The organism is Streptomyces sp. NBC_00846 (assembly GCF_045207325.1).
Classification (GTDB): Bacteria; Actinomycetota; Actinomycetes; order Streptomycetales; family Streptomycetaceae; genus Streptomyces.
In genome coordinates, this window is sequence record NZ_CP108846.1 from 2,296,489 (window position 1) to 2,354,159 (window position 57,671).

General features: G+C 69.4%; 48 protein-coding genes and 2 pseudogenes (1 of these 50 running past the window's edge). 30 read left to right on the forward strand and 20 right to left on the reverse strand.

Features of this window, described 5'->3' with window-relative positions; genetic code table 11:
• The 4 genes and pseudogenes from OG936_RS10590 to OG936_RS10605 all read left to right on the forward strand — a co-directional run.
• On the forward strand, positions 1-6,133 hold the 3' portion of the coding sequence (locus OG936_RS10590) for a DddA-like double-stranded DNA deaminase toxin (RefSeq protein WP_406494131.1). It extends 1,565 nt beyond the left edge of the window; only the last 6,133 of its 7,698 coding nucleotides appear in the window; its start codon lies beyond the left edge, outside the window; its stop codon occupies positions 6,131-6,133.
• Positions 6,134-6,265: 132 nt separating this feature from the next.
• Positions 6,266-6,766, forward strand: a complete 501-nt coding sequence (locus OG936_RS10595; RefSeq protein ID WP_406494133.1) for a hypothetical protein — start codon at positions 6,266-6,268, stop codon at positions 6,764-6,766.
• A 197-nt stretch (positions 6,767-6,963) separates the two neighbouring features.
• Positions 6,964-7,833, forward strand: a pseudogene (locus tag OG936_RS10600) (polymorphic toxin-type HINT domain-containing protein); the annotation flags it as partial.
• A 63-nt stretch (positions 7,834-7,896) separates the two neighbouring features.
• Positions 7,897-8,670 carry a hypothetical protein gene (locus tag OG936_RS10605; RefSeq protein WP_406494135.1) on the forward strand — a complete coding sequence of 258 codons (774 nt, stop codon included), beginning with the start codon at positions 7,897-7,899 and terminating at the stop codon, positions 8,668-8,670.
• A 318-nt stretch (positions 8,671-8,988) separates the two neighbouring features.
• On the opposite strand, the pseudogene OG936_RS10610 reads toward OG936_RS10605, so the two are convergent.
• The 6 genes and pseudogenes from OG936_RS10610 to OG936_RS10635 form a co-directional block, all read right to left on the reverse strand.
• Positions 8,989-9,266, reverse strand: a pseudogene (locus tag OG936_RS10610) (tyrosine-type recombinase/integrase); the annotation flags it as partial.
• 267 nt (positions 9,267-9,533) lie between these two features.
• The gene (gene alc, locus OG936_RS10615) at positions 9,534-10,673 is read right to left on the reverse strand and encodes an allantoicase (protein WP_406494137.1); all 1,140 of its coding nucleotides are present in this window, start codon (positions 10,671-10,673) and stop codon (positions 9,534-9,536) included.
• A gap of 55 nt (positions 10,674-10,728) precedes the next feature.
• Positions 10,729-11,652 (reverse strand): LysR family transcriptional regulator, encoded by a 924-nt coding sequence (locus OG936_RS10620; RefSeq protein WP_266746222.1) that lies wholly within the window; start codon positions 11,650-11,652, stop codon positions 10,729-10,731.
• 108 nt (positions 11,653-11,760) lie between these two features.
• Positions 11,761-11,991 carry a hypothetical protein gene (locus OG936_RS10625; RefSeq protein WP_406494140.1) on the reverse strand — a complete coding sequence of 77 codons (231 nt, stop codon included), beginning with the start codon at positions 11,989-11,991 and terminating at the stop codon, positions 11,761-11,763.
• A gap of 56 nt (positions 11,992-12,047) precedes the next feature.
• Positions 12,048-14,321 carry a 4-alpha-glucanotransferase gene (gene malQ / locus OG936_RS10630; protein WP_406494142.1) on the reverse strand — a complete coding sequence of 758 codons (2,274 nt, stop codon included), beginning with the start codon at positions 14,319-14,321 and terminating at the stop codon, positions 12,048-12,050.
• Positions 14,322-14,594: a hypothetical protein gene (locus tag OG936_RS10635; RefSeq protein ID WP_406494144.1), complete on the reverse strand. Its 273-nt coding sequence runs from the start codon at positions 14,592-14,594 to the stop codon at positions 14,322-14,324.
• Between the two features lie 312 nt (positions 14,595-14,906).
• On the opposite strand from OG936_RS10635, the gene OG936_RS10640 reads away from it, so the two are divergent.
• The 4 genes from OG936_RS10640 to OG936_RS10655 all read left to right on the forward strand — a co-directional run bounded on the left by OG936_RS10640 (position 14,907) and on the right by OG936_RS10655 (position 20,780).
• A complete protein-coding gene (locus OG936_RS10640; RefSeq protein ID WP_406494146.1) occupies positions 14,907-17,972 on the forward strand; it encodes a beta-N-acetylglucosaminidase domain-containing protein in 3,066 nt (1,021 codons plus the stop codon).
• Positions 17,973-18,092: 120 nt separating this feature from the next.
• Positions 18,093-18,650, forward strand: a complete 558-nt coding sequence (locus tag OG936_RS10645; RefSeq protein WP_406494147.1) for a PadR family transcriptional regulator — start codon at positions 18,093-18,095, stop codon at positions 18,648-18,650.
• Positions 18,647-19,447, forward strand: a complete 801-nt coding sequence (locus OG936_RS10650; RefSeq protein ID WP_406494148.1) for an ABC transporter ATP-binding protein — start codon at positions 18,647-18,649, stop codon at positions 19,445-19,447. Before OG936_RS10645 ends, OG936_RS10650 begins: the two co-directional genes overlap by 4 nt.
• Positions 19,437-20,780 (forward strand): ABC transporter permease, encoded by a 1,344-nt coding sequence (locus OG936_RS10655; RefSeq protein ID WP_406494150.1) that lies wholly within the window; start codon positions 19,437-19,439, stop codon positions 20,778-20,780. The genes OG936_RS10650 and OG936_RS10655 overlap by 11 nt, the downstream gene beginning before the upstream one ends.
• A 54-nt stretch (positions 20,781-20,834) precedes the next feature.
• On the opposite strand, the gene OG936_RS10660 is transcribed toward OG936_RS10655, so the two are convergent.
• Positions 20,835-21,371, reverse strand: coding sequence for an HNH endonuclease (locus OG936_RS10660; protein WP_266746230.1), 537 nt, complete (start codon positions 21,369-21,371; stop codon positions 20,835-20,837).
• A gap of 364 nt (positions 21,372-21,735) precedes the next feature.
• Here OG936_RS10660 and OG936_RS10665 point away from each other — a divergent pair, with 364 nt between their 5' ends.
• From OG936_RS10665 to OG936_RS10730, 14 genes are all read left to right on the forward strand, one after another.
• A complete protein-coding gene (locus OG936_RS10665) occupies positions 21,736-22,803 on the forward strand; it encodes a mechanosensitive ion channel family protein (RefSeq protein ID WP_406494152.1) in 1,068 nt (355 codons plus the stop codon).
• A gap of 279 nt (positions 22,804-23,082) precedes the next feature.
• On the forward strand, positions 23,083-24,306 hold the full coding sequence (locus OG936_RS10670; protein WP_406494154.1) for an ROK family transcriptional regulator: 1,224 nt from the start codon (positions 23,083-23,085) through the stop codon (positions 24,304-24,306).
• Between the two features lie 54 nt (positions 24,307-24,360).
• Positions 24,361-25,698: an ABC transporter substrate-binding protein gene (locus tag OG936_RS10675; RefSeq protein ID WP_406494156.1), complete on the forward strand. Its 1,338-nt coding sequence runs from the start codon at positions 24,361-24,363 to the stop codon at positions 25,696-25,698.
• A gap of 103 nt (positions 25,699-25,801) precedes the next feature.
• Positions 25,802-26,683: a carbohydrate ABC transporter permease gene (locus OG936_RS10680; RefSeq protein WP_406500392.1), complete on the forward strand. Its 882-nt coding sequence runs from the start codon at positions 25,802-25,804 to the stop codon at positions 26,681-26,683.
• A gap of 1 nt (position 26,684) precedes the next feature.
• A complete protein-coding gene (locus OG936_RS10685) occupies positions 26,685-27,587 on the forward strand; it encodes a carbohydrate ABC transporter permease (protein WP_406494158.1) in 903 nt (300 codons plus the stop codon).
• A 3-nt stretch (positions 27,588-27,590) separates the two neighbouring features.
• Entirely contained in the window at positions 27,591-28,880 is a 1,290-nt protein-coding gene (locus OG936_RS10690; protein WP_406494160.1) for a 6-phospho-beta-glucosidase, read from the forward strand.
• The gene (locus tag OG936_RS10695) at positions 28,871-29,845 is read left to right on the forward strand and encodes an N-acetylglucosamine kinase (protein WP_406494162.1); all 975 of its coding nucleotides are present in this window, start codon (positions 28,871-28,873) and stop codon (positions 29,843-29,845) included. Before OG936_RS10690 ends, OG936_RS10695 begins: the two co-directional genes overlap by 10 nt.
• A 353-nt stretch (positions 29,846-30,198) precedes the next feature.
• A complete protein-coding gene (locus OG936_RS10700) occupies positions 30,199-31,590 on the forward strand; it encodes a hypothetical protein (RefSeq protein ID WP_406494164.1) in 1,392 nt (463 codons plus the stop codon).
• An 11-nt stretch (positions 31,591-31,601) separates the two neighbouring features.
• Positions 31,602-32,657, forward strand: coding sequence for a glutamate ABC transporter substrate-binding protein (locus OG936_RS10705; protein WP_406494166.1), 1,056 nt, complete (start codon positions 31,602-31,604; stop codon positions 32,655-32,657).
• A gap of 103 nt (positions 32,658-32,760) precedes the next feature.
• Positions 32,761-34,086, forward strand: a complete 1,326-nt coding sequence (locus OG936_RS10710) for a hypothetical protein (RefSeq protein ID WP_406494167.1) — start codon at positions 32,761-32,763, stop codon at positions 34,084-34,086.
• Between the two features lie 61 nt (positions 34,087-34,147).
• Positions 34,148-37,030, forward strand: a complete 2,883-nt coding sequence (locus tag OG936_RS10715; RefSeq protein ID WP_406494168.1) for a tetratricopeptide repeat protein — start codon at positions 34,148-34,150, stop codon at positions 37,028-37,030.
• Between the two features lie 2 nt (positions 37,031-37,032).
• Positions 37,033-38,445, forward strand: coding sequence for a protein phosphatase 2C domain-containing protein (locus OG936_RS10720; RefSeq protein ID WP_406494169.1), 1,413 nt, complete (start codon positions 37,033-37,035; stop codon positions 38,443-38,445).
• Positions 38,446-38,553: 108 nt separating this feature from the next.
• Positions 38,554-39,912, forward strand: coding sequence for a vWA domain-containing protein (locus tag OG936_RS10725; protein ID WP_406494171.1), 1,359 nt, complete (start codon positions 38,554-38,556; stop codon positions 39,910-39,912).
• Positions 39,913-40,019: 107 nt separating this feature from the next.
• A complete protein-coding gene (locus tag OG936_RS10730; RefSeq protein ID WP_406494172.1) occupies positions 40,020-41,174 on the forward strand; it encodes an FHA domain-containing protein in 1,155 nt (384 codons plus the stop codon).
• A 50-nt stretch (positions 41,175-41,224) separates the two neighbouring features.
• On the opposite strand, the gene OG936_RS10735 is transcribed toward OG936_RS10730, so the two are convergent.
• Positions 41,225-42,208, reverse strand: a complete 984-nt coding sequence (locus tag OG936_RS10735; protein WP_406494173.1) for a methyltransferase domain-containing protein — start codon at positions 42,206-42,208, stop codon at positions 41,225-41,227.
• Positions 42,209-42,374: 166 nt separating this feature from the next.
• Between OG936_RS10735 and OG936_RS10740 the strand changes: the two genes are divergently transcribed.
• Entirely contained in the window at positions 42,375-42,779 is a 405-nt protein-coding gene (locus tag OG936_RS10740; protein ID WP_383756066.1) for a globin, read from the forward strand.
• Between the two features lie 109 nt (positions 42,780-42,888).
• On the opposite strand, the gene OG936_RS10745 is transcribed toward OG936_RS10740, so the two are convergent.
• The 4 genes from OG936_RS10745 to OG936_RS10760 form a co-directional block, all read right to left on the reverse strand.
• Positions 42,889-43,581, reverse strand: a complete 693-nt coding sequence (locus tag OG936_RS10745; protein ID WP_406494174.1) for a hypothetical protein — start codon at positions 43,579-43,581, stop codon at positions 42,889-42,891.
• Entirely contained in the window at positions 43,578-44,000 is a 423-nt protein-coding gene (locus tag OG936_RS10750; protein WP_406494176.1) for an acyl-CoA thioesterase, read from the reverse strand. Before OG936_RS10750 ends, OG936_RS10745 begins: the two co-directional genes overlap by 4 nt.
• A gap of 5 nt (positions 44,001-44,005) precedes the next feature.
• Positions 44,006-45,670 (reverse strand): energy-dependent translational throttle protein EttA, encoded by a 1,665-nt coding sequence (gene ettA, locus OG936_RS10755; protein ID WP_406494178.1) that lies wholly within the window; start codon positions 45,668-45,670, stop codon positions 44,006-44,008.
• 245 nt (positions 45,671-45,915) lie between these two features.
• Positions 45,916-46,671 carry a GntR family transcriptional regulator gene (locus OG936_RS10760; protein WP_406494180.1) on the reverse strand — a complete coding sequence of 252 codons (756 nt, stop codon included), beginning with the start codon at positions 46,669-46,671 and terminating at the stop codon, positions 45,916-45,918.
• A gap of 77 nt (positions 46,672-46,748) precedes the next feature.
• Between OG936_RS10760 and OG936_RS10765 the strand changes: the two genes are divergently transcribed.
• The 5 genes from OG936_RS10765 to OG936_RS10785 all read left to right on the forward strand — a co-directional run bounded on the left by OG936_RS10765 (position 46,749) and on the right by OG936_RS10785 (position 49,631).
• Positions 46,749-47,027, forward strand: a complete 279-nt coding sequence (locus OG936_RS10765; protein ID WP_406494182.1) for a hypothetical protein — start codon at positions 46,749-46,751, stop codon at positions 47,025-47,027.
• A gap of 496 nt (positions 47,028-47,523) precedes the next feature.
• The gene (locus OG936_RS10770) at positions 47,524-47,748 is read left to right on the forward strand and encodes a hypothetical protein (RefSeq protein ID WP_406494184.1); all 225 of its coding nucleotides are present in this window, start codon (positions 47,524-47,526) and stop codon (positions 47,746-47,748) included.
• 8 nt (positions 47,749-47,756) lie between these two features.
• Entirely contained in the window at positions 47,757-48,485 is a 729-nt protein-coding gene (locus OG936_RS10775; protein ID WP_406494186.1) for a GntR family transcriptional regulator, read from the forward strand.
• On the forward strand, positions 48,485-48,829 hold the full coding sequence (locus OG936_RS10780) for a hypothetical protein (RefSeq protein WP_406494188.1): 345 nt from the start codon (positions 48,485-48,487) through the stop codon (positions 48,827-48,829). The genes OG936_RS10775 and OG936_RS10780 overlap by 1 nt, the downstream gene beginning before the upstream one ends.
• 445 nt (positions 48,830-49,274) lie before the next feature.
• Entirely contained in the window at positions 49,275-49,631 is a 357-nt protein-coding gene (locus tag OG936_RS10785) for a hypothetical protein (protein ID WP_406494189.1), read from the forward strand.
• 107 nt (positions 49,632-49,738) lie between these two features.
• Here the strand turns inward: OG936_RS10785 and OG936_RS10790 are convergent, their stop codons facing one another.
• From OG936_RS10790 to OG936_RS10815, 6 genes are all read right to left on the reverse strand, one after another.
• A complete protein-coding gene (locus OG936_RS10790) occupies positions 49,739-49,963 on the reverse strand; it encodes a cold-shock protein (RefSeq protein ID WP_266643366.1) in 225 nt (74 codons plus the stop codon).
• Between the two features lie 267 nt (positions 49,964-50,230).
• On the reverse strand, positions 50,231-50,551 hold the full coding sequence (locus tag OG936_RS10795) for a hypothetical protein (RefSeq protein WP_406494191.1): 321 nt from the start codon (positions 50,549-50,551) through the stop codon (positions 50,231-50,233).
• Between the two features lie 193 nt (positions 50,552-50,744).
• A complete protein-coding gene (locus tag OG936_RS10800; RefSeq protein ID WP_406494193.1) occupies positions 50,745-51,188 on the reverse strand; it encodes a hypothetical protein in 444 nt (147 codons plus the stop codon).
• A 110-nt stretch (positions 51,189-51,298) separates the two neighbouring features.
• Positions 51,299-51,463 carry a hypothetical protein gene (locus OG936_RS10805; RefSeq protein ID WP_406494195.1) on the reverse strand — a complete coding sequence of 55 codons (165 nt, stop codon included), beginning with the start codon at positions 51,461-51,463 and terminating at the stop codon, positions 51,299-51,301.
• 64 nt (positions 51,464-51,527) lie between these two features.
• The gene (locus OG936_RS10810; RefSeq protein WP_406494197.1) at positions 51,528-51,818 is read right to left on the reverse strand and encodes a hypothetical protein; all 291 of its coding nucleotides are present in this window, start codon (positions 51,816-51,818) and stop codon (positions 51,528-51,530) included.
• Positions 51,819-51,949: 131 nt separating this feature from the next.
• Positions 51,950-52,744 carry a hypothetical protein gene (locus tag OG936_RS10815; protein WP_406494199.1) on the reverse strand — a complete coding sequence of 265 codons (795 nt, stop codon included), beginning with the start codon at positions 52,742-52,744 and terminating at the stop codon, positions 51,950-51,952.
• A 304-nt stretch (positions 52,745-53,048) separates the two neighbouring features.
• Here OG936_RS10815 and OG936_RS10820 point away from each other — a divergent pair, with 304 nt between their 5' ends.
• Complete coding sequence (locus OG936_RS10820) at positions 53,049-53,531, forward strand: DUF4365 domain-containing protein (RefSeq protein ID WP_406494200.1); 483 nt, start codon at positions 53,049-53,051, stop codon at positions 53,529-53,531.
• Complete coding sequence (locus OG936_RS10825; RefSeq protein ID WP_406494202.1) at positions 53,528-54,733, forward strand: hypothetical protein; 1,206 nt, start codon at positions 53,528-53,530, stop codon at positions 54,731-54,733. The genes OG936_RS10820 and OG936_RS10825 overlap by 4 nt, the downstream gene beginning before the upstream one ends.
• A 368-nt stretch (positions 54,734-55,101) precedes the next feature.
• On the opposite strand, the gene OG936_RS10830 is transcribed toward OG936_RS10825, so the two are convergent.
• Together OG936_RS10830 and OG936_RS10835 are read right to left on the reverse strand one after the other, a co-directional pair.
• Positions 55,102-55,281, reverse strand: coding sequence for a hypothetical protein (locus tag OG936_RS10830; RefSeq protein WP_406494203.1), 180 nt, complete (start codon positions 55,279-55,281; stop codon positions 55,102-55,104).
• A gap of 378 nt (positions 55,282-55,659) precedes the next feature.
• Positions 55,660-57,120: an LAETG motif-containing sortase-dependent surface protein gene (locus OG936_RS10835; protein ID WP_406494204.1), complete on the reverse strand. Its 1,461-nt coding sequence runs from the start codon at positions 57,118-57,120 to the stop codon at positions 55,660-55,662.
• Between the last annotated feature and the right edge of the window lie 551 nt (positions 57,121-57,671).

Below are 57,671 nucleotides of genomic sequence, written 5' to 3' on the forward strand. Positions count from 1 at the left end.
CAAGGACAGCATCTTCTCCGAGACCGCCCCGGCCCGTGTCGGCTTCCAGGTCGACGAGCGCTGCCTGGGCGAAGGCACGCTGAAGTGCACGGAGGCGAACTTCACCGACAAGGACCCGGGCAAGTACCGCATCTGGTACGACACCCCGGCCGACCTGCGGTGCGAGTCCGGCAAGAAGTGCTGGAACGCCGGGCCGTCCTTCTGGAGCCGCAAGCGCCTGGTCTCGATCACCACCTCGGCGCAGCGGCGCACCGACACCACCGCGCGTCAGGTGGTGGACAAGTACACGCTCACGCAGAGCTTCCCGGTCCTGCGGACCGGTCCGAACACCGCCCTGTGGCTGGAGTCGATCCAGCGGACCGGATACGCGCGCCTCGGCAGCACGGACAAGAGCGTCACCCTCAACCCGGTGCGTTTCGAGTCCAACGCGGAGGACATGCCCAACCGGGTCATGCGGCCCAAGGACCCGCGCCCCGGCTTCTCCAGGCTGCGTGTCGCCCGTGTCATCAACGAGTACGGCGGCGAAACCGTCGCCACCTACAAGCCGGCCGTCGGTGACTGCGCCACCGGCACCAACCTGCCCGACAAGAAGGACACGGCGGCGCTGAAGGCCAACATCCGCCTGTGCTATCCGTCGTTCTGGCATCCGGACCCCGAGGTCGAGGACATCGACTGGTTCCACAAGTACGTGGTGGACACCATCGAGGAACTCCCCAACGTCGACGGCGCGTTCAGCACCAGGACGGCGTACTCGTACAAGAACGCCGGGTGGAAGCTGGCCGAGGCGGAGTTCACCAAGAAGTCCACGCGCACCTACGCGCAGTTCGCCGGGTTCGAACAGACCACGGTGCTCACGGGCGAGAACGAGCCGACCATCGGCAGCAAGAAGTCGAAGTCCGTCACCCGCTACTTCCGCGGTATGGGCGACACCGTCTCGGTGAAGGACATCACCGGTGCCGAGATCGCCAAGGACTCCGAGCCGTTCGCTGGCCGCATCGCCGAGGAGCTCAGCTACACGAGCGCGAGCGACGCGGACACCGACTGGCTGTCCCGCAGCGTCACCGTCCCGGCCGCCACCGAGCTGGCCAAGCGCGACCGTGACGACGGTCTGAGTCCGCTGCGCGCCTGGCGCGTCACGGAGCCTGTGGAGATCGCGTACACCAAGTCCTCCGGCGCCGGTGACGACAAGGCCACCGAGCGGGTCGTGAAGACCGAGACGACCTACGAGGCGACGTACGGTCTGCCCACCCTCGTCGAGTCGTTCGGTGACACCGCAAAACCCGATGACGAGTCCTGCACCAAGCTGGAGTACGTCCACCAGACCGGCAAGAACATCATCGGCCTGACCAAGCAGGCACTGGTCTCGCCGACCACGTGCGCGAAGGCCGACTTCGCCGACCTGACCACTCTGAGCGGTGCCACCCGCACCGCGTACGACCACCAGGCCTACGGCGCCGAGCTCGCCGGCACCACACGCGGCCTGGCCACCGAGTCCTGGTCGCTGAACGGTGCGGGAACCGGATTCCAGAGCAACGGAACCACTGATTTCGACGCCATCGGCCGCGTGGTCAAGCAGACCGACCCGGACAACAAGTTCTCCACGATCACCTACACCCCGTCCTCCGGGCAGGTCTTCGAGGTCACCGAGACCAACGCCCGCGGCCACTCCCAGAGGCAGGAGCTGGAGCCGGGCCGTTCGACCACCCTCAAGACGACCGACACCAACGGCCATGTGAGCCAGGCGACGTACGACCCGCTGGGCCGCCTCGACGAGGCCTGGGCCCCGGGCCGCACCCCGTCGGCCTCGTCCGTGCCGGACTTCAAGGCCGACTACACGATCCCGACGTACAACCCGGAGAACCCGGACCGCAAGCCCCCGTTCGTCACGACCCGCACGCGCGGGTTCGAGGACCGCGTCGAGACCTCCGTCACCCTCTACGACGGCCTCGGCCGCGAGCGGCAGACGCAGGAGGAGGCCAACGGCGGCGGCCATCTGATCACCGACACGCTGTACAACAGCTCCGGTGAGGTCTGGCAGACGAACAACGCCTACCTGACCCACGAGGCCGAGCCGGGTGAGCTGTTCACCCCGCTCGCCGACACGGCCGTCCCCAACATCACCCGCTACACCTACGACGGTCTCGGCCGGGTGGTCGAGGAGATGCCGGTCCTCAAGGTCATGGACCCGGAGACCAAGGAGGCCACCTCCCAGCCGGTCCCGGAACGGGCCACCCGTTACAAGTACGGCCAGGACTGGTCGGAGGTCGTCAACCCGTCCGGCACCTCCTCCTACCGTGTCTACACCGACGCGCTCGGCCGCTCGTCCCGGGTGGACACGTACAACTCGGCCGCTCCCGACGGCTTCACGTCGATGCGGTACGAGTACGACAAGCGGGGCCAGCTCGTGAAGGCGGTCAACTCCGCCGACAAGACGCACCCGTGGACATGGACCTACGTCCACCGCGGCCGGCCGGACTCCGCCACCGACCCGGACTCGGGCACCACGCGGACCTCCTACGACCGCTTCGACCGCCCGCTGACCACCACCAACGCGCGCGGCATCACCGTCTGGAACGGCTACGACGAGCTGTCGCGGCCGACCAAGCAGCGACTGAACGACGAAAACGGCACGCTGCTGGCGGATTTCGGCTACGACACCGCCCCCGGCGGCAAGGGCATGCCCGCCACCGCCACCCGCTACACCGACGGCCTGGCGTACACCCAGAAGATCAACGGCTACACCAAGGACTACCAGCCGACCTCGACCACGCTGAACCTGCCGCTGACGCTGGCCGCCACGTGGGGTCTTGCGACCTCGTACACGTACGGCTACACGTACAACGACACGGGCATGCTGGAGGAGGCCACGCTGCCGGCGGTCGGCAACTTCGCCGCCGAGAAGCTCGTCCCCCGCTACAACAAGGACGGCCTGCCCCTGTCGATATCCGGCAAGGACTGGTACGGCTCCGAGACGGTGTACTCCTCCTACGGGCAGGTGCTGCGCTCGACCCTGGGCGCGCAGCCGTACCGGGTATGGGCGCAGAACTCGTACGACGAGTCGAGCGGCGAGCTCCAGGAGCAGTCGGTCTACCGCGAGCAGACCGGGGACAAGACCCTGGTCGACGGAAGTCTCGTGTCCAACCGGTCGTACACCTACGACCCGGCGGGCAACGTCACCTCCATCCAGGAGCACTCGGACGGGATCGCGGAGCGGCAGTGCTTCACCTACGACCCGCTGGGTCAGCTGAAGTCGGCCTGGACCTCCAAGGACCAGACCGGGTGCGCCGCTCCGAAGGGCAGCGACGGCACGCTCAATGTGACGGCGGGCAAGGACAGCTCCGGCTACTGGCAGGAGTACGAGTACGACCTGGTCGGCAACCGCAAGAAGCTGACCGAGAAGGACCTGACCGGCGACACCGCGAAGGACGCCACCACCACCTACTCCTACGGCAAGGCCGACGGCACCCAGCCGCACACGCTGACCAAGGTGTCGAAGGCCTACACCACCCCGCAGGGGGCGCAGGTCAAGTCGGAGGCGGAGCGCCTGTACGAGCTGACGGGCGAGACCAAGTCCGTCACCTCCCTCCAGAACGGCGACAAGCAGGATCTGACCTGGACGTATGACGGCCAGGTCGACCGGATCAGCGGTCAGGGCGCGGGCGGCAAGACCCCGTATGTGGGCCTGGCCGACAAATGCCTCGACCTGAGCGCCGGCCTGGCGGCCGCCGGGCAGGCCATCCAGCTGTACTCGTGCAACTCCACGGTGGCGCAGAGCTGGCGCTTCACCCCTACTCCGGGGACGGCGCAGGCCGACCGCGACCGGGGCGCGCTGAGCGTCCACGACGACTGGTGCGTGCAGCCGGCCGGGAACACGGCCGGATCGGCGATCCAGCTTCAGAAGTGTGACGGTTCGGCCGGCCAGGAGCTGAAGCGCAACGCGTCGGGTCAGCTGACCCACGTCGCTTCGGGCCTGTGCCTGGCGGTGAAGGACGCGAGTTCGGCGAACTCGACCCCGATCGTGCTGGCCGTCTGTGACGGCACGAAGCCCGCGCAGCTGTGGGAGCCGCAGAACGACACCCGTCACATCTACGGACCCGACGGATCGCGGCTGCTGACGATCAAGGACAAGCAGGCCACCCTGTATCTGGGTGAGGCCGAGGTCACCGTGGGGCAGGGCGGTGTCCTGATCAACACCCAGCGCACGTACGCGGCGCCCGGTGGCGCGGTCATGCGCTACGCGTCCGGCACGGGTGGTGACGCCCTGGTCGCCCTCACCGGCGATCATCAGGGCAGCACCTACGCGGAGGTCGCGCTCAGCGGCTCGATGGCGGTCCGGATCCGCAAGCAGGACCCGTTCGGCAACCAGCGCGGGAACGGCACGGTCGGCGTCAAACTGCAGACCCATACCGGGTTCCTGGGTGCCACCCGTGACGACGCCTCCGGCTACCAGCCGCTGGGCGCCCGTCTCTATGACCCGGTGGTCGGACGCTTCCTGTCCGTCGACCCGGTCCTGGACCTGAACGACGTACTGCAGTCCAACGGTTACGCCTACGCGCACAACAACCCGGTGACGATGTCCGACCCGACGGGTCTGGCCATCTCCCTGTCCGCTTCCGAACGGGCCGCGGCCCTGGCGGGCGCGGGCCTGTCCGCGGCACAGGTCGCGCAGGCCCAGGCGATGCAGGGCAAGTCCCTGTCCTCGGTGATCCTGGCCGTGGCGTGGGAAACGCTGAAGGACTTCGTCGGCATCAACGACGCCCTGTCCTGCTTCGGCGGTGACATGTGGTCCTGCGGCAGCCTGATCATCGGGGCGATCCCGTGGACCAAGCTCGGCAAGATCCCCTCCGTGATGAAGGCCATCAACCGCACGATCAAGGCCATCGAGTCCTTCCGCGTGGCGAAGAAGGCGGCCGAGCTCGTCCTGAAGGCCGCGAAGGCGGCCGAGGCGGCCGCGCTGAAGGCCAAGAAACTGGCCATCGAGAAAGCCAAGAAGGAAGCCGCGCAACGAGCCAAGAAGAAAGCCGCCGAGGCGGCGAAGAGAACGACCGACAAGGCCGTCAGCCAGACCAAGAAGACCGGCAACCCGGTCCAGAAGCAGGCCCAGGTCAAGGCAGCCCCCAAGGCCTCGTCGTCATCCGGCGGCGGAGGCGGCGGAGGAGGCAAGAGCAGCGGCTCCAAGCCCGGCGGCAACTCCGGCGGCTCCTCCCGCAACAGCGGCGGCTCCAGTGGCAGCGGCGGGTCCGGCAAGACCGACGGCGGAGGGACGTGCAACAGCTTCGTCCCCGGCACCAAGGTCCTGATGGCCGACGGCTCCACCAAGCCGATCGAGGAGGTCAAGACCGGCGACAAGGTCGTCGCCACCGACCCGGAGACCGGCGAACGGCGGATCGAGACCGTCACCGCCGAGATCAAGGGCCAGGGTCTCAAGCACCTCGTCAAGGTCACCATCGACACCGACGGCAAGAAGGGCGCGAAGACCGCCCAGGTCACCGCTACCGACGGCCATCCCTTCTGGGTCCCCGAACTCGGCGAATGGATCAAGGCCACCGACCTCCACGCCGGCCAGTGGCTCCAGACCAGTGCCGGCACGTACGTCCAGATCACCGCGATCGAGCGCTGGACGGCCCAGGCATCGGCGGTCCACAACCTCACCGTCAGCGACCTGCACACGTACTACGTCGTGGTGGGTCACACATCGGCACTGGTGCACAACTGCACCGAAGCTAATATCCAGGAGGTCATAAACAGTCTTGACGGCAAGCACGTCACCACCGGTGTGCCCACCAACGCCGATGGGACCCCGATCGGTCCGGAGTTCAGCAGTGGCAACGACGCGGCCTCAGCTCGCGCCAACGCCACGCTCCAGCAAGCAAGCGGACGTAACGCTCAATGGGACTCGGCGTCTCACGCAGAGCCGAAGATCGCCCTCTGGATGAATGACGAGGGTATCGACTTTGCGAATGTCGCCATCAACAATACGTACGTTTGCGGTGGTCGCGGCGGGGCAGGTTGCGTGAACATCCTCCCGCATATCCTCGAAAGTGGACGGACCATGGTCGTCTGGTATCTCGACGGACAAGGAGTCTTGCAGAATACCGGGCCGATCGTAGGCCGGGCGCCAAGAAGGAGATGACTCTCTCAGGGGCCCGGTCGGCCTGCACTTGGCACGCTAAGATCACCCCATCGGAGAAGGGAAAAGATCACCGTGGTGGTGCGATGCAAGGCGCTCAGTGAAGCCGATCGGGCTCAGTGGAAGGTAAGTCCGATGGAGCAAGTAGGGCCACTGCGCTTTGGGATGAACCGAGACGAGACGGAAGAGGCCCTGCGCGGAGTCGCCATGCGGGGCGTCGCAGTAAGTGCTGCTCCTGGCTTGGGTGGCAGCGTGGAGTTCGGTTCCCCCGACGCGAATCTTCTTGACCCATCATCCATTTTGACGACCTATTATGATACGTCCGGGTCACTGGCGGGAATTGCAGTCGACGCACGCAATGGACCCCAGGTAACACTCGGGGAAATGCGTCTCGTTGGTCGCGTACCGTCCGAACTGGAAGAACAGTTCGTCCAGTACCTGGAGGCGCGCGGCCGGATGGTGACCTACAACCAGTTCTGGGATTTCTCGTGCAATGTGCTCGGCATCGTCGTGCGGGCGCAGCGCGTTGACGACGTTGTGCTGAGCCGCCCGGTTTTCGTCGCAAGCCATTGGGCCAACCGCTGCGGTGATGCCTGCGAAGGTCCCGTTCCGAACGAGGAATGGCAGCACCGCTGAGACCCTGAACACATCAAACGGCCTCGTCCAGGCTCTGGACGAGGCCGTTTGATGTGGCGGCGGGTGTCAGAGACGCTTGGTCGACTTGACCCCCAGCACTTGCCATTCCCTGGCGCAGCGTCCTCGCCGTCACCGGGTGCAGGAACAGACGGTTCACCCCCTCTCCGCGGTCGCGGCAGGTCGAGAAGGTCAAGGACTGCGGGACGTGCAACAGCTTCGTCCCTGGCACCAAGGTCCTGATGGCCGACGGCTCCACCAAGCCGATCGAGGAGGTCAAGACCGGCGACAAGGTCGTCGCCACCGACCCGGAGACCGGCGAACGGCGGATCGAGACCGTCACCGCCGAGATCAAGGGCTAGGGCCTCAAGCACCTCGTCAAGGTCACCATCGACACCGACGGCAAGAAGGGCACGAAGACCGCCCAGGTCACCGCGACCGACGGCCACACCTTCTGGGTCCCCGAACTCGGCGAATGGATCAAGGCCACCGACCTCCACGCCGGCCAGTGGCTCCAGACCAGTGCCGGCACGTACGTCCAGATCACCGCGATCGAGCGCTGGACGGCCCAGACTGCGACGGTCCACAACCTCACCGTCTCCGACCTCCACACGTACTATGTGCTGGCGGGGGCTTCCCCGGTCCTCGTTCACAACTGTGGGGATAAAGTCTGGGAGCCGTTCCGTGAGGGCATCGACCACACCGACCAGGGAACCCTTCCGGCAAGTGCGGGAATTTCCCCTGGATCCTCTCTCAGCGCGGGTGAGTACCACTTCGTCGTCCACCAGGACGGTTCTCTGCGCGCCATGCAGAACGAATCTATGTGGGATCTCAATCCAGGTGCCGGACACACATCCCTGGGTAACCGTCAAGGGGTGCTCATGGCAGGCACGTTCGACGTCGATACAAGCGGTGCGATTTCCAGGGTCGACAACTTCTCCGGTCATTACCGTCCGACGAATATCCCGGGGGCCACTCCGTTGCTGGACGTCACCCGCGGAGCCTTCCGACGGCATGGTTGGGACTTCGCCGACAGCGCCTGGGACTACTACGCTGGGCCAGGTCTCTGAGGTGAAACATGTTCGCTGGGGGCAGTCTCGTGAGGCTGCCCCCAGCGGGCTTGAAACATCCGAATGACTACTTCTCTCGATGCGGCGGTGCTGATGGACGTTCCGGCTTACCCCGATTCCGGTGTGCTCCTGGCGCGTCTCGTGCGGAGTCAGGAAAACGGTCTTCCCCGCGACACCGGTCTTCCCGTGGGTAAGCTCTCTCCGATTCCCGCGGGCCAACCCCCGACCGAGGAATTCCTCCACCGGCTTGCAGAGCGGCTTGGTGTGCAGAGCCATGACCTCTTCCTCGTCGCGGGTCTGGCCATTCCCGATGACGCGTTGCTCTTCGACGAGGAAGCTGGTCGCGAGCTCCCCCAACTGGTGCAGCGTGCACTCCGCTTGCCCGCGTCCGACAGGCAGCGGCTACGTGATTTCGCCCAGTCCCTGGCTGAGGTATCGCCGCAATCCGTCCCTCCCAAGAGGCAGCGCCCTTATGAGCAGTACCCACCGGGATTCGGTTCGCTCCTTGTGCGCATGCTTGCCCTCCGGAATCTGGGATGGTCCTCGGCGGCCAAGGTGATGTACCTGATGTCCGGGGTCTACCTGTCGGCTGCGACCATCGGCGCGGTAGGGCGTGGAGTTAAGGAGCTCGACGCTGAGCTCCTCAATGGCTTCGCAGTCGTGCTCGGCATTCCGGTCGCTGTCCTGGCATCCTTGACCGGTGTGCACCAAACAGCAGGTCGCAGAGGTTCGCCGGAGAATGTCGACACGGCCGCCCTGCTCTGGGAGGTGAGGCATTTGACTGCGGCGCAGGTGCGGGAAGTGTCGCACTTGGCAGATTTTTTGGGGCGAAGATGACGTGAAGCGGGCGTTGCGGACGCTCCTTGCCAGGATCAGTTACAGGCGAGGTAATGCCTGGGGGCCGGCGGGACAGTCACACGAAATGGCTTGCGAAGGGCAAGGTCTACCTCTGTACGTCTCGACCGTACGACCCCTCAGTTCCCGCAGGGCAAATTTGGGGTAATTTGGTGGCCTTTATTTTCGGGGATGCTACAGGTGGAAGAATGGCCCCGTGATTCACTCCCCGACGGGGTGCACCTGCTACAGAATTCGGGCCCCTCCGTGAGAATCCGGAGGAGCCCAATTGGTATTTGACGGCAGTAGTTGACGGCAACGTCAGCGGACGAGAGCGGCGCAGGATGGCGGTTCATCGCCGTCGATCCTGGGTGCCTCGGCACCTGTCGGGCCGTCGAGGGCGGTGCTGAGGGTGTCGACGGCGTCGCGCTGGAGGCGGAGTCGGACGTGGGCGTAGGCAATGGCGGTGACGCTGATGTGGCGTGGCCGAGGAGTTCCTTGATGACGACGGGCTCGACGCCCTGTTCCAGGGGGAGGGTGGCGGTCGAGTGGCGGAGGTCGTGGTAGCGGATGTGACGGAGGCGGCCCTTGCGGAGGAGCTCTTTCCGTAGTGCCCCGCCGTACACATCGGAGGCAGCGAGCGACCCGATCGATGTGCCTGCGCGGGAATTCGCCTCGGTGGCGGGTATCACCGACCTGACGCACAGAGACGCAGTGAGGAGGCGCCTCCCGCGAGGGCGGGGGCACGTCCGCACGAACAGGCACGGGGTCGGGGCCGTGGGCCATGGAAGCCGCCCGTCGGACAGGCGCCGTCGCGCAGCCGTCCGGCGGGCGGGGCAGAGGGGGTTGCGGGAGGGGGACACGGGTTACGCGCCCGACTCCTCGTAGCGCCGGGCCAGTTCGGCCGCGCCGCTCTCCGTCAGGCTGCCGTGCAGGCGCATGCGGGCGACCCCGCCGTCCGGGAAGGCGTCGAGGCGGACGTGGGTGACGATCGCCTGGGCGCGCAGGGGGAAGCGGTGCAGGGTGTCGGGCTGGAGCCGGGTGCGGGGGATGATCTCGAACCATTCGCCGGTCTCGCCGTTGCGGCCCTGGAGGGCGATCCAGCCGGCCGCGTTGCCCTTGAGGTAGGCCGTGTCGATCTCGACCGCGCGGACCGCGCCCTGGGCGGGGAGGCGGAAGCGGACCCAGTCGTTCGTGTCGCGGACCCGGCGGCGGCGGTTCTCCCAGCCGTCGTCCATCTTGCGGGAGGTGCCGGGCAGGATGATCTGCGTCGGCGAGGAGTAGAAGCGGTCGGAGGCGTCCTCGTAGCTTCCGCCGTTCAGGACCGAGATCAGGTCGAACGTGCCGAGCGTCGCGAGCCAGGACGGGTCGGGGAGGACCTCGCCGTGGACGCGGAGGCGGGCGATGCCGCCGTCGGGGTGCTGGCAGAGGCGGACGTGGGTGTAGCGGCGGCCGCCGGTGATCTCGAAGCCGTTGGCGGCGTGGCCGCGTACGGGGGTCGGCGGGACGATCTCCTCCCACTTCACGTCGTCCGCGAGGAGTTCGGCGGGGCTCGGCGAGCCCTCGACCGCCGTCGCCTGGATCGAGACGCGCTGCGGGTAGTTGCCGCGGAAGTGGGCCGTGTCGACGACGATGCCGCGGATGATGCCGGGGGCGCCGAGGCGGATCAGGGCCCAGTCGTGCTCCTCGGGGGCGGGGAACGGGTGGGCCGCGTCCGCGCCGCGTCGGCGGCGGGTCTCCCAGCCGTCCATGATCTTGCCCTTGTGGCCGAAGTGCTCGGGGTCGAAGACCGCGCGCTCCCGGACCAGGAGGTTCTCGCGCTGGGCGAAGAACTCGTCGTTGGCGGCGATCACGCCCGCGCCGAGGCGGCGGTCGGCGAGGTCGACGAGTTCGGTGAAGGGGAGGTCCGTGGTGCGGTAGTCGGCGTACGGGTCGCCACCGCCGTAGGGGGCCGCGTCGTTGGCGTGGGGGTCCTCGTACTGGTTCTCATTCTGATCGGAGGTCATGCGTCCACTGTCGTGGCGAGCGACCCATGAGGTCCATCGAAAGTTTTTGCATCGTTTATTCAGTTGACGTGAACGATGCCGCTGTTTCGGTGAGCGCCGCCAGGACCCGGGCCACCGCCGGACCTTGCTCGGCCCCTTGCCGTACCGCCGCCACCACATGGCGGCGCGGCTGGTCGGCTTCGAGTGCGCGCATCACCACGCCGCCCCTGCTGTGCCGTTCCGCCGATGCCATGCGCGGAATCAGCGCGACCCCCATGCCCGCCTCGACCATGGCCAGGATCGCCGTCCAGCCGGAGGCGCTGTGCGCCTGCTCGGGTACGAATCCGGCGGCCTCGCACGCGGCCGTCGTGATCTGTGACCAGGGGCCCGAGCCGCCGAAGATCCAGGGGTCGCCGGAGAGGTCCGCGAGGCGGAGGGCGGGCGCCGCCGCGAGGTGGTGGTCCGCGGGGAGGGCCACGTCCAGAGGGTCGGCCAGCAGGGGCAGCACGACGAACCGAGGGTCGCGGGCCGTCGGGGCGTGCGCGGCAAGGGACAGGGCGAGGTCCACGTCACCGGCGACCAGGAGTTCGTAGGCCTGCGCGGCCTCCGCCTCCCGCACCCGTACGTCCGGGCCCGGACGGTCCTCGGCGCGCAGCCGCTGGATCGCGGGTACGACGAGGGCGGGCACCGCCGTGGAGAACGCCGCGATCCGTACCTGTCCGGCCTCGCCGCGCAGGTAGCCGGTCAGTTCGGCGTCGGCGCGCTCCAGCTCGGCGAAGACGGCCTCGGCGCGGCGCAGCACGAGGTGTGCGGCGTCGGTGAGACGGACCCGTCGGCCCTGGGCCTCCAGAAGCGGTACGCCGAGCTGCTTGGCCAGGTTGGACAGCTGCTGCGAGACCGCGGACGGGGTCATCCGCAGGGCCTCGGCGGTCGCGGTGACCGTGCCCCGGTCGCGCAGGGTGCGCAGGATGCGGAGCTTCTTGACGTCCCACTCGATCATGGCCGCAACCTACCGGCCGCAACCTGCCCGCCGGCCCTCCCGGTCCGGACATGCGTATGCGCCGCACGGTACGGGGTACCTGCGGCGCACTCGCCAGAAGCGTAGGTGCTAGGCCTGCTTCTTGGACTTGTCGAAGATCATGACCAGGGCCGTGATGACCACGAACAGGGCGATGGGGGCCACCACGTACAAACCGACGGTCTCCATCACGCTCAGGCCCTGACCGGGGTCGTCACCGTCGTCGCGGGTGAGCGCGAGCGCGGGGGACGACATGAGCAGCATCATCAGCGTCGTTCCGGCCGCGACGGCGCCGGCGCGCATAGCGTTCTTCTTGTCCACGGTTCAAACGTAGCGAATGCCCGGGACGGGCGCGCGCCCGGGGGTGCCGTACGGGGTCACGGGTGGTTTTCGCGGGATCCGAAGATCTCCATCAGCCGGTGCAGGCGGGGGGCCGCGGCCAGCTCCTCCAGGGTGACCGGATGCCCCTCCGCGCCGGCGACGGGCAGACGCCAGTTGGGGTACTGGTCCCAGGTGCCGGGGAGGTTCTGCGGGCGGCGGTCGCCGAGCGTGTCGGGCAGCCAGACGCCGACCATGCGTGCGGGGGTGCGCAGCAGAAACCCGTGCACGGCGCGGACGGCGCCCTCCTCGTCGTCCTCGCCCTCCGGGAGCAGGCCGAGCCTGGAGAGGTACGCCAGCCACTCGGTGGTGTCGGCCACATCCGCGGTCAGCTCCTCCGCCAGGCTCCGGGTGAGCAGGCCGAGGCGGTGGCGGAGCGTCACGTGGTCGCCGGTCAGCCGGGCGGCGGTGGACGGCAGATCGTGCGTGGTGACGGTGGCCAGGCAGCCCTCGCGCCACTCCTCGGGGGGCAGTGGGCGGCCGGTGCCCGCCCAGTCCCGTTCGAACCAGAGCACGGAGGTGCCGAGCACGCCGCGCCGGGCGAGCGCCTCGCGAACCCCCGGCTCGACGGTGCCGAGATCCTCCCCCATGACGACCGCGCCCGCCCGGTGCGCCTCCAGGACGAGGACGGCGAGCATCGCCTCGGCGTCGTGGCTGACGTAGGTGCCCTCGGTGGGCGGGCGCCCCTCGGGCACCCACCAGAGCCGGAACAGGCCCATGACGTGGTCGATGCGCAGCGCGCCCGCGTGGGCGAGTAGCCCGCGCAGCAGGCCGCGGTACGGGGCGTAGCCGGACGCGGCGAGGGCGTCGGGGCGCCAGGGCGGCAGGCCCCAGTCCTGGCCTCGGGCGTTGAAGGCGTCCGGGGGTGCGCCGACGGACATGCCGTGGGCGAAGGCGTCCTGCTGGGCCCAGGTGTCGGCGCCGCCGGGGTGCACGCCGACGGCGAGGTCGTGGACGATGCCGACGGCCATCCCTGCGTCCAGGGCGGCGCGCTGGGCGGCGGCGAGCTGGTTGTCGGTCAGCCAGGCGAGCCGGCAGTGGAAGTCGACCCGGTCCAGCAGGGCGCGGCGGGCGCGGGCGGTCTCTGTGGAGCGGGGGTCGCGGAGTGCGGCCGGCCAGCTGTGCCAGTCGGAGCCGTGCACCTCGGCGAGGGCGCACCACAGGGCGTGGTCCTCCAGGGCCTGTCCCTGCTCGGCCAGGAAGTCGCAGTAGGCGGCGCGGCGGCCGGGGGTGAGGGGGACGTCCCGGACGAGTTCGAGGGCCTGGCGCTTGAGTTCCCAGACGGCGTCCCGGTCGATCAGGGCGCCCTTGTTCAGGACGGTGTCGCTGAGCGCCGCCGCGTCCTGGCGCAGATCGTCGAGGGTGGCCCGGTCCGGCACGTGCCCGTACTCGGGGACGGACTCGATGTGCAGATGGACGGGGTCGGGGAAGCGCCGTGACGACGGGCGGTACGGGGACGGGTCGGTGGGATCGCCGAGCACGGCGGCGTGCAACGGGTTGACCTGGACGAATCCGGCGCCGAGGGTCCGCCCGGACCAGGCGGCGAGGTCGGCGAGGTCCCCGAGGTCGCCCATGCCCCAGGAGCGGGCGGAGAGCAGGGAGTAGAGCTGGACGAGGAAGCCGTGGCTGCGGGCGGGCGGCCGGGGCACGTGGGGCGGGGCGACGACGAGTGTGCAGCTCGCGCTCCGGCCGCCCGGAGCTCGTGCGGTCAGCCGGTGTACCCCGAGCGGCGGTTCGGCCCACCAGGCGTGGGCCGGGAGCGCGGCCGTCGCGGTGTCACCTCCGGCGCCGGCCACCGCGCCCGCACCCGCACCCGCTCCCGCGTCCGTTCCCGTGTCGGCCACCGCGTCCGTTCCTGCTTCCGTGCCCGCGCCCGCTCCTGCTTCCGTGCCCGCGCCCGCTCCCGCGTCGGCCGCCGCCCGCCCCGAAACGGCCGGATCAGGTCGGCAGGCCGGAACGCACACCCTCGGGAGGGGGCGCGCCCCGGGACCTTCGAGCCCGATGTCCAGCGTGGTGCCGGGCGGCAGTGCGGCCAGGGCCGGGGGCAGCGGCTCCCCGGCCCACACCACCAGCGTCGGCGGGAGCAGCCGGGAGTGGGCCGAGGACTCGGCGGCGGCGAGCGATTCCCGTACCGCTTCGGGCGTGGCGGCGTCCACACCGAGCGCGGCGAGCACCGCGACGACCGTGTCGTCGGCGACGGACACCGTGACGTCGGCGGACGGGGAGTAGGAGGTGGCGACGCCGTGCAGTGCGGCGAGCCGGGACAAACCCATTCAGACTCCTGGGGACTCCATGCCCCATGCGGTGCCGGACGTGGCCGGCTCGCTGGTCAGCGGGGCGTTGACGGCGAGCGGGGGTTCGCTGGTGAGCGGTGTGGCGTCGGCGAGCGGCGGCTCACTGGTGAGCGGTATGGCATCGGCGAGCGGCGGCTCGCTCGTCAGCGGACCGGAGCCGGGCGCGGGGGCCGGAAGCACGCCGGGCACCGGGGCGGGACCGGGTTCCTGTTTGGAGAAGGCGGAGAGCAGGAGTTGCGCGGCAGCGGGCATGGTGGCCTCCTGGCCATGGCGGAACAGGACACAGCAGACCTACCCAGCGGGCACGACCGCAGACGTAGGCGTTACCACAACGAGTTCAACGTGCCCTGGGTCACATTCCGTTCCCCAAAGGGCGGTTCCCCGTAAGTCGTCCGCCGATTTCGGCCATTCGGCGTCATCTTTGGCGTCCGACGTCGATTGTCGCCCCTTCCTCACCTCGGCTGCCACATCGGGCATTTGCGGCACAACAACCACTCGCATTGACACCCTGCGCGCGCGGGTGGTGGGCTCGGAGCCCACCGGTGGAAGCGAGGGAGACCAGCGATGCGGCTCAGGCGCGGAAAGCAGGCGACGGCCGTCGCGGTCGCCGTTCTCGGCGGGCTCCTCTCCACGGGCGCCCCGGCCGCCGTCGCGGCCCCTTCGGCGCCCGGCTCCGCCGCCGTCACCACCCCCGACCGCACGGACGACGGCGCGGTGCCGGCCGTGTGGCCACGGCCCCAGTCCATCAAGGCGACCGGGCCGTCCGTACCGCTCGCCGCCGCCGGCTCCGCCGCCGAGGCCACCCTCGTGGCCGACGCGCACGCGGATCCGTACGCCGTCGACGCGCTCCGGCAGATCCTGCGGGACGCGGGCGTACGGACCGTCCACGAGGCGTTGCCGGGCCGCGGCCCCGTCGTCCGGCTCGGCGGCGACGGCGCCCAGGACGCCCTGCGTACGCTGCACGCCCCCGACCGCGGCGACCTGCCCTCCGGCGGCTACCGGATCGCGGTCGGCCGGGTCGCCGGCCGGGACACCGTCGCCGTGGACGGCCTCGGCGAGGACGGCCTCTTCCACGGCGTGCAGACGCTGCGTCAGCTGATCCGGAACGACAGCGTCGCCGGGGTCACCGTCAGGGACTGGCCGGGAACCGCCGTACGCGGGATGACCGAGGGCTTCTACGGGCAGCCGTGGACCCGGGCGGAGCGGCTGGCGCAGATCGGCTTCATGGGGCGTACGAAGCAGAACAGGTATCTGTACGCGGCGGGCGACGACCCGTACCGGCAGGCCCGTTGGCGCGACCCGTACCCCGCCGACCGGCGCGCCGACTTCCGGGCGCTGGCCGAGCGGGCCCGTGCCGAGCATGTGACCCTCGGCTGGGCCGTCGCCCCCGGCCAGGCCATGTGCATGTCGTCGGAGAACGACGTGAAGGCACTGACGAAGAAGCTCGACGCCATGTGGGCGCTGGGCGTGCGGGTCTTCCAGCTCCAGTTCCAGGACGTCAGCTACAGCGAGTGGCACTGCGACGGCGACGTCGACACCTTCGGCAGCGGGCCAGTGGCGGCGGCCAGGGCCCAGGCGCGGGTGGCGAGCGCGGTGGCCCGGCATCTCGCGGAGCGTCATCCGGGGGCGGAGCCGCTGTCGGTGATGCCGACGGAGTTCTACCAGAACGGGGCGACGGACTACCGCACGGCGCTCGCCGAGGAGCTGGACGACCGGGTCCAGATCGCCTGGACCGGGGTCGGGGTCGTACCGCGGACCATCACCGGCGGGGAACTGGCCGGTGCGCGTGCCGCGTTCCGGCATCCGCTGGTCACGATGGACAACTACCCGGTCAACGACTACGCGCAGGACCGTATCTTCCTCGGCCCGTACACCGGCCGGGACCCGGCGGTGGCGGTCGGTTCCGCGGCGCTGCTCGCCAACGCGATGGAGCAGCCGTCCGCGTCGCGCATACCGCTGTTCACCACTGCCGACTTCGCGTGGAACCCGAAGGGTTACCGGCCACAGGAGTCCTGGCAGGCGGCGATCGACGATCTGGCGGGCGGTGACGCCGGCACCGGGGACGCGCTGCGCGCGCTGGCCGGGAACAGCTCGACGTCCGTGCTGGGCGGCGACGAGTCGGCGTATCTGCGGCCGCTGCTGGACGCGTTCTGGAAGTCCCGTGCGTCGACCGACGCCACGGCGCAGGCCGACGCGGCGCGCAGGCTGCGGGCGGCCTTCACCGTGATGCGGGAGACCCCGCAGCGGCTGAAGGGCCTGGCCGACGGGCACCTGGACAACGAAGTACGGCCGTGGACCGAGCAGTTGTCCCGGTACGGCCGGGCGGGCGAGCTGGCCGTGGATCTGCTGCGGGCCCAGTCGCGCGGCGACGGCGCCGCCGCGTGGCAGGTCTCGCTGGCGCTCGAGCCGGTCCGCGAGGCCACGAAGGCGAGCGGCGCCACGGTCGGCAAGGGCGTCCTCGGCCCGTTCCTGGACCGGGTGCGCAGGGAGGCGGACGCCTGGACGGGCACGGACCACGACGCCGGTACGGTGACGAAGGCTCCGGGCAGCTACACGGTCCGGCTGGACCGGCCCCGTCCGGTGGAGACCGTGACGGCGATGACCGTGCCCGGCGGCGGCCCGGTGGCCGGTGCGACGCTGGAGGCCCATGTGCCCGGCGAGGGCTGGCACGGCCTCGGCCCGGTGTCGGCGACCGGCTGGACCCAGGCCCCGGCCAGGGGGCTGTGGGCCGACGCGATCCGGATCAGCTGGCCCACGGGCGGTCCGGCCACGCCCCCGGTGCTCACGGGCACGCTGCCGCCCATCGTTGCGCAGGGCCGGGCGGAGAACCGGCTGGGCGGCGGCACGGGAACCGGCGTCCCCGCCTCCGGGAGCGCCTCGGAGGCGGCTTTGCGGGTGCGGGCGCTCGTGCCGTGGTTCGGCGACGAGCCCGCCGCCCGGCTCGATCTGGCACGCGGCGGGACGGACGCCGAGATCGGCGGCGGGCCGCAGCGGGTCGAGGCGCGGCTGACCGCCCGGCGCCCCGCCGAGGTGCGGGGCAAGCTCAGCGCACGGGCTCCCCGGGGCATCGAGGTGAGCGTCCCGAAGCAGACGAGGGTGCCGCGCGGTTCGCGTATCGACGTCCCCGTCGAGATCACGGTCCCGGCGGGCACCCCGGCCGGTGAGTACGAGGTGCCGATCGGCTTCGGCGACGAGAGCAGCACACTCACGGTCCGGGCCTACCCGCGCACCGCGGGCCCCGATCTGGTGCCTGCCGCCACCGCCTCCTCGTCCGGCGACGAGACCCCGGACTTCCCGGCGGCGGCGGCCTCCGACGGCGCCCCGGAGACCCGCTGGTCCTCGCCGGCCGAGGACGGCGCCTGGTGGCAGGCGGAACTGCCACAGCCGGCCCGGATCGGCCAGGTGGTGCTGCACTGGCAGGACGCGTACGCCTCCCGCTACCGCATCCAGGTCTCCGCCGACGGCCGCAACTGGCGCACGGCGGCGACCGTGCGGGACGGCAGGGGCGGGCGCGAATCGGTCCGGATGGACGCGAAGGACACCCGCTTCCTCAGGGTTCAGGGCGATGCCCGGGCCACCGAGTTCGGCTACTCCCTCTGGTCGGTCCAGGCGTACGCCGTCGCGGAGTAGCCGCACACGGGCACAAACCCCCCTGAAACACCGCTCGATCACCACTCCACAGCACTCTGGGGGCCGCCACCCATCGCCGAGTATTCACTCAGTACATATATCGAGTATATAGTTCTGTTCATGAGCACCCGCCATGTCCTTCTGGGACTGCTCGCCGGAGGTCCCAGCCACGGCTACGACCTCAAGCGGCGGTACGACGAACGCTTCCCGCAGGCTCGCCCGCTGGCCTACGGGCAGGTCTATACGACCCTGCAGCGCCTGGTGCGTGACGGTCTGGCCGCCGTCGAGGGCACCGATTCCGACGGCGGACCCGAGCGCACCCTCTACCGCTCCACGGATGAGGGATCGCGCGAACTCGCCACGTGGACCGCGGAGATCACCCCGCCGGCCCTTTTCGTGACGAACGAGATATTCGCCAAGGTCGTGGTCTCGATCCTCGTGGCTGCGGCCGCCGGCAGCGACCGTACCTCCGACGCGGCCGCGTATCTCCAAGCCCAGCGCACTGCCCATATGGCACGCATGCGCGAACTGACCGCACTGAAGACCGTGCCGGGCACCGATCTCAGCACGGTGCTCTCCGCCGACTACGCCATCGCCCATCTGGACGCCGACGTGCGGTGGATGACCACCACGGCGAGCCGACTCACCACCCTGACCGCGGAGGTCGACACAGCATGAGTACGCAAGCCGAGCAGCCCGACCGGGCGACAGCGCCCCTACTCAGGGCCGTAGGCCTCAAGAAGTCGTACGGGAGGACCGAGGCGCTGCGCGGCGCGTCCGTCGATCTCCACGCAGGCGAGATCCTCGCCGTCACCGGCGCCAGCGGCAGCGGAAAGTCCACGCTGCTGCACTGCCTGGCGGGGATCGTCCGTCCCGACGAGGGTTTGGTCGATTACGCGCAGGAGCGGATCGACCGGTTGCCCGAGGCGCGGCTCAGCGAGCTGCGGCGCTCCGATTTCGGCGTGGTGTTCCAGTTCGGGCAGCTGATCCCAGAGCTCTCCGCACTCGACAACGTGGCACTGCCGCTGCTGCTCGCGGGGACGGCTCGCGCTGCGGCGCACGCGCGGGCGGACGAGTGGCTGGCGCGCTTCGGAGTGCGGAATCAGGCCGCTCTGCGCCCCGGCGAGTTGAGTGGCGGTCAGGGCCAACGGGTCGCTTTGGCACGGGCGTTGGTGACCCGGCCGAAGGCCGTCTTCGCGGATGAGCCGACCGGCGCGCTCGACTCGCTCGCCGGGGAACAGGTGATGACCTCTCTGCTGCACGCCGCCCGTGAGTCCGGCACCGCGGTGCTGTTGATCACCCATGACGCACAGATCGCCGCGTACGCGGACCGGGAGGTGTGGCTGCATGACGGAGTCGTCCACTCCGGCACGGCCCAGGTCAACGCTCAGGACGCCGTTCAGGGCGCCGACCGGGTCACCGCCCGGCAGATCGCCCGGGAAGTCCCCCAGGAGGCCGCGCACCATGAAGGCTGACGTCCACATCGCGTGGATACTGACCCGTGGCTCGGACCGCCGCGAGTGGTGGCGGATCTCGCTCACCGCATTGGGCGCCCTGCTCGCCACGGGCTTCGCACTCGCGGCGGTCACGGTCGCTGCTGTCTCGGGTCAGGTATCGATCCCGTACGGACACGGCCTGCTGAACCAGCCGGGCGAGCGCGCCGGTGTGGTCCTCACGCTGCTGCTCCTGCTCGTCCCCGTGCTCGGCTTCCTCGGTCAGTGCGCCCGCATCGGCGCCGTGCACCGCGACCGGCGGATGGCCGGGCTGCGGCTCGCGGGGGCGTCGCCCGCGCAGGTGCGGCGCATCTCGGCGCTGGAGTCCGCGTTCGCGTGCCTGGCGGGATCGGCCGGCGCGCTGGCCGTCTTCGCCGCGGTCCTCGCCGGCGCCGGTCACATGCCGCCGCCGGCGGCATGGGCGGCCTTCATGCTGGTTGTCCTCGCCGTGCCGGTCGTGGCCGCGCTTGTGAGCGCACTCGCCCTGCGGCGGGTGGTCGCCTCGCCGCTCGGCTGGGTGCGCCGTGTCCGGCCGGACAGCGGACCCCGGACGTTGCTCGCGCTCCTGGTCCCGACGGCGCTGATCGCCGTGGCGCTCCTCGTCCTTGCCGACCGCAACAACCGTCCCGGCGGGGTGCCCGTCCCGTTCATGGTGTTCGCCGTGGTGCTTCTCACCGGAGCGGGTGCGGTCTGGCTGGCCGGAGCGACAGCTTCCTTCATGGGTCGGCGGCTGACCCTCCGCGCGAAGAGCCCCGCAGTGCTGATCGCCGCGGGCCGGCTCAAGGACGACCCGTGGGCCGCCGCGCGCACCCACGCCGCTCTGCTGCTGGTGACCGTCGTCGGGGTGGGTTTCGTTGGCGTGCGGCAGGTGCTGCTCGACGAGTTGCACCGGCGGAGCGGCTACACGGCGGAGGACCTCGACTTCTACACCACGGGGATCGACCTCGCCGGGACCGCAGTCCTGGTGGCTCTCGTCATCAGCCTCTTCGGTCTCGCGGTGGGCACCGCCGAATCCATCGCCACCCGGCGCCGGGGTCTCGCCGCCCAGACCGCGGCCGGGGTACCGCGCGTGGTGCTGGCAAGGACCCTCCTCCTGGAGACAGCACTCCCCATGGCCCCTGCGGTCCTGGTCGCGGGCATCGGTGGCATGGCGGTGCACGTCGCGTACGCCACCCTCGTCGCGCCCGGATCCGTCCCTTCGATGCTCCCGCTGCTCGTACCCGTGCTGGTGTACGCCGCCTGCCTGCTGGCCGCGGCGACGTCGCTGCCGCTGCTGCGGCGCACGGCGCACCCCGCAGAGCTGCGGTTCGCGTAGCAGGCGGCACTCCGCCGAGCCGCACCTCCCCGAGAGATACGGAAGCCCGGATCGTCACGCTGAGATGCCATCGATCCGGGCCATCGCGTCGTCCGCGCCGAACGGTTGCAAGTACGGCAGCCAGCGCGGGTCGCGGTGTCCCGTCCCGATGATGCGCCAGGCGAGGCCCGTAGGCGGGGCAGGCGTCTGGTGCAGCCGCCAGCCGAGCTCCGGCAGGTGCCGGTCCGCCTTGACGTGGTTGCAGCGGCGGCAGGCCGCCACGACGTTGTCCCAGGCGTGCTGTCCGCCGCGGCTGCGCGGAATGACGTGGTCGACGCTGGTCGCGGCGGCGCCGCAGTACATGCAGCGGCCCCCGTCCCGGGCGAAGAGCGCCCTGCGGGTGAGCGGTACGGGCCCCCGGTAGGGGACCCGTACGAACCGCTTCAGGCGGACGACGCTGGGGGCCGGGACGGCCCGGGTGGCACTGTGCATGAAGGCGCCCGACTCCTCAAGACAGATGGCCTTGTTTTCGAGCACGAGGACGAGCGCGCGGCGGAGCGGTACGACGCCGAGCGGCTCGTACGACGCGTTGAGAACCAGGACATGCGGCACGGTGGATGCCTCCTTGTACGCCGGCGGCGCGTGGCTCGCGCCGGGACGATCCGATCTCAGTTTCTCCTTACGCCTGGTCGAAGCGCCACCACGTGCGGGTAACGGGCCGGAAGGATTTTTCTCCGGTACCGGCCGCCCGTACCGCCGCAGCGGGCCGGAACAGGCGCTTCCGGGCCGCTGCCGCGCAGGCCGCGGCCCGATGTGCGATCGGCCACATGACGCCCGTGCGGGCTCCGTCCCGTAACCTCCGCGCTTTCCCCGAATCCCCTCGTGAGGCGCGTCTCTCCGCCGGTCACGGCAACGGAACACTCCCGATGCCCCGTTAGTGTGGTGGGGCCGCCGTCGCCCACCTGGAGGTTCCACCGTGTTCCTGTCCGCCCTGTTGGCCGCAGCTCCGTCGCCCGGGCCGGGCAGCTCGCTGGACGAGGCCGCCCAGCAGGCCGGCAACGCCGCGGGCTGGGTGGAGGAGAACTGGTCCACCTGGCTGAACACCGGTCTGCGCATCGTGCTCATCGCCGCGGTCGCGATCGTGTTGCGCATCGCGATCCGGCGTGCTCTCACCAAGCTCATCGACCGGATGAACCGCAGCGCCCAGGCGGTGGAGGGCACCGCGCTGGGCGGGCTGCTGGTCAATGCGGAACGCCGCCGTCAGCGCTCCGAGGCGATCGGTTCCGTGCTCCGCTCGGTCGCCTCGTTCCTGATCCTCGGCACGGCCGCGCTGATGATCCTGGGCGCCTTCCAGATCAATCTGGCCCCGCTGCTGGCCTCCGCCGGTGTGGCCGGTGTGGCACTCGGTTTCGGTGCGCGCAACCTGGTCACCGACTTCCTCTCCGGCGTCTTCATGATCCTGGAGGATCAGTACGGCGTGGGCGACACCGTGGACGCGGGCGTCGCCTCCGGCGAGGTCATCGAGGTCGGTCTGCGGGTCACCAAGCTGCGCGGCGACAACGGAGAGATCTGGTACGTCCGCAACGGCGAGGTGAAGCGGATCGGCAACCTCAGCCAGGGCTGGTCCACGGCCGGCGTCGATGTCACCGTGCGCCTCACGGAGGACCTGGACGAGGTCCGTACGGTGATCACCGAGGCCGCCACGGCGATGGCCAAGGAGGACCCGTGGAACGAGCGGCTGTGGGGTCCTGTGGAGATCCTGGGCCTGGACGCCGTGCTGCTGGACTCGATGACGGTCCGGGTGACCGCGAAGACGATGCCGGGCAAGGCGCTGGGGGTGGAGCGCGAGCTGCGCTGGCGGGTCAAGCGGGCCTTCGACGAGTCGGGCATCCGGATGGTCGGCGCCGTCCCGCCCCCGGCGGACGAGCCGTCCGCGGCCGACCCGACGGCCGCCATGGCCGCCCCCTCGGCGTACGCGTCGGCGACGTCACCGCAGTCCCTGGCCGCGACACCGATCGCCCCGCCGCCGAACATGTCGAAGTAGGACCGGCGGTACGAGTCCGCCGTTCGGGTGAGGGGCGCTCCGCGAAGTCGGCGGGGCGCCCCTCACGTATGTGTCGATGAAGCGAGTCGACGTGAACTCAACTCGGTTTCTCCATAGCCTGATTGGGGATACGTCGCCGAGAACCCCCACATTCCGGAAGCGGCCCGGGTAACGCTTTGGTTGCCACCGCGGCACCGCCCATTGACGCCCCGGTGACGCGCGCATACCGTCCTCTCACCGAATAGGAAACTTTCCTAACAGAGGGCAGGTGCAGTGCTCATGGCCGGAACGACACCGGGCACCCCCCGCGTTCTGCGGGCCATGAACGACCGGGCCGCCCTCGATCTGATGCTGGAGCACGGGCCCCTCTCCAGGACCCGGATCGGGAAGCTGACCGGCCTCTCCAAGCCCACCGCGTCGCAGCTGCTGGCGCGGCTGGAGGCGGCCGGGCTGGTCGTCGCGACCGGGACCGTGGCCGGGCGGCCGGGGCCCAACGCCCAGCTGTACGCGGTGAACGCGCGGGCCGCGCATGTCGCGGGGCTGGATGTGAACGCCCACCGGATCGTCGCCGCCGTCGCCGATGTGACGGGTGAGACGGTCGGGGAGTTCGAGCTGCGCACTCCGGGACGGCGCGCCGACTCCGTGGTACGGCAGGTGACGGAGGCGCTGGGCGAAGCGCTCAAGGACGCCGGGCTCACCCACGCCGATGTGCACCGGGTCGTCATCGGCACCCCGGGCGCCTTCGACCCCGGAACGGGGCGGCTGCGGTACGCCTCGCATCTGCCCGGCTGGCACTCCCCCACCCTGCTGGACGAGCTGGCCGCGTTCCTGCCGATGCCGGTCGAGTACGAGAACGACGTGAACCTGGTCGCGGTGGCCGAGCAGCGGCTCGGTGCGGCGCGCGGGTACGACGGCTTCGTCCTGCTGTGGAACGAGGAGGGGCTCGGTGCCGCTCTCGTCATCAACGGGCGGCTGCACCGGGGCTTCACCGGTGGTGCCGGCGAGGTCGGCTTCCTGCCGGTGCCGGGCGCCCCGCTGGTCCGCCAGGTCACCAAGGCGAACTCCGGCGGCTTCCAGGAGCTGGCGGGCGCGCAGGTGCTGGCCCGGCTGGCCCGGGAGCTCGGCATCGACGACGCGCCGGTCCCCGGCCAGGGCACCCATCATGAGGTCGCGGCCGGCCTGATCAGCCGGGCCGCCGAGGCCGCGGAGTCGGGCGAGGACGGCCCGTACCCCCGGCTCCTCGATCTGTTCGCCACGGGTCTCGCGACCGGCCTCGCCTCGATGGTCGCCGTACTGGACCCGGAAATCGTCGTGCTGTCCGGCGAGCTGATCACGGCCGGCGGGGAACAGCTGCGCGGCCGGGTCGAGTCCGAGCTCGCCGAGCTGGCGGCCTCCCGGCCCCGGCTGATCGCCGGGGCCGTGACGCATCGCCCCGTCCTGCGCGGCGCGCTGGAGAGCGCACTCGCCACCACGCGTGACGAAGTCTTCGACACGTCACGCTGATCCCCTTTTCCGCCGTCACCCTTCGCCCTTCATCCTCCAACGGGAGTCACCGCCATGTCCGGAAACCGCCGGAAGACGGCCGCCGCGCTCGCCGCGACCGCCGCGATATCGCTGTTCGCCTCCGCCTGTACGGGGCAGAGCAACTCCGGTGCCAGTGATGACGCGTCCAAGGACACGACCATCAACTTCTGGCACGGCTGGAGTGCCCCGAGCGAGGTCGCGGGAATCCAGGCCACGGTCGACGCCTTCACCAAGGCGCACCCCAACATCCATGTGAAGGTCGTCGGCAACATGACCGACGACAAGATCAACCAGGCCCTGCGGGCAGGCGGTTCGAAGGCCCCGGACGTCGTCTCGTCGTTCACCACCAACAACGTCGGAAAGTTCTGCTCGTCGAAGGCCTTCGTCGATCTGAACCCCTTCCTGAAGAAGGACGGGATCGACCCGGACAAGACCTTCCCCAAGGCGATGAACGAGTACACGCAGTTCGACGGTGTGCGCTGCACCGTGCCGCTGCTCGGTGACGCGTACGGCCTCTACTACAACAAGGACGCCTTCAAGGCCGCCGGCATCACCGCTCCCCCGAAGACCTGGTCCGAATTCGCCGAGGACGCCAAGAAGCTGACGAAGACCAAGGGCGATTCGTACGAGCAGCTCGGTTTCATGCCGAACTACCACGGCTACGAGTCGACGACCGAGCACTACCTCGGCAGCTGGAACCCGAAGTACTTCGACGCGGACGGCAAGTCGAACATCGCCAAGGACCCGGCGTTCGCCGCCATGCTCACCGCCCAGAAGAAGCTGGTCGACAACCTGGGCGGCTACGCGAAGCTGGAGAAGTACCGTACGGCGTTCGGCGACGAGTGGGGCGCCAAGCACCCGTTCCACACGGGCCAGGTGGCCATGCAGCTGGACGGCGAGTGGCGGCTCGGGATGGCCGAGGAGACCAAGCCGAAGTTCGAGATCGGGGTGGCTCCGATGCCCGTCGCCGACGACGAGGCCGACACCTACGGCAAGGGCTATCTGACCGGTACCATCGCCGGCATCGCCGCCACCTCGAAGAAGCAGAACGCGGCCTGGGAACTGGTGAAGTTCATGACGACCGACACCGACGCGGTGGTCGACTTCGCCAATGCCATTCACAATGTGCCGTCCACGCTGGAGGCGCTGAAGTCGCCGCGGCTGAAGTACGACCCGCGGTTCAAGACGTTCCTGGACATCGCCGCGAACCCGGAGAGCACCACCACCCCGCCCTCGGTGAACGGCGGCGCGTACCTGGTGTCCCTGCAGAACCTCGGATTCGACATCGAGAAGGGCAAACGGACGGACATCAAGGCGGGGCTGGAGAAGACCGCCGAGGAAATCGACGCCGCGATCGCGCAGGCGAAGTAGCACCGCGATGAGCACGAGCACGAGCACCCGTACGAGCACGGGTGCGGGCACGTACACACTCCGTTCGAAGCGCCGCCGGTCGGCGCTCCGGGCAGCGGCCTTCATGTCGCCGTGGCTGATCGGGTTCTGCGTCTTCTTCGCCTACCCGCTGATCTCCACGCTCTATTTCTCCTTCACCAGCTACGACGGTTTCACGGCCCCGGAAATCAGCGGGCTGAAGAACTGGTCGTTCGTCTTCACCGACTACCCGCTGTTCTGGCCCGCACTGCGCAACACACTCTGGCTGGTCGTCGTCATGGTGACCTGCCGGGTGGTGTTCGGCCTCGGGGTCGGACTGCTGATCACGAAGATCAAGACGGGCGCCGGGGTCTTCCGCACCCTGTTCTACCTGCCGTACCTGGCCCCGCCGGTCGCGGCGACCCTCGGCTTCGTCTTCCTGCTCAACCCGGGTACGGGGCCGGTCAACTCGATCCTCGGCGAGCTGGGACTGCCCACGCCGGGCTGGTTCACCGACGCCACCTGGTCCAAGCCGGCGCTGACCGCGCTCGCGGTGTGGGGGGTGGGCGACCTGATGGTGATCTTCATGGCCGCGCTGCTCGACGTACCGAAGGAGCAGTACGAGGCGGCGGAGCTGGACGGGGCGTCCTCGTTCCAGCGGTTCCGCTTCGTCACCCTGCCGAACATCTCGCCGATCGTGATGTTCGCCGTGGTCACCGGGATCATCCAGACCATGCAGTACTACACCCAGCCACTCGTGGCGGGGAAGGTCGCCTCGGGCGTGATGGGCGGCTCCGGGCAGCAGTTCGAACCGGGGTATCCCGACAAGTCGACACTGACGCTTCCGCAGCTCGTCTACAACCTCGGCTTCCAGCGCTTCGACTACGGCTCCGCCTGCGTGGTCGCGCTCGTTCTCTTCGTACTCGCCATGGCGTTCACCGCACTGCTGATGCGGCGCCGCAGCGGGCTGATCCAGGCAGGTGAGTGACGTGGCGCAGGGTCTCGACACCCTCAAGGCAGTCGACCGGGCGACCCGACCGGTCACCCCGGCCGAGCACACGGCACGCCGCAAGGCGCTGCTGAACTGGATCGCCGTGCACTCGCTCGGCGTCGCGGCCGCGCTCTTCTTCGTGCTGCCGTTCGTCTTCCTGCTGCTCACCTCGCTGATGAGCGACCAGCAGGCGCTGACCCGCGATCTGTGGCCGCACCCCTTCGAATGGAGCAACTACCGGAAGGTGTTCGACACCCCGGGCTTCCTGACCTGGTGGAAGAACACCCTGCTGTACGCGGGGCTCGGCACCGTCCTCACCGTCGTGTCGTCGCTGCCCGTGGCGTACGCGCTCGCCAAGTTCCGCTTCCGCGGCCGGCATCTTTCGCTGATGCTCGTCATCTCGATGATGATGCTGCCGCCGCAGGTCGTCGTCATCCCGATGTATCTGTTCTGGGCGAAGCAGCTGGACCTGTCCGGCACGCTCTGGCCGCTGATCATCCCGATGGCCTTCGGTGACGCGTTCTCCATCTTCCTGCTGCGGCAGTTCCTGCTGACCATTCCGAACGAGTACCTCGACGCGGCGAAGGTCGACGGCTGCAGTGAGTTCCGCACGCTGCTGCGGGTCGTCGTGCCGATGGCCAAGCCGGGCATCGCCGCCGTCGCGCTCTTCCAGTTCTTCTACGCCTGGAACGACTACTTCGGCCCGCAGATCTACGCCTCCGAGAACCCGGCCGCCTGGACGCTCAGTTACGGCCTGGAATCCTTCAAGGGCGCACACCACACCGACTGGAACCTGACCATGGCCGCGACCGTACTGGTCATGGCCCCCGTGATACTCGTCTTCTTCTTCGCTCAAAAGGCTTTCGTCGAGGGCGTCACACTGACCGGAGTAAAGGGCTGACCTATGAAGCTCGCAGTAGTTGGTGGCGGGTCCACCTACACACCTGAACTGATCGACGGCTTCGCCCGGCTGCGGGACACGCTGCCCATCGAGGAGCTCGTGCTCGTCGACCCGGCGGCCGACCGTCTCGAACTCGTCGGCGGCCTCGCCCGGCGGATCTTCGCCAAGCAGGGCCACCCGGGAAGGATCGTCACCACCTCGGACCTCGACGCGGGCGTCGCCGACGCCGACGCGGTCCTGCTCCAGCTGCGCGTCGGCGGCCAGGCCGCCCGCAACCAGGACGAGACGTGGCCGCTGGAGTGCGGCTGCATCGGCCAGGAGACCACCGGGGCCGGCGGCCTCGCCAAGGCGCTGCGCACCGTCCCGGTCGTCCTGGACATCGCCGAGCGGGTCCGCCGCACCAACCCGGACGCCTGGATCATCGACTTCACCAACCCGGTCGGCATCGTCACCCGGGCCCTGCTCCAGGCCGGGCACAAGGCCGTCGGCCTGTGCAACGTGGCGATCGGCTTCCAGCGGAAGTTCGCCCGGCTCCTCGACGTCACCCCCGGTGAGGTGCACCTCGACCATGTCGGGCTCAACCACCTGACCTGGGAGCTCGGGGTCCGCCTCGGCGGCCCGGACGGCGAGAACGTCCTGCCGGGGCTGCTCGCCGAGCACGGTGACACCATCGCGGCCGATCTGCACATGCCCCGGGCGATCGTCGACCGGCTCGGCGTCGTCCCCTCGTACTACCTGCGTTACTTCTACGCGCACGACGAGGTCGTACGGGAGCTCGGCACCAAGCCGTCCCGGGCAGCCGAGGTCGCCGCGATGGAGAAGGAACTCCTCGCCATGTACGGCGACCCGGCGCTGGACGAGAAGCCCGCGCTGCTCGCCAAGCGCGGCGGCGCCTTCTACTCGGAGGCGGCCGTGGACCTGGCGTCCTCACTGCTCGGCTCGGGCGGCAGCCCGGTGCAGGTGGTCAACACGTACAACAAGGGGACGCTGCCGTTCCTGCCGGACGACGCGGTGATCGAGGTGCAGGCCAGGATCGACGGGACGGGCGCGACACCGCTCGCCGTGCCGGAGCTGGACCCGCTGTACGCCGGTCTGATCGCCAACGTGACGGCGTACGAGGACCTCGCCCTGGAGGCCGCGCTTCGCGGGGGGCGAGAAACCGGGCGGGCGAGCGGAAGAAACGCCGTGTTCAAGGCGCTGCTCGCGCATCCGTTGATCGGCCAGTTCGAGTATGCCGAGGCGCTCACCGACAAACTGATCGCGCACAACCGGGAGCACCTGGCGTGGGCGTGAACGTTTCGGTCCTCGCGATCGATGCGGGGAACAGCAAGACCGATGTGGCGCTGATCGGTGAGGACGGAACAGTGCTGGCGACGGCCCGCGGCGGTGGTTTCCAGCCACCGGTCGTCGGCGTGGAGGCGGCGTTGGACGTCCTGGCCCCGCTGCTCGGACAGGCCCTGGCCAGGTCCGGGCGGAGCGTCGACGGCGTGGAGCATGTGTCGGCGTGCCTGGCCAACGTCGATCTTCCGGTGGAGGAGGCCGAGTTGACCGAGGCCCTGGTCCGCAGGGAGTGGGGCCGCACGGTCGAGGTGCGCAACGACACGTTCGCGATACTGCGCGCCGGGGTGGACGAGCCCCGGGGCGTGGCCGTGGTCTGCGGGGCGGGGATCAACTGTGTCGGCATGGTGCCGGACGGGCGGACCGCGCGCTTCCCCGCCATAGGCCGGATATCCGGTGACTGGGGCGGCGGTTCGGGGCTGGCCGAGGAGGCCATGTGGTTCGCCTCGCGGGCCGAGGACGGCCGCGGTGAGCCGACCGAGCTGGCGCGCACGCTGCCCGCGCACTTCGGGCTCGACTCGATGTACGCGCTGATCGAGGCGCTGCACCTGGGCCGGGTCGGGTTCGAGCGCCGGCACGAGCTGACTCCGGTGCTCTTCGCGACCGCGGCGGCCGGGGACCCGGTGGCGGGCGCGCTGGTGGACCGGCTGGCGGAGGAGGTCGTCGTGATGGCGTCGGTCGCGCTGGGCAGGCTGGACCTGCTGGACGAGGAGGCGCCGGTGGTGCTGGGCGGCAGCGTGCTGGCGGCCCGTCACCCGCGGTTGGACGGCGGGATCGCCGAACTTCTCGCGGTACGCGCCCCGAAGGCGGTCGTCCGGGTGGTGACGGAGCCGCCGGTGCTGGGGGCCGCGCTGCTCGGCCTGGACCACATGGGGGCGGCGGCCGGGGTGCGCGAGAGGCTGCGTGCGCAGTACAGCTGATCCGGCCGGTCTCTTCCCCGGGGCGTCCCGCGGCGATTCGCGTCGCGGGACGCCCCTTGCGTACGGGAACCGATCAGTTGTCCCGAACGTGTTCATGGGTAGGGAGATCGGTCCGCTTCGGGGACTGGTCCGCCGATCGGCTTGATCGGCGGCTCAGGCCTTGATCGAATGCGTGTGATCGCATCCGGGTGCGTGTGCTCGCGTCCTCGTACGTGTGATCGCATCCGTGGATCGATGCAGGATCCGGGCGTTCGTGGTGTGGATGTCGGTCCCTGCGGCCATACTTCTGGCCGGGCACCATCCTCCGACCGGCCGGGGGCCGGGCCATCGTCAGTGACCGAGGGGGAGGTCGAGTGACATACCCGCCGAATGTACGCACCGCGCCGGAACACCCGCGGGCGCAGCCGCCCGTGCCCGCGACCGTGCCTGATCCGCCGCAGCGCGGTGCCTGGTCCGCGACGGCGGAACGGCTGCGGGCCGCGGCGACGACCGAACCGGGCAGGCTGCGGATCGTCGGGGCCGTACTGGCCCTGCTCGTCGTCGCGTTCGGGGCCGTGACGGCCTTCGAGATCGCCGACCGGGCGTCCGCCGCGGACGACGTGGTGGGCCGCAGCCAGCCGCTGAGCGCCGACGCGGCGGCCATCTACCGCTCGCTGGCGGACGCCGACACCACTGCGGCGAGCGGCTTCCTGGCCGGGGCGCAGGAGCCGCGCGATGTCCACGACCGGTACGACAGGGACATCAAGGAAGCGTCCCGCCTCCTGGTGAAGGCCGCGGCCAACACGGACACGTCGACGATGTCCGGGCACGAGATCACCACGCTCAACGAGGAACTCCCCCGGTACACGGGCCTGATCGAGCGGGCCCGCGCCAACAACCGGCAGGGCCTGCCGCTGGGCGGCGCCTATCTCCGGTACGCGAACCAGCAGATGACCAACGTCCTGCTGCCGGCCGCCGAGCGGCTGTACGCGGCGGAGACCGGCAGGCTCGGCCGGGACAACGACGCGGCCAGGGCCTGGCCGTTCTTCTCGCTCGGGCTCGGAGTCGTGGCACTGGCCGCGCTGTTCTGGGCACAGCGGCGCAACTACCGCCGGACGAACCGGGTGTTCAACCACGGTCTGCTCGTCGCGACGGCGGCGTCCACCGTGGTGCTGCTGTGGCTGGCCGTGGGACACACGGTGGCACGGTCCGAGCTGCATGCCGCCGATGTGAACGGGCAGCAGTCCCTCGATGTCCTCAACCACGCGCGGATCGACTCGCTGAAGGCGCGCGCCAATGAGAACCTCACTCTGGTCGCCCGAGGCGCGGTGCTCACCCCGGACGGCAAGAACGACAAGTACGAGACCGACTACACCACGGACATGAAGGCCCTCGGTGAGGAGCTGCGGAGAGCCGGCAAGCTTGCCGACGACGACCGGGGGAGCGAGCCGGTGACGAAGGCCGTCGACGCCGTCTCCGAGTGGCAGAGCCGCCACCGGACCGCCCGCACGGCAGACGACAGCGGCGACTACGAGGGCGCGCGGACGCAGATCATCGGGCCGAAGGACTCGACGGGTGAGTCCTTCGAGCGGGTGGACGACGCGCTGGAGCTGGCGCTCGCCCATGAGCAGGACGAGTTCACCCGGGCCGCGAAGGACGGGCGCGGGGCGCTGGCCGGACTGCCGATCGGGGCTGCCGCGCTGGCCGCACTGGCTGCCGTGGCCTCGATCGTCGGAGTCAACCGCAGGCTCTCGGAGTACCGGTGAGAGGGGGAGCGATGACCAGGAAGCGCACGGGCCGGTGGTCCACCCGCGGCGGGCTGCGCGGCTGGGGCGGGGTGACGGGCATGGCCGTGGCCTGCGCGGTGACGGCCTCACTCACCCTGCTGCCGCTCTCCCACGGCGGCGCCGACGCCTTCGGCGGTGACGCCTGGGGGCCGGGTACGGCGCAGGCCGTGCAGACCAGGGCCGACGACTGCACGGACCCGGAGGCGAGCCTTCCGCCACGGTCCGACAGCGGTCCGGACATCGAGAAGATCAAGCAGCGCGGAAAGCTGATCGCGGGCGTCGACCAGAACAGTTTCAGCTGGGGATACCGCAATCCGGCGGCGGACAAGGACAAGGACCAGCTCGAAGGGTTCGACATCGATCTGGTGCGGGCCATCGCCGAGAACATCCTGGGCGACCGCGACGCGGTGATCTTCCGGACCATCCCCACCAACCAGCGGATCGCCGCCCTGCAGAACGACAAGGTCGATGTCGTCGTCCGGACGATGACCATCAACTGCAGCCGGCTGAAGCAGGTCTCGTTCTCCACGGCGTACTTCCAGGCCGGGCAGCAGGTCCTCGCGCCGAAGGACTCGACGATCACCGGGTTCGACAAGTCCCTGGCCGGGAAGCGGATCTGCACCGCCGAGGGCTCCACCGCCTACGAGGCGCTGGAGAAGCAGTCGTTCGGCGCGGTCTTCAAGGACCCGCACGACGGAACGGCGGCGGACGAGGACCGGCTCACCGTCCCCAACCAGCTGGACTGCCTGGTGCGGCTGCAACTGGGCGAGGTCGACGCGATCGTCACGGACAATGCGCTGGCGGCCGGCCAGGCCGCCCAGGACCCGGCGGTCGAGCTCAAGGGCGACAAGCCGTTCACCACCGAGTACTACGGCGTGGCGACGAAGCTCGGCGCGAACGATCTGGTGGCCCGGGTCAACCAGGTACTGGTCGACTACCGCAGGGGTGGTAAGGGCAGCCGCTGGATGCGGTCGTACCGGGACTGGCTGGAGGACGGTCTGCCGGGGATAACGGCGCCGCCGGCCCCCAAGTACCGGAGCAACTAGTGCCGGGCCGGACGGGTGTGCGCGACGGCGCGGACCCGGCCGGCGAGGCAGTGGACCTGATCCTGCCGGGCCCGTCCCGGCAGGAGGAGCGGAGAGGTGATCGATGGGCGTTGCGGGCTCCTTCCCCGGCTACGTGGAAAGGCCCCCCGGCCCGGTCATGGACCGGGACGAGGTGGACCGTGCGCTGGCTCGGCTGGGCGCGGAGCACGAGGCGATCGAGACCTCGCTCCTCGCCCTGCAGGACCACGCGGGCCGCCGGCTCCTGGAGGGCGCCGATCTGACCGGTGTCACCAAGGAGCGCTGGGCCACCACCGAGCAGTCGATCACGCTGCTGTGGGGGTATTTCGACGCCTACGCGGCGGCGCTGGCCGAGGCCCGTACGGTGCGGGCGCGCCGGCGGTACCCCAACCGGGACGATCTGCTGGCCCTCACCGAACTGCTGCGCGGCCAGGGCATCACCGTGGCGCACGCGGCGGGCCGCCCCGATCCGTCGATCACGGGCCCGGCCAAGCTCTCCGAGCGGTTCACGCTGGAGGAGCTGGTCGCCCGGATGAACGAGCTGTACGCCCGTTCACTGGACATGGTCGTCGCGTCCGACGCCGTGTGGTCCGCGCTGCCCGCCCGGATAGACCTGCTCGCCGCCGAGCTGCACCGCACCCGCTCGCTGGCGCACTCCGTCGGGGTACGCCCGGGAGAGCACCCGGCGGGTGACGACCTGGCGGCGATCACCCATGAGCTGACCACGCTGCGGGTGCAGGTGATCTCCGATCCGCTCGCCTTCTGGCTGTCGGGGCCCGGGAGTTCGGCACCCGGTGGCGGTCGCCCGGACACGACGCGCTACGACCGGGCGGCCCGCGCCCTGGACGACGTGCGCCGCGAGATCGAGGCCGTGCTCGCGGTCCGGCAGGACGCCGAGCAGCGGCTGGTCCAGCTGCGTGACGTCCTCTCCCGCGCGGACCGCACCCTGACCGAGGCCCGGTCGGCGCGCGGCGAGGTGCTGGCGAAGATCGCCGCGTCCGAGGTGCCCGCGGTGAGCGGTCCGGCGACCGCCCTCCAGGAGCGGCTGGCCACCGCTTCGGAGTACCGCAGGCACGCCCAGTGGCACCGGCTCTCCCCGCTCCTGGAGACCCTGGAGCGGGAGGCGGAGGAGGAATTGCTGCGGGCCCGTGCGGCGTTGACCGCGGTCACGGCCCCGCTGGCCGTACGGGCGGAGCTGCGCGGCAGGCTCGACGCGTACAAGGCGAAGGTCGCCCGGCACGGTCTGGCCGAGGACCCGCTGCTGATCGAGCGGTACGACGCGGCGCGCCGGATGCTGTGGAGCGCGCCGTGCGATCTGCGGGTCGCCACGCAGGCCGTGCTGCGCTACCAGGAGACAGCGGCCGAACTGCTGTCCCAGCGCCGGGCGTCGGGTCCGGAGGACCGGCGATGAGCACATCTACGTACATGGTGGAAGGGCCGCCGCGGCGGCGGGGCGAACAGGGGGACGGACCATGAGTACGCAGTGCCAGCGCCCCGAGTGCGAGGGCAGTTACGAGGACGTGGGCGGCGGTGAGCTGTACTGCGACACCTGTGGTCTGGCTCCGGTCGTCTCACCTGTGGGGTCACCCCTGTTCGAGCGCGGCCGAGAACTTGGGGACGGCCTGGTGAGCTCGCCGCCCACCGGGATCGCGGGCGGCGGCGGGGCGAGCAGTCGGGGCAGTGGGGGCAGCGCAGGCAGTCGGGGCAGCAGCAGCAGTTCGCGGGCCTCGTCCCGGGCCTCTTCGCGTTCCTCGTCCCGTTCGTCGACCTCGCGTCGTTCCGTTTCGGGGCGGCTCTCGCGCTCGCTGTCCGGTGGCGCCACGTCCCCTTCGGTTTCGGTGCGTTCCTCCGGTTCGTCCACGGGCGGGTCCGGCCGGGGCAGGCTGGGCGCGGGCCTGGTTCAGGTGCCGGACGTGCCGCGTCCGGACCCGCGCTCGGCGGTGATGGCGAACCCGGAGGTGCCGGAACGCAAGCGGTTCTGTTCGCGCTCCGACTGCGGGGCGCCGGTGGGCCGGGCCCGGGGCGAACGGGCGGGCCGTACGGAGGGGTTCTGCACCAAGTGCGGTCACCCGTACTCCTTCGTGCCCAAGCTCGGCGAGGGCGACATCGTGCACGGCCAGTACGAGGTCGCGGGCTGTCTGGCGCACGGCGGGCTCGGCTGGGTCTATCTCGCGGTCGACCGTGCGGTGTCGGACCGCTGGGTGGTCCTCAAGGGCCTGCTGGACACCGGTGACCAGGACGCCATGGCGGCCGCCATCTCGGAGCGCCGCTTCCTCGCCGAGATCGAGCACTCCAACATCGTCCGGATCTACAACTTCGTCGAGCACCTCGACCAGCGCACGGGCTCGCTCGACGGCTACATAGTGATGGAGTACGTCGGCGGCAAGGCGCTCAAGGAGATCGCGAACGAGCGCCGCACCCCGGCGGGGAAGCGTGATCCGCTGCCGGTCGAGCAGGCGTGCGCGTACGGCATCGAGGCGCTGGAGGCCCTCGGTCATCTGCACAGCCGCAACCTGCTGTACTGCGACTTCAAGGTCGACAACGCGATCCAGACCGAGGACCAGCTGAAGCTGATCGACATGGGCGCGGTCCGCAGGATGGACGACGACGAGTCGGCCATCTACGGCACGGTGGGGTATCAGGCGCCGGAGGTCGCGGAGACCGGTCCGTCGGTCGCCTCCGATCTGTACACGGTCGCGCGGACGCTCGCGGTGCTCACCTTCGACTTCCAGGGCTATACCAACGTCTTCGTGGACTCGCTCCCGGACCCGGACAACATCGAGGTGTTCCGGACCTACGAGTCGTTCTACCGGCTGCTGGTACGGGCCACCGACCCGGATCCGGCGCGGCGGTTCGCCTCGGCGGCGGAGATGGCGGAGCAGCTGACGGGCGTGCTGCGCGAGGTGGTGTCGCTGCAGACGGGGCGGCCGCGCCCGGCGCTGTCGACGCTGTTCGGCACGGAAGTGCGGGTCACGGACACGCAGTTGTTCGCCGAGCTGACGGACGATGTGTCCCGGCTGGGGGCACGGGCTGCCGCGTCGGCACCGTCCGGGCGCTCCGGGCGGCGGCGGACCGGGGCGGGGACCGCTGCCATGGGCTCGGCCCCGGTCCTGCCCGCGGTGCCGCCCGCCGGACCGGGGCCGGGCGCGCTGCCCGCGGGTGCGCCGGCCGCGGCCGGTTACGCCGCGCCGGGTGCCGGTCCGCTGACCGCACCGCCCACGCACGTCCGGGCCGGCGGCGCAACGGGACCGAGCGGCGCGGCTTTCCGCAGCGGCGCCCTCCAGAGCGGCGCGGCCTTCTCGTACGCGCAGCCCCAGGTCCCGATTCCGGGCCCCCGGCTCCCGGTCGGCGATCTTGGTGCGCCGTCGGTTCCGTACGCCGCCGAAGGCCCCCGGCCGGCCGGGCTCGACGTGCCGTCCACCTCGCTCGCGCTGCCCGTGCCCCGGGTCGATGCGAGCGACCCCAACGCGGGCTTCCTCGCCGGTCTGATGACCACCGCACCCGCCGAACTGATCAGCGCGCTGCAGGCCGCACCCGCGCCGTCGCTGGAGACCCGGCTGCGGGAGCTGCGAGCCCGCCTGGAGATGCGCGAACTCGGCGCCGCGGGACAGGCCCTGACGGAGCTGGAGATCACGTACCCGGACGACTGGCGGGTCGTCTGGTATCGCGGCGTCACCTCGCTGGTGACCGGCGACAACGAGAACGCGGCGCTCTCCTTCGACGCGGTGTACGACGCGTTCCCCGGTGAACCGGCGCCCAAGCTGGCGCTGGGGATCTGCGCGGAGGTCCTGGGCCAGCTGGACAACGCCGCCGAGTACTACCGGTTGGTGTGGACGACCGACCCGAGCTTCGTCAGCGCCGCGTTCGGCCTGGCCCGGGTACAAATCGCCGCGGGGGACCGGGCCGGGGCCGTCAGGGCGCTGGAGTCCGTGCCGGAGGCTTCGATCCACTACACGGCGGCCCGGGTCGCCGCTGTGCGGGCCCGGCTGCGTGAACGGGCGCCGGACGAGCCGCTGATCGCCGATCTGATGGCCGCCTCGGCCCAGGTGTCGGGGCTGGTCGGCTTCGGTCTGGACGCGGTGCGCCGGGAGCAGTTGTCCACAGAGGTGCTGGGGACGGCGCTCGACTGGGTACTCTCCGGTAGCCCCACGGCTTCGTCCTCGCTCCCGCAGGCGCACGCGTCTGCCGGGGCGGACAGGCCGAAGACACTGCTCGGCAGTGAGTTGGACGAACGTGGCCTGCGTTTCGGGCTGGAGCGTTCGTACCGGATGCTCGCCCGGCTTGCGGAGCCCGGCGACGAGAGGATCGAACTGGTGGAGCGGGCCAACCGTTTCCGCCCCCGGACGTGGGTGTGAAAATGTCGCAGAAGCCCCAGGAGACGGCCTTGTCGAAGTGCCCCGGCTGCGAGGAGCCGCTGGAGCCGGGGGACCTGTTCTGCGGTGCGTGCGGGTACGACCTGTCGGCCGTGCCCGAACCGCCGCGGGACCGCCCGACGATCGCCATGGCCGCGCCTACGGAGAACGGCGCGGCGTCCGCCGCCCGCACTCCGGCGGAACACCCGGCAGCGGTCCGGTTCGACGCACCGGGCGGATCGGGTGGACCAGCCGGGTCGGGTGGACCAGCCGGGTCGGGGGGGTCGGGCGCACCGGGCGGATCGGCCGGACCGGGCGACTTCGAGCTGGCCGCGCCGGGGGCCGTACCCGGAACCGGCCCCAGGACCGCACAAGAGGCCACGTCCGGGGCCGCGCCCGCAGTCGCGCCGCCGGCCGGGGCATCCGCGCCCGCACCCGATCCCCGCACCCCCGCCGCGGAGCTGTCCGCCACGCCGCCGGCCGGCACCAAGCTGTGTGTGGCCTGCCGGGCCGGCCGGGTCGACACCGACGGCTACTGCGAGAACTGCGGTCACGCCCAGCCGCGCGAGCGCGACCACATGGAGCAGGAGCTCGAATCGGTGGCCGCCGTCAGCGACCGGGGCCTGCGCCACCACCGCAACGAGGACTCGTTCGCGGTGTCGACCACCGCTCTGCCCGACGGCTCACCGGCCGTCGTCGCGATCGTCTGCGACGGTGTCTCCTCGGCGAGCCGCCCCGACGAGGCTTCGGCGGCCGCCGCGAGCGCCGCCAACGAAACGCTGCTGGAGTCGCTGTCGCGCGGCACCCATCCGCAGCAGGCGATGCACGAGGCGATCGTCGCCGCCGCCGAGTCGGTCAACTCCCTGGCCCAGGAACCCGGCAGGGCCATGGAGCACGATCTGCACCGCCGCCAGAACGCCCCGGCGTGCACCCTGGTCGGCGCGGTCATGGCGGGCGGCCTGCTGGTCGTCGGCTGGGTCGGCGACAGCCGCGTCTACTGGGTGCCCGACGACCGCAGCAACCCGCCCGCCCGGCTGACCGAGGACGACTCCTGGGCCGCGCAGATGGTGGCGGCGGGCCTGATGAACGAGGCCGAGGCGTACGCGGACGAGCGCGCCCACGCCATCACGGGGTGGCTCGGCGCCGACGCGTACGAACTGGAGCCGCACACCGCGTCCTTCAAACCGGACCGGCCCGGTCTCGTGGTGGTGTGCACGGACGGCCTGTGGAATTACGCGGAGTCGGCGGCCGAGATGGCCGCGGCGGTGCCGGCCGACGCGCACCTGCGGCCGCTGCACGGCGCCCAGGTGCTGGTGGGTCACGCGCTCGACGGTGGGGGCCACGACAACGTAACAGTGGCTCTCCTGCCGTTCGCGGTACCGCCGCAGGGGGCAGGATCGGCGTGCGACGACGCATGAGTCCCGTTCCGTAACGCTTGATTCCGATTCCAACTCAGCACCTTCGCCCGCTTTTCTTCCCTCACAGCTGTCTTCATCCGACACCTGGAGTCTCAAGGAGCCGATCAGATGGCCAACTTCTCCAAGTCGAACGTGCCGCAGTTCTCCGTCGAGGTGTACCAGAACGAATATCTGCCGGAGGGCGGTCGCGAGGTCAACGCCATCGTCACGGTCACCTCGACCGGAGGAGGCACCACCGGCGGCGTCCCGCTGTCCGGTGCGGCCGCGGCGCCTTCGCGCGTGTCCGGGCAGGAGCCGGGGGCCGCCGTGGTGATCATGGTCGACTGCTCCGGTTCGATGGACTATCCGCCGACGAAGATGCGCCATGCCCGCGATGCGACGGCCGCCGCGATCGACACCCTGCGCGACGGCACCTCGTTCGCCGTGGTCGGCGGCACGCACGTCGCCAAGGAGGTCTACCCGGGCAACGGGCGGCTGGCCGTGGCCGACGCGCAGACGAAGGCCCGGGCGAAGGAGGCGCTGCGCGCGCTCAGCGCCGGCGGCGGTACGGCGATCGGCACCTGGCTGCGGCTGGCCGACCGGCTGCTCGGCGCCGCCGATGTGGAGATCCGGCACGGCATCCTGCTCACCGACGGCCGCAACGAGCACGAGGCGCCGGAGGATCTACGGGCCGCGCTGGAATCCTGCGCGGGCCGCTTCACGTGTGACGCCCGCGGTGTCGGCACCGACTGGGAGGTGAAAGAGGTCACGGCCGTCGCCGCCGCGCTGCTCGGCACGGCCGACATCGTCGCCGACCCGGCGGGACTGGCCGCGGACTTCACGCAGATGATGGAGAACGCGATGGGCAAGGAGGTCGCGGATGTCGCGCTGCGGCTCTGGACGCCCGTCGGGGTCGAGATCAAGTTCGTGAAACAGGTCGCGCCGACAGTCGTCGATCTGACCGGCCGCCGCACCACGGCGGGCCCCCGCGCCGGTGACTACCCCACGGGTTCCTGGGGCGACGAGTCCCGCGACTACCACGTGTGTGTACAGGTGCCGGAGGCCGGGATCGGGCAGGAGATGCTGGCGTCCCGGGTCTCGCTGATCCTTCCCGACCCGTCGGGCGGCGCTCCGCAGACGCTTTCGCAGGGCCTGGTACGCGCGGTGTGGACGGAGGACATGGTGGCGTCCACCTCGATGAACCCGCAGGTCGCGCACTACACGGGTCAGGCGGAACTGGCACAAGTCATCCAGCAGGGGCTCGATGCCCGCAAGTCGGGAGACTTCGACGGAGCGACCGCGAAACTGGGCCGTGCGGTGCAGCTGGCATCGGCGTCCGGGAACGAGGAAACTGCGAAACTGCTTTCGAAGGTGGTGGACGTCGTCGACGCGGCGACCGGTACTGTGCGACTGAAGGCGAAGGTCGCGGAAGCGGACTCGATGACACTCGAAACCCGCTCCACCAAGACCGTGCGCGTCAAGAAATAGCCACACAGAGTCGAGCCGTCCGGCCGGAGCGATCCGGTGCCGGGTGGCGAAGAGCAGCAGAAATTAACGGCCCCCGGGGCCGGACGAGGAGAGGGGGAAGCGCCGACATGCCGACCTGCCCGAACGGACACCAGTCGGGTTCCGACGACTGGTGCGAGGTCTGCGGACATCGCATGACCGGGGCGGGCGCGCCTGCGGGTGCAGTCCCCCCGCCGCCTCCCCCGCCGCCCGCTCCCGGTTACGGCTACCAGCAGGGCCCCGGCCCGGACGCGACCCAGCAGGCCGAGCTCTGCCCGCAGTGCCGCACGCCGCGCGAGGCGATGGCGCCGTTCTGTGAGGAGTGCCGCTGGAACTTCCTCACGAACACCGCGACGTCGTACACGCCGCTGGCGCCGCAAGGCGTTCCCGGTCCTCCGCCGGGTCTCAACCTGCCGCCGGGCTTCCAGGCGCAGCAGCCGCCGGGCCCCCAGCAGCAGCGCGACCCGTTCGAGTACCAGAGCTCGCGCCCCTCTCAGGTGAACCGCCCGGCCGAGCCGCTCTCCCCCGACCAGGGCAGCCGCCCCGGGCCGCCCCCGGCTCCGGGGCCCCAGTCCCCGCAGCCGCCGCAGCCGTTCCAGCAGCAGGGGCCGCCGCCGTTCCAGCAGCAGTCGGCGCCGCCCGCGTTCGGGCGGCCCGGTCCGACCGCGTCGCCCGCCCCGCCTGCGCCGCAGCAGTCACAGCCGCCGCAGCCGCCGCAGCCGCCCCGGTCCGGCGATGACGCCGACTGGATGCTGTCGCCGCCGTCCCCGGCCCAGGCTCCGCAGCCGCCGGCCCCACAGCAGCAACAACCGCAGTTCCCGGGCCAGAACCAGCCGCCCGCGAGCTGGACCGCGGTCATCGCCCCGGACCGTGAGTACTTCCTGGCGATGATGCAGCGCAGCGGCCCCGAGGCGACCGGGCTCAACCTGCCCGCGTACTCACCGGAGCAGCAGCTTCCGCTGACGGGCAACCAGATCACCATCGGCCGCCGCAGGCAGAGCACCGGCGAGTCCCCGGACATCGATCTGTCCGTGCCGCCGGAGGACCCGGGCGTCTCGCACCAGCACGCGGTGCTGGTGCAGCAGCCGGACGGCAGCTGGGCCGTGGTCGACCAGAACTCCACCAACGGCACCACGCTCAACGGCGCCGAGGACCCGATCCAGCCGTACGTCCCCGTGCCGCTCCAGGACGGCGACCAGGTGCATGTCGGGGCGTGGACGACGATCACGATCCGCCGGGACTGACTTCGGACCGGCCGCAGACCGACCGGGGACCGGCCTCGCACCGGTCCGCGCTACCCGCTGGGCAGTGGCCAGACGTGCGGTCCCTCGGGGTCGTCCAGCCAGGCCCACTGCCGCCCGTTCCGGACCGTGATGCCGAACCTCTCCCGTTCGGGACGGCGCTCGCGCTGCCACAGGGAGAGGGCCTCGCGCGGGTCGAGGCCGGCCCCGGTCAGCGACAGCAGGAACCGGAAGAGCTGGTTCTCGCTGACGCGCCGGGGCAGGGTACCGAGGTGTGGGCGCCGCACGGGCCGCGGCAGTGTGCCGCGCAGCGGTACGAAGTACGCGGGCGTGTGCAGGAACCGGCCCTCGGCGTACCTGCCGTGTTCCCCTTCGCTCACCCGGAGCGCGATCAGTCCGGTGGCGAACGGTGCCAGTATCCGCGCGTCCGTCACGCACTGGTCCAGCCAGACCTGCGGTACGCACGGCAGGGTGCAGGTCACGATGATCCGGTGGTACGGGCCGCGCGGGGGCCAGCCCCGTGTCCCGTCCCCGGTGATCACCGCCGGGCGGTACCCGGCCGCCGCCAGATGCCGGCGGGCCGACTCGGTGATCTCCGGGTCGAGGTCGACGGTGGTCACGGCGTCGTCGCCGAGCCGGTGCGAGAGCAGTGCCGCGTTGTAGCCGCTGCCCGCGCCGATCTCCAGGACCCGCTGCCCGTCCCGTACGTCCAGCTCTTCGAGCATCCGGGCCATCAGCGACGGCTGGCTGCACGAGGAGATCAGCTCCCCGTCCCGGATCCGGGTGGCCACGGCCCCGTCCGCGTACGCCCCGCGCAGCCACTGGGCCCGCCTGACCGGGTCGGGGTCCTCGCACCACAGGCGGTCCGCTCCGCCGCCGGCGTAGTAGTACGGCACGAACAGATGCCGCGGCACCTCCTCGAACGCCGCCCGCCATGCCGGGTCGGTCAGCCCCCCGCCGGCCACGATCCCGCGCACCATCGCCCACCGCTCCTCGGCGGCGGCCATGGCGAAGGGATCCGGGCGTGCGTCATCCATACCTCCACTTTCCTGCGCCCGGGGCCCCGGGGCCAGGAACCGGGCCGGGTTCGGATGGCGGGTGTCCGGCAGTGGAGGTCCGGCGGCGGAGGTCCCGTGGCCGGAGTCCGAGGTCCGGGGTCCTAGGACTCGGGTCCTCGGCCGGTGCGTCTGCGACGATGGACGGGTGACTGAGATTCCGCACGACACGCTGCAGGAGCAGACCTTCTACGAGCAGGTCGGCGGCGAGGAGACTTTCCGGCGCCTGGTGCACCGCTTCTACCAGGGGGTTGCCGAGGACCCGCTGCTCCGGCCGATGTACCCGGAGGAGGATCTGGGCCCGGCCGAGGAGCGGTTCAGGCTGTTCCTGACGCAGTACTGGGGCGGGCCCCGGATTTACAGCGAGCAGCGCGGACACCCGCGGCTGCGGATGCGGCACGTCCCGTTCCGGGTGGACCGCGCGGCGCACGACGCGTGGCTGCGCCACATGCGGGTCGCCCTCGAAGAGCTCGGCCTGAAGCCGGAGCACGAGCGGCAGTTGTGGGACTACCTCACGTATGCCGCCGCCTCGATGGTGAACACCGAGGGCTGAGGTCCGTTCCGGCCTCCCGCGGCACACGGTGCGGCGGGAGGCGGGCTGCCGGGGGCTGATCACGTCCCTGGCGGGCCGGCGGTTCGGCCGGCCCGGTGCGCGGTCCTGCTCAGCCGGCGCCGACCGACACGGCGAGCGTGCCGAGCCCGGTGCCCGGGCCGCGCAGAGCGATCGAGCCGAACGGGGTGCGCAGCCGCAGCCAGGAGCCGGCCGCGAGCAGGGCGACCGGGAAGTCGGGCGACGGGCGGAGGAAGCCGAGGGACTGGGCGGCGTGGACGGCCCGCAACGGAAGTTCGGTGCGTCCGACCGCGCGCGACCAGATCTCGCGGCCGATCACGTCCCGCACGGCGCGGGTTCGGCGCTCCTCGGGCAGCGCCTCGTCGCGGGAGCGGAACTCCGCCACCGCGGCAGTGACCGCCGTGCGCAGAGTGACGGGACCGGGCAGGCCCGGCAGTTCGCGCCAGCCGCCGCGGGGCGGGAGGACACCCGTCCACGGCGGCCCGGTGACGGGTGCGGGCAGAGCACCCGAACCGGCTGCCACCGCGCCCTCGACATCGAGGGATTCGAGGAGTTCACCGGCGGACACCGTGACGTCGAACTCGTGCGATCCGGTCAGCTGGGCCGCCCGGATCGCCAGGACCTCGAACGACGGCGGCCTGCCGAACACGGCCAGCGCACCGCCGCCCGCCTGCATCCGGACCGCCGCGGCCCGGTCGTAGTGGAGCAGCCGGCCGAGGAAGGCCGCGAGATCCGCGGCCTCCCTCGTGTCGGCGAACTCCAGCGACCGTACGGGCACCGTCATACTGCGGCGGGCTCCTCGGCCAGGTACTGCTGGAGGAAGAGCTTCTCCTCGGCGGAGATCCGCCGGGGCCGCTCCTCGGCCAGGTCGTAGGGCACGACGACGGTCGAGGCCCGGACGTACACCTGTTCCGGGTCCTTGATCTCGTACGCGATCGTCAGCGACGCGGCGCCGATCTTCGTGACCCACGACTCGACGGTCACCGGCTCGTGCCGGTGGACCAGCGGACGCACGTAGTCGATCTCGTGCCGGGCCACGACGGACCCGCCCGAGAAGGACGGCGAACCGTCCCCCGGCGCCAGCCGGAACATGAAGTCGATGCGCGCCTCCTCCAGATAGCGGAGGAAGACCACGTTGTTGACGTGGCCGAAGGCATCCATGTCCGACCAGCGCAGCGGGCAGCTGTAGATGTGGCGTGCCAAGACGATCAGCCTCGCGTGAGCTTCTTGTACGTGGCACGGTGCGGGCGGGCCGCGTCGGCGCCGAGGCGGTCGACCTTGTTCTTCTCGTACGACTCGAAGTTGCCCTCGAACCAGTACCACTTGGAGTCGCCCTCGTACGCCAGGATGTGCGTGGCGACGCGGTCCAGGAACCAGCGGTCGTGAGAGATGACCACAGCGGCGCCCGGGAACTCCAGGAGGGCGTTCTCCAGCGAGGACAGGGTCTCGACGTCGAGGTCGTTGGTGGGCTCGTCGAGGAGCAGCAGGTTGCCGCCCTCCTTGAGCGTCAGCGCCAGGTTGAGGCGGTTGCGCTCACCACCGGACAGGACGCCGGCCGGCTTCTGCTGGTCCGGGCCCTTGAAGCCGAACGCGGAGACGTACGCCCGCGAGGGCATCTCGACGTGGCCGACGTTGATGTAGTCCAGCTCGTCCGAGACGACGGCCCAGAGGCTCTTCTTCGGGTCGATGTTGGCGCGGGACTGGTCGACGTAGGAGATCTTGACCGTGTCACCGACCTTGACGGAGCCGGTGTCGGGGGTCTCCAGGCCCTGGATCATCTTGAACAGCGTGGTCTTGCCCGCGCCGTTCGGACCGATGACGCCGACGATGCCGTTGCGCGGCAGCGTGAACGACAGGTCGTCGATGAGGACCTTGTCGCCGAAGGCCTTCGAGAGGTTCTCGACCTCGACGACGATGGAACCGAGCCGCGGGCCCGGCGGAATCTGGATCTCCTCGAAGTCCAGCTTCCGCATCTTGTCCGCCTCGGCCGCCATCTCCTCGTAACGGGCGAGACGGGCCTTGGACTTGGTCTGCCGGCCCTTGGCGTTGGAGCGGACCCACTCCAGCTCTTCCTTGAGCCGCTTGGCGCGCTTCTCGTCCTTGCGGCCCTCGACCTTGAGGCGGGTGGCCTTCTTGTCGAGGTACGTGGAGTAGTTGCCTTCGTACGGCAGGGCGCGGCCGCGGTCGAGTTCCAGGATCCACTCGGCGACGTTGTTCAGGAAGTAACGGTCGTGGGTGACCGCGACCACGGCGCCCACGTACTTGGAGAGGTGCTGCTCCAGCCAGTTCACCGACTCGGCGTCGAGGTGGTTGGTGGGCTCGTCGAGGAGGAGCAGGTCCGGGGCCTCGATGAGGAGCTTGCAGAGCGCGACGCGGCGCTTCTCGCCACCGGAGAGGTTGACGACCGACCAGTCGCCGGGCGGGCAGCCCAGGGCGTCCATGGCCTGCTCCAGCTGGGCGTCCAGGTCCCACGCGTTGGCGTGGTCCAGGTCCTCCTGGAGCTTGCCCATCTCGTCCATCAGCGCGTCGGAGTAGTCGGTCGCCATGAGCTCGGCGACCTCGTTGAAGCGCTTGAGCTTGCCCATGATCTCGGCGGCGCCGTCCTGGACGTTCTCCAGGACCGTCTTCGCCTCGTCGAGGTGCGGCTCCTGCATGAGGATGCCGACACTGAAACCGGGCGACAGGAACGCGTCACCGTTGGACGGCTGCTCCAGGCCCGCCATGATCTTCAGCACCGTGGACTTACCGGCGCCGTTGGGACCCACGACACCGATCTTCGCGCCGGGCAGGAAGTTCAGGGTGACGTCATCGAGGATCACCTTGTCGCCGTGCGCTTTGCGCGTCTTGCGCATGGTGTAGATGTACTCAGCCAAGAGAAACCGTCCGGCTATCGATGTGTGGGCAGATACACCCCATCTTGCCTGACGTCCATCCCGGGACGGAAACCAGTCTCATCAGGGACCCGCGACCTTCCCCTTCACTGTCCCCGCTCGTAGCTGACCTGTCACTGGTTGTCGCCGCCGATCACTGCCGAGCGCCCTCGCACGGCCCAGGGGCGGCCCAGGAACGGTCACTCGGCGGACGTCGCCCACTCATCGAGCCCGACCTTCACCTCGGGCTATCGCCCGGTGGGAATCTCGTAAACGATCTCGCACAAGGCGGCGGGCACGACGATGTCCGCGGTCTCCACGGGTCGGCCTTGGTCGCTGTAGTACGTCCGCCTGATGTGGGTGACGAGAGCCGCCTTCTGGATGCCGAGAAGCGAAGCCTCCTCGGCAGTCGCCTGCCGCGGCTCCGGCTGCTCGACAGCGTGGCTGACCGTGATGCCGATCGCAGCCATACGGTTCACGACGCCTGCCCCGGCGTGCGGCCCTCCCTCGGGGAGAACGACGAGCGTGCCGGCGGTGAGGTCGTACGGCTCCCAGCTCGTCGACAACTGAACCGGCTTCCCGTCGGCCAGGAACTCGTACACGGAACGGACGCACAGGTCGCCTTCGGCGACCCCGAGCCGCGCCGCGATCTCCGCCGGTGCCGGGATCTTGGCCTCGGTCCGGCTCTCCCAGTCCCCGTGCCTGCCCACAGCCTGCATGTCCGCACGGAACGGGGAATCGTCACGCTGCTCGCGTGCCGAGGAACGCACCACCCGGACACGCCGACGTGGTTCGGCGACATACGTACCGGAACCTGCGCGGCCTTCCAGAACGCCCTGCGAGATCAGCAGCTCCTGCGCCCGACGGACCACGTTCTCGCCGACGCCGCACTGCTCGCCGATCTGAGCACGTGAGGGCAGCCGGTCCCCCGGTGTCCACTCATGCTCCGCGATCCGTTGTCGGAGAACGTCCGCGATGCGGAGATAAGGCGGCTGCTCAGGCATATGGAAAATCTAGTCCACTAGCCCTAACCTGGCTAACTAGCTTCACGTAACGTGATCACTCGGTGACGGAGATACCTGTGCCCGCTTCTGAACTGAGCGTCGAGGACATCGCCGCCCGGTTGTCCGCCGCCGGACTGACCACACGCGTAACACAGCACGACCACCACATATCGATCGAAGCGGAGGTGCCGGACGACTTCCCCGCCGACTCATGGCGGGAGGTCCTGGATGCAGTGGCGAAGGCCGATCGATTCGGCCTCTTCGCGAGCAACGTGGACGGCCGCCTCTTATGGGCCGCCGTACACAAAGCGGTCCCCGCGACGGGCGATGTCCGGGGACCTGGCCATCAGCGATAGGAGCTGATCAGCGTGTTCAACCGTATCCGCGGTCCCGTCTCACGCACCAGTGAGCGGTACTTCCCGAGGGGCCGGCACCGCCGCCCCTTAACACCCGCCCGCTCGACGGCCGTTCACCTCGGACTCGCCAACTCCCCCGCACCGCACATGGGGCGGTTTCGAGACGGCATGGATGTTCTCGCAGACGACGAGATCGCGCTCGTCCGCCCGTACGTGCTGGCAAGCGGCGAAGGCGCGATGAGGCTCTCAACGGCCGCAGCTCACACTCCCTTCGCGCAAACCTGGTTCGCACCGCCGGAGGCGACCTGATGCCTTCTCATCAGCGACCAGGCGTGACGAAGGCGAAAGCCGCTCCCTACAGGTCGAGTTCGTGCCTGATTGGTACGCACCGTGAGTGCGCGCATTCCTCCCCCACCGTGGCACCGATCGGCGTCCCCGTGGTCTACGAAGCGTGCGACTGCCCCTGCCACCCCTCCGCTTCAAGGGAGGTACCCCAGTGAGGAGATGGACGCCCAGTGGTGCACTTGCCGCAACCGTCGAAATCACCGCGACCAGCGTGCAGCGAGGCGATGTGATCCAGATCGGAGGTCAGCCGTGTCGCGTGACCGACCTCCTCCAGCTTGCAGGTGCGGCAAAGCGGCTTCGTTTCGAGTCGGGAGAGTTGCTGACCATGCACTCCCGGACCCGCCTCGTCGCCCTGCGAATGCTGAGAAGGAGGTGATTCCATCCGTGGCTCCTCGCCGTGATGTCATCGCCGACGACCTCCGGACACAGATCTCAACCGGCCGCATCAAGACTGGCGAACGTCTCCCTTCGGAGGCACAGCTCGCCTCCCACTACGCGGTCAGCACGCCGACGCTGCGGAGCGCCCTCGCAGTACTCCAAGGCGAAGGGCTCGTCGAGAAGATTCACGGCAAGGGGAACTTCGTCCGCCACCCCCTCCGCAGAATCACGTACGTCGGCGGTGGCCGCACTCCCCTCTCTCAGACCGCGACCGATCCGGCTCTACGGATGACCATCCGCACCGCTCATATCCCGGCGAGAGGGCATCTGGCCGCTCTGCTGAGGGTGTCGAAAAGCAGCCCACTGACCGAATTCCTCTGCCTCAGCCACGAGGGGAATTCACCGCACAGCCTGGCCCGAATCTACGTCCCCCGCGACTTGGCGCCGGCCGACGGTCCAAGCGAATCACCCTGCCGCGAGGCGATATTGGTCAGGCTGACGGAGCTCCGTCCCCCGCTGGCCGAGGTACGGGAGCAAGTCAGCGCACGCTGCCCGACACCAGAGGAAGCGGCGACGCTTCGGATCAGCTCGGCCTTGCCCGTTCTCGCGATCACACGCGTGGCGGCCGACACGACTGGACGCGTCGTGGAGGCGGCGCTCCTGGTGCTTCCCGGCGACCGCGCCGACGCGCTCTTCACCCACCACACGATGACCGAAGAAGGGGAGCCGGAATGATGACGACCCACAACGAAATGCGACTCCTCCCGTGGTCCGGCCCCGAGGGCAAACCGTGCTTCCTGAGCACCGACGACAACGGCGGCCACCTGTCCCGCCTGGCCGACAGCACCGAAGCGGTACAACTCGGCATGGCGGCCGCTCTTTTGGAGCATGCGTCAGAAGTGCTCGGCAACGAGGAGGCCGAGCCGGAAGAACTGCGAAACCTGACGACGGACCTGACTGCAGCCCTGCACAACGTGATCCGTGTGGCAACAAGCCGCGGCCACCGCCTACCGACACCGACCCCCTCCTGTGACGGAGACAACGAGGGCCCTCGGCTCCCGGCGGCAGCCTTCGGCTAGCGGTACGCGCACCCAACAGAGAAGCCCCAGACCGGTTCTGGGGCTTCTCTGTTGGGTCCCCCCTTCACTCATCGCCGGTCGACAGCGGGTGCACGCTTCCCAACTGTGCGAGTGGCTGTTCGTGAGCGTTCATGCACGGTCACTCGGCAGCTCAGAGAGGACCGGCGTACGGCGGTGAACTGCGGCGGGCGTGAGCGAACTGAACAAAGAACAGGACAACAAGCGGCGGTGGAGGGGGCCCTTGCCCTGCGGATGCTGGCCCAAGTTTGCCGTCAGTGCCGTGATCTACGGCCTCCACGGCCTTCTGATCCGTAGCTCTAGCCGGATCGGTCAGCGACGGCCATTCCGGCCGCTGGGCGGGCCCGGAGGGACGCCACCGTGCGGGGGCGGTTGCTGGGGTTGCGGTACCTGGCTGCTGTACCGCAAGATGCAAACGGGGGTGACCATGGAACGGCATGTGCTGGAATCGCTGTTGGCCGGTGATGACGAGGCGTCCGTGATAGCTCTGGCCACCCTCCGCAGCGGCGCCACCTACTGGGTGGCAGACCGGGCACAACCCGCTGGCGCGCATGCCGGAGTCTTCAAGCGCCGACTTCAGCGCATGCGGATGCACGGATTCGAACCTCTTGGGTTGGAACGAGCAGTGCAACTCATCCGCGAACATGGCCAGCCCGTGCGCACAGGGCTGATCGATGCTGCCGATCGGACATGGACCACCCTGCTCTTCCTCACCGAGGACGGCAGCGCACTAGTGGCCTGCGCCGGCTGGCCGCTGCCGCTTGTCAGGAAGCCACCGCTTTAGGAGTTCGATCAACCGGGAGCTACTGCATGTTGCGGTGAAGAGTGCGGTGGCGTTGCGGACTGCTGGGGACCGTGGACGTACGCCGTCGTTGATGTCAGCTGTGGATGTCAGGCAGCCCGAGGCACGATGCTCACCGCGCGGTAGTCGTACCCGTCCTGCTTGAAGCCAGGGGCTTCCCATTTGAGGTCGACCTGCTGTCCGGCCGACAGCGTGCGGAAGCCGGTCGCCTGGATGTCGGCGTAGTGGCCGAAGCAGCCGCCGGGGGTCTCGGGTGAGTCAAGGACACCCCACCCTTCCTCGTCGTTCCACTCGCGGACAGTCGCAGTCGCCATGGACGGAACTCTACGGCCTCCGATGTGCAGACGCGTCTGGCACCTGAGCTTGGGAATCACCGCGCTTCTGGACCCTGGGTGCAGCCTGACCAGCGCGAACGGATGCCAGCACAAGTCTTTCGGCGCACGCTGGCGCCCGCTGGTGACCGTGGTTTACCGACCTGTCGGGCACGGATCGGGCACGCCGGTCAGGTGGTGCCGTCGCCAGGAATGTATGGCGGGATAGTCCAGCGCAGTGCGTCTGGCTTTCGTGATTGCGTTCAAGCGTTACGGGAGTTGGCCCGCGGGTTCTTCCCCGTCCAGCCCTTGATGATGTCGTTGAACATCGTGCGGTCCGGGCGCTTGCCGGGCGGCTGCCACATGCGGATGTGCGACATGTAGGCGCGGATCGTCGCGGCCTTTCATGCTGCGCGTCCCGTCCTTCCTGTTGGCCCGGCTCATCAGGTACGTGCCGTACTCGGTGTACGTCGCCATGGTCCACGGCCGGGCGACGCGGCCGTGCTTGGCGCACCACGCCTCGAACTCCTCCACGGCGGTGGTGCGTACCCTGCGGGTGTTGTCCGCCTTGGCCTCGGCGTTCAGGTCCATCGTGGCTTTGAGACCCGGAAGTCCTCTTCCGAGTAGCGCGGGCCGTCCCCGGCGACGGGCAGGCCCGATGATGGTGTGCTGATCGACCTCGTAGCGCGGCGCCGACAGCGTCTCGCGTACGGCGGGAAGCCCGGCGGGCCCGCCGTCGTCCAGGAGCTCGGCGTCGATGACTCCCTCGTCGCCCCCCTGTGGCTCACTCGTCCCCGTCCCTGTTCAGGTACAGCGGGGAGGAGAGGTCCGTGTCCAGGTCCAGGAACCACATGGTGACGGCGTGCTCGAACTTCGCGCAGGCGTTGAGGTGCTGGGCGGTGAGGTGGGCGACGTACCGGGCGGCGGCCGCGCTGTGCCGGGCGGGCTCGTCGGTGCCGGTCGGCAGGTCGTTCTTCAACGAGAGGATCGCCAGCCACCAGCCGTTGAGGAGGTCGGTAGCGAAGAAGTGCAGCATCCTGTGGGCCTCGACCACGTCGTTGTCGGACACGAAGCCGCGGATCCAGTCGGCGTCGAAGCCCTCGAAGACGAGGTCGGGCATGTCGGAGATGGTTTCGCGGAAGCGGGCAATCGCCTCCAGCTCGGCCGCGGTGAACGGCTCGGTCCCGGACTCGTACTTGGACAGGTCGTCAATGCCGGTGTCAGCCATCGTGCTCCTTCGGTGGCGCTACGGGGTGGGGTGGGTCAGCCGAGGTAAGAACACAGGTGCAGAGTGGGCCGCTCCCGCAGGGGGGTGATGCCGAGGACGGTGAGAGAGGCCTACAGCTTGGCGTCCCAGTCGCCCGTCTGCGAGGCCTGCAGCAGTTCCGCCATGTCAATTCCCTTGGTGTGGCCTTGGGCCACGTTGTTGGTACAGGTGGTCCGGTACTGCCCTGACCTGGTGAATGCCGTTGCTGCCGAGGCTAGTTGGACGTGCTTCGACACGTATTCGACAGGGGCGATGACTGGCGTTGCGCCTGGTTCTCGAAGATGCCTGCCCCCGCGCACGTCACTCGTCGTCGCTGCGTTCCAGGACCAAGCCGACGGACCCGTCCTCAAGGCCGTTGCTGTCCTCCAGGTGCAGGTGGCTCCCGTCCGGAACTCCGTCCTGCGCGAGCGTGAGTAGATGGCTGGCCAGTGTTCTGAGCCCTGCGGCGTTTGCCTCGATGACGACCTCGCCACCGAGGTTCCGTACCTCGATACGGGCGTCCTCGTCCCAGGTGAAGAGCTGCGCGACACCATCGGTCACGGCCGTAACTCGGGTGCTTTCAACGGGGGTGTTGTTGGAGTCGGAGGTCATGGAGACCATCATGCCGCCCAGTACACGCGGCTCCGGAGGGCCCTTGCGGCCTAGACATTTCAGCAGGTCAGAGCCACACGAGGGAGTCTACGCCGCCAATCCGTCCACAAATGGGCCGCGACCGTCGAGGCTCACGCGAGACCAGAGGACGCATTCCGGGCCGGGGGCACGAGGGATTGCCGCTCGGTGGAGGTCAACTTGACGACGGTGTATGCGGCATCGACGAACTCCTGAAGGAGACGATTCATTTCGCGGACCGCCTTTTGCCAATCGCGGAGCATCTCACTGTGCTCGTTCCGTCTGGCGGCACGGAACCGATCACTGCTGAAGGTGACGTAATCCGTCATCGTGTCGCCGAGATTCTTCGCACAGTCGGCGACACCATCAGGCCCGGTCAGCCGGACGACCTGGGCCCGTTGGAACGCCTCCTCATACAGGCTGGTGATGTTTGTTTCGAGGCGTTGCAGCTCGCTCAGGGCTGCTTCCGAGAGCGGCTCAGGTACGGGCCATGTGCCGGCAAGCAGACGACCAGCGGCCGCGATCGTGTCGCGCAATTTCTCGACAGCAACAACGAAGTCGACGTAGGTCTCGCGGCGGGTCTCCAGCTGCCACTTGCGCAACTCAGACCGCTGCCCCTCGCGCTCCCTCACGTGGTTGGCTTCGTTGTTCATCTCGGCGATCTTGAGCTGAGCGTCCAACTGCTTCGTCATCTGATCTCGCTGGGCTTCGAGCTGCCGCTCAAGCATCTCCTGCTGAGCCGCAAGCTGTTTGTCCAGCTGCTTACGGTTGGCGCGGTTGTTGATGTAGGCGACGGTTGCTGTGACGACACCAGCTCCGATCGCTCCGACGCCGGCTCCCAGCGCCGTACCCCACCAAGGGGCTGTGGCCGCAGTGGTAGCGGCCGCATGGGAGAGATAGAGGATCATGTCGGACAGTCTGCAGGGGCGTTTCGCGTTCGTCAGGCAAACGGGTACGCCAGGACTTCCTGAGTGCCCTGGGGCCGCGACGGCGGGTGTCGCCCATGGCCTGTTCGATGGTCATCTGACAGACGGCGCCCGCTCAATCCTGGGATCACGATCTGCACACGGGTAGCCACGCGATCTACCCAACCTGTGGGGCCGCACCTACCGTATGGCCTAGTACCTCCGGGGGGAGACACGCCACATGCTTAGCGTAAGTGCACAGATGCCGACAGAGCCGCTGAGGGGTGACCTTCGGCAGACAGATCGCATGGAGATGCTGCAGGACAGCTATCTGCGGGCTGTCGCTGCCGCCTCTGGATGCACCATGGCAAAACCTGAACCAGATGACGGTATCGACTGGCAATTGACGCACTCATCTGCATTGCATGTTGTTGATTGCCAGATCGACCTGAAGATTCAATTAAAGAGTACTTTTACTTCTGCCCCAAATCCGCCCAACGGATTTGTATCTGTGAACTTGAGTAATGACCGTCTCAAGATGCTTGCCCGGACTCCCGTCGCAGTGCATCGAATCCTGGTAGCCATGATCGTGCCGAAGGATTTTGCTGGGTGGGTTGAGGCTAGTCACGACTATCTGTCGCTCCGGCACTGTGCTTACTGGCGCAGCGTTACTGGAGAGGCGCCCTCAGGGAGAGATAGTACTGCAATCCGCGTGTCCACCGCCCAAATATTTGATGACGTGGCACTCTGTCAAATAATGGAGCGGATAGGACAGGGAGGGACCCCGTGAGCTCGCCCAAGTTTACGGAAATCGCTTCTCGCATCAGTGACAGTGATCTGGCTCGTTTGCTTGAAGTGAACGGTTGGGAAAAGTTCGGCGGTCAGGCTAACATGTATAGCCGGTGGCGTCCGATAGGGAATGAATCAGCACGCGGAATTCTACTTCCGCAGAATGAGGACCTGGAAGACTATTCCGACCTATTCGCGCAAGCAGTTGCGCAGGCGTGGAAGTTGGGGAGTGTACACCTTAGGGCAGTGCTTGAAAGGGTTATGACCACTCAAGCTCTTGGCGACGAGATGAAGTTCCATAAAGAAGCTAGGACGCATGAGGGCACGATTCAGTGGCTAGCCGGTGAGGACTTGCATGCTGCCGCTCGAAAGTCGATGGCCGTCGCCGCGAAGTCGCGCAAGTCCAAACTTGCGTACTTCGGTAACTCGAATGCGCACCTGGCGAGGTCTTTTCTTGAGTCAGTACTGATGGGGCAGACAGAGGTAGGTAGCTACGTCGTGACGGCCTATGTGCCTCCCGCGGAGATTTTCACCGAGAAGAAGCTGCGTCCAGGGGACACTCTTCCAGCCGCGGGAACTCATACCGGCCGCGACATCACCCGCGGCCTGGTTGATGTACTTCAAACGACGCGAGAAGTCGTCGATCACTATGCAGAAACGGGTTCGAGTTCGGGATTCATTGATAATGTCGATCGCGGCTTTTGTTTCGAGATCACACAGGCCGTTCGCGACCTTGTTAGAGATTCAGGCGGGGCGGAGGTTGGAATCGAGATGAATGTGGCTGCCGACCTTTTCCAGGATTCTCGAGTCGAGACGTACTCTTTGGAATTCTCCCCGGCAGATTACCCCGTACTAGAGATCGCTGGGAACGTTCTAGCGGCTACTTCTCGACCGCAACGTGTGACCGTTTTGGGTGAAGTGACGCTACTCGATAGGCCGCAATTTGGTCGCCCTGGTTTGATTCGGGTAGATGTTCTGTCCGGTAGCACGGCCAAGAAAATGCGTGTCCGCCTGAGAGCGGAAGACTATGACTTGGCCATGGATGCCCATCGCGATAATATGGCTATTAAGGTGACCGGGAGGCAGGAGATCGAAGGTCGGTATTACTGGCTTTATGATCCCGAGCGTATTGAGCTTATCCCTATGGAAGTGGTCCGAGCTCAAGTCGATTCGCCGAGTTCCGATCAGCATCCGCTTTTTTAGCTCGACTGAAGGCGTGTCCAAATGGCACCCCCAGAGTGACCGAGAGGTCCGTCGGCCGTCGTCCTCTCGCTTGAAGAGCGCGAAGCCGCCGGACTTCATGGGCCGGCTGCCCTCGGGGCAGGCTGGCGTTCCTAACCGAGTTTCTCGGGCGGGTCCGGGCATGGGTATGCGAGGGGGACCGAGCACCGCTTTAGGAGCGAGGTGAGGCGAGTTGAGGTCTGACCTGCGGGATGCCGACTTCGGCGTCTGCTGGCTGTGGCCCCCGTCAGCAGCCGCTGTTCCCCGTGAGTCCCCGTCCGTTCTGGCGCGGTTGTGGCACGGGGAACTTCTAGGGGTCACCCGTCCCTGACGCTTCGTTCAACGTGCGGTCAGACCACCAACGCCGAGTGCAGCGCATCGAACATCTCACGAAGTTCCCACGTGGCGATTGGATCGATCTCCATCTGCAAGTGACATACGTCGTCGTCGCCGTTCGGGGTCAGGCGCACGAAGAAGGCGAAACCGTCCCCGACGGGCTGCGCGTTCTTCGGTCTCGCGGTCGACAACATCGGGGACCTCGGCCGGCTCTACGTCCGGCAGCAAGTGAAGAAAGTCCGCGGCTCTCTCGTCTTCGCGCCGCCGAAGCGAGGCAAGCTCCGGGACGTTCCGCTGGACCCCGAAGTGTCAGTGGCCCTGATCGAGCATCTGAAGCGCTTCCCGCCGGTCGACGTGACCTTGCCCTGGGTGACGCCCACCGGGCCCGAGGTCACCCACGGTCCGTTCCGTGGTGCGCCCCGCCCCGCCTCCCGGCCACCGCGGCCGGCGTCCTGCGGCATGCGACGGCCCCGGTACGCAGACGCGTACCGGGGCCGTCATCAGGCAGGCGTGACCGTCTGCCTGTCGTTCGTCACTCCACGATCACTGGCGTGATCCTGCCGCTCTCGCGACTACTGGGCGGAGGTCTGCGTCTGGCGCTTACGGAGGAGGAAGACCGCGCCGCCGCCGACGACGACGAGAGCGATCGCGACGCCCGCGATGACCGGAGTGGCGCTGGAACCACCGGTCTCGGCGAGGTCACCCGAGCCGCCGGTCGAGCCGCCACCGGTCGTGGCCGGGGCGGGCTTGTCACCGCCGGACTGGGTGTCGGTGCCGCTGCCGCCGGTGCCGCCGGTGCCGCTGCCGCTCGTCTTGCAGTCCAGGACGCCCTTGAACGTCTTGGTGAAGCCATTGGGGCCGGTGACGGTGAAGTCGTACGCCTGGTCCTCGGCGACCGGGACGGTCACCGTCTCGGACTTGCCCGCCTCGATGGTGTGCTTCACACCGGCCAGCTCGAAGGTGAACGCCTCGTCGCCCTGGTTGCTCGCGGTGACGTCGACGCCGCCCTTGGCGCAGTTCTTCTTCGCCGAGACGGCCGGGATCGCGCCCTGCTTGGCCCAGGTGCCGGTGGCGGTCGCGGAGACCGTGGACTCGCTGGAACCGGCCAGGATCATGGTCTGGCTCTTGGTCACCCCGGCGAAGACCCGGCCGACCGGCACCGACGTGGTGGCCTGGACGGTCAGCGAGGCGGAGCCGTCGGTGGCGCCCGCCGGCACGTCGAAGTAGAGCTCGGCACCGTCGGCCGCGACGGTCACGGGCTTGCCGCTCTTGTCGGTGACCTTGACGCCGCTGGCGGCGTCGGCGGGCGGGGTCACGGAGACCTGGCCCGCGTTGGTGTGGACGGTGACCGGGCCGAGCCGCTCACCGGACTTGCCGGAGAGCGCGGCCGGGTCCAGGGCGAGGGACGCCTTGGGCTCGGCCTGGTCGACGGCGTTGTGCTCCAGCCAGTCGGCGAGCTTCTCCGCCTGACCGTCGGTCGCGTCGACATCCGCGTTGTCCGAGTAGCGCCAGATGGCGACCTGGGTGCCGGCCGCCGCGGTCTTCTCGGTGAGCGGTCCCGTGCCGGCCTGCTTGGCGAGCGCGGCGAGGTCGTCGACCTGCGGGTAGGAGTGCTCCAGGATCCAGCGGATCTTGCCCGCGTTCTTGTTACTGCCGAGCGAGGTCTGGTTCCAGGGGGTTTCCAGGTACTTCGCCTGGTTCTGGGTGGGGTTGTTGATGTCGATGCAGTACGTCTTGAGCTTGCCGCCGCCGTCGACGGTCATCTCGAAGAGCCCGGCGGGCAGCGTCTGATTCCTGCCGCCCGCGTGGAGCACGGCGCGGTCGTAGGTCTTCAACCCGTCCAGGACCGCGGCCGCGCCGCCTTGATGCTGCGGCGCCTCGTCGGCGACCGCACTGCCCGCGCCTACAAGGGCGCCTGCCATGACAAGACCGGATGCCATCACCGAAGCTGCCAGCCGGGCCGCGCCCCGCCGCCTTGGAGAATCGGTCGCCCTCGTGGACGACGAAACGGTCGCTGAAGAAGCAGAAAACACAGAATTCCCCTCCGGGCGGGACCTTCCGCGCCTGATGCGCGTGTGGGGACTGTCCCGCCAGTCGACTCAAGTGCCCGTGAGTACTGGGGAATCCTAAAGATGAAGGGATGAAGAGTCCCCCGTCATACCGTCGTACAAACCATTCCGACTCGGAATCGTTATCGCCGACACCGCATGCACATGCTTCAGAACGCCTCCGCGTGCCTTCCCGCCCCCTGTTCCGCTCCGGTCCGCCTGGTCCGCCCGGTCCGCCACGGCACCGTCACGACACCGACGCCAGCTCCTGGCCGCCTTTCTGACGCCCCGTCGTCCGCCTGCTCCGCTGCCGCCCGGCCCGCTCACCCTGTTCTGCGTGATCGCCACGTTCGCCGCCGGGCTCGCCGCGTTCACCGTCTTTGACGCGTCCCCCCGGTTCACTCCGATCGCGCCGCTCGTCCTCTTCCCCCTGTTCACCCCGCTCGGCCGACGGCTCAACCCGGTCGGTCCGTTCGTCTCGCCCGTCCGACCGCCCAGGCCCACTCGGCCGCGTCGGCCCGCCCGACCAGTCCGGC

Excerpts from the sequence above, each read along its gene's own strand:
- OG936_RS10605 (WP_406494135.1), top strand. The coding sequence starts at position 7,897 with ATGACTACTTCTCTCGATGCGGCGGTGCTGATGGACGTTCCGGCTTAC.
- OG936_RS10715 (WP_406494168.1), top strand. The coding sequence starts at position 34,148 with ATGAGTACGCAGTGCCAGCGCCCCGAGTGCGAGGGCAGTTACGAGGAC.
- OG936_RS10675 (WP_406494156.1), top strand. The coding sequence starts at position 24,361 with ATGTCCGGAAACCGCCGGAAGACGGCCGCCGCGCTCGCCGCGACCGCC.
- OG936_RS10785 (WP_406494189.1), top strand. The coding sequence starts at position 49,275 with ATGGAACGGCATGTGCTGGAATCGCTGTTGGCCGGTGATGACGAGGCG.
- OG936_RS10735 (WP_406494173.1), bottom strand. The coding sequence starts at position 42,208 with ATGGATGACGCACGCCCGGATCCCTTCGCCATGGCCGCCGCCGAGGAG.
- OG936_RS10655 (WP_406494150.1), top strand. The coding sequence starts at position 19,437 with ATGAAGGCTGACGTCCACATCGCGTGGATACTGACCCGTGGCTCGGAC.
- OG936_RS10670 (WP_406494154.1), top strand. The coding sequence starts at position 23,083 with ATGGCCGGAACGACACCGGGCACCCCCCGCGTTCTGCGGGCCATGAAC.
- OG936_RS10815 (WP_406494199.1), bottom strand. The coding sequence starts at position 52,744 with ATGATCCTCTATCTCTCCCATGCGGCCGCTACCACTGCGGCCACAGCC.
- OG936_RS10795 (WP_406494191.1), bottom strand. The coding sequence starts at position 50,551 with ATGGACCTGAACGCCGAGGCCAAGGCGGACAACACCCGCAGGGTACGC.
- OG936_RS10710 (WP_406494167.1), top strand. The coding sequence starts at position 32,761 with ATGGGCGTTGCGGGCTCCTTCCCCGGCTACGTGGAAAGGCCCCCCGGC.
- OG936_RS10720 (WP_406494169.1), top strand. The coding sequence starts at position 37,033 with ATGTCGCAGAAGCCCCAGGAGACGGCCTTGTCGAAGTGCCCCGGCTGC.
- OG936_RS10680 (WP_406500392.1), top strand. The coding sequence starts at position 25,802 with ATGTCGCCGTGGCTGATCGGGTTCTGCGTCTTCTTCGCCTACCCGCTG.
- OG936_RS10780 (WP_406494188.1), top strand. The coding sequence starts at position 48,485 with ATGACGACCCACAACGAAATGCGACTCCTCCCGTGGTCCGGCCCCGAG.
- OG936_RS10810 (WP_406494197.1), bottom strand. The coding sequence starts at position 51,818 with ATGACCTCCGACTCCAACAACACCCCCGTTGAAAGCACCCGAGTTACG.
- OG936_RS10620 (WP_266746222.1), bottom strand. The coding sequence starts at position 11,652 with ATGATCGAGTGGGACGTCAAGAAGCTCCGCATCCTGCGCACCCTGCGC.
- OG936_RS10650 (WP_406494148.1), top strand. The coding sequence starts at position 18,647 with ATGAGTACGCAAGCCGAGCAGCCCGACCGGGCGACAGCGCCCCTACTC.
- OG936_RS10690 (WP_406494160.1), top strand. The coding sequence starts at position 27,591 with ATGAAGCTCGCAGTAGTTGGTGGCGGGTCCACCTACACACCTGAACTG.
- OG936_RS10830 (WP_406494203.1), bottom strand. The coding sequence starts at position 55,281 with ATGTTGTCGACCGCGAGACCGAAGAACGCGCAGCCCGTCGGGGACGGT.
- malQ (WP_406494142.1), bottom strand. The coding sequence starts at position 14,321 with ATGGGTTTGTCCCGGCTCGCCGCACTGCACGGCGTCGCCACCTCCTAC.
- alc (WP_406494137.1), bottom strand. The coding sequence starts at position 10,673 with ATGACCTCCGATCAGAATGAGAACCAGTACGAGGACCCCCACGCCAAC.
- OG936_RS10730 (WP_406494172.1), top strand. The coding sequence starts at position 40,020 with ATGCCGACCTGCCCGAACGGACACCAGTCGGGTTCCGACGACTGGTGC.
- OG936_RS10635 (WP_406494144.1), bottom strand. The coding sequence starts at position 14,594 with ATGCCCGCTGCCGCGCAACTCCTGCTCTCCGCCTTCTCCAAACAGGAA.
- OG936_RS10640 (WP_406494146.1), top strand. The coding sequence starts at position 14,907 with ATGCGGCTCAGGCGCGGAAAGCAGGCGACGGCCGTCGCGGTCGCCGTT.
- OG936_RS10705 (WP_406494166.1), top strand. The coding sequence starts at position 31,602 with ATGACCAGGAAGCGCACGGGCCGGTGGTCCACCCGCGGCGGGCTGCGC.
- OG936_RS10790 (WP_266643366.1), bottom strand. The coding sequence starts at position 49,963 with ATGGCGACTGCGACTGTCCGCGAGTGGAACGACGAGGAAGGGTGGGGT.
- OG936_RS10645 (WP_406494147.1), top strand. The coding sequence starts at position 18,093 with ATGAGCACCCGCCATGTCCTTCTGGGACTGCTCGCCGGAGGTCCCAGC.
- OG936_RS10760 (WP_406494180.1), bottom strand. The coding sequence starts at position 46,671 with ATGCCTGAGCAGCCGCCTTATCTCCGCATCGCGGACGTTCTCCGACAA.
- OG936_RS10800 (WP_406494193.1), bottom strand. The coding sequence starts at position 51,188 with ATGGCTGACACCGGCATTGACGACCTGTCCAAGTACGAGTCCGGGACC.
- OG936_RS10595 (WP_406494133.1), top strand. The coding sequence starts at position 6,266 with ATGGAGCAAGTAGGGCCACTGCGCTTTGGGATGAACCGAGACGAGACG.
- OG936_RS10745 (WP_406494174.1), bottom strand. The coding sequence starts at position 43,581 with ATGACGGTGCCCGTACGGTCGCTGGAGTTCGCCGACACGAGGGAGGCC.
- OG936_RS10725 (WP_406494171.1), top strand. The coding sequence starts at position 38,554 with ATGGCCAACTTCTCCAAGTCGAACGTGCCGCAGTTCTCCGTCGAGGTG.
- OG936_RS10820 (WP_406494200.1), top strand. The coding sequence starts at position 53,049 with ATGGAGATGCTGCAGGACAGCTATCTGCGGGCTGTCGCTGCCGCCTCT.